The organism is Massilia sp. IC2-477 (genome assembly GCF_020707265.1).
GTDB lineage: Bacteria > Pseudomonadota > Gammaproteobacteria > Burkholderiales > Burkholderiaceae_D > Telluria.
In genome coordinates, this window is the sequence record NZ_JAJFEQ010000007.1 from 1 (window position 1) to 56,300 (window position 56,300).

Consider the following 56,300-nt stretch of genomic DNA (forward strand, 5'->3'; position numbering starts at 1 on the left):
GACTACATCCACTATTACAATAACGACCGCATCAAGCTCAAATTAAAAGGCCTGAGCCCCGTTCAGTACAGGACTCAGGCCTTGGCCGCTTAGCAAACTAACCGTCCAACTTTACGGGGTCAGTTCACGAAGCGTCCCCTTTCTATTGGCGAAGCCAGGCTCAGTTACCGCAACCCAGCGAAGCGATGCGGTCGCGCGCGGCCTTGGCCTGCACCAGGCCGAAGCCGTATTTGGTATCGCGCCCGGCCGTGCCCAGGTCTTGCGCGCTCTTGCCGAGCGTGGAGCGGATCTGCGCCGCGGTGCAGGTCGGGTAGTAGCTCCACACCAAGGCGGCGACGGCGGCCACGTGCGGGGTCGCCATCGAGGTGCCGCTCTTGTAGCCGTACCTGCCCCGGGAGGTCGGAATGGTCGAGTAGACCGACACGCCGGGGCCGGCCAGTTCGACCTTGCTGTTGTACTGCGAGAAGCTGGCCCAGGCCTTGTACTCGTCGACCGCGCCCACCGACACCACGCTGCTGTAGCCGGCCGGATAGGACATCGAGCTGTTACCGGCGTTGCCGGCCGCAGCGATGCTCAGGATGTTGGCGCTGGCGATGGTCGCGAAGGCGTTCGATTCGGTCGTGGTCCCGCTCGGGCCGCCCAGCGACATGCTGATGATATTGGCGCCAGCGGCGCGGCACTTGTTGGCGGCGGCGGCGAGATCCGAGGAATAGGCCCAGCCGTTGGCGCCGAACACCTTCACGATGTGCAGCTTGAGGCGGCGATTGGCGTTCACGCCGACCACGCCCACGCCGCTGTTGTTGATCGCGGCAATGGTGCCTGCCACATGGGTGCCGTGGCTGTTTTCATCGGTGTACCAGTTACCCGTGCCCGCATCGTATTCGCCGGTGTGGACGTTGCCGGACAAGTCTTCGTGGGCGCGGTCGTAACCGGAATCGATGATGCAGACCTTGCGGTTGCCGACGTTGACGTCGCTGAGCAAATCGGCCTGGACCAGCTTGATGCCATACGGGACGGCCTGGCCGCTGGCGTATGGCGTGCCGGTCGAGGGCGTGGTCAGCGCCAGCGGATAGCGCTTCGCGTCTTCTTCGATGTACTCGACGTTCGGGTTGTTCTCCAGGCCCTTCAGGGCGGTCATCGGCACTTCCATGGCCACCGCGTCCATGCCGAAGATTTCCTTCTGCAGGGTGGCATTGGCGCCGACCGCCGCCGATTTCATCGCGGCCTTGGCGCCGGGCTTGAACTTCACGATGACACGGGTGGTGTCCGCGGGCGCGGCCTTGACCGGGCTGCACAGGACAGCGACCGCAGCGGCGACTGCACACATCTTCAGCTTGCTTGCAACTTGCTTGCTCATTGTGTTCTCCGTAATGGCACTTCTTATAGGAATGCCGCGAACTCTGCGGTCGCGTGCACGATGTCGGTAAGACGCTTGCAGCCGTTGCAACGGCTGAGCCAGTGTATGTACGGGGAAGCAACAATGACACCATCGATTCTGATAGGGCGCTTTTGCCACACAGAGCATGTCTGTTACGCGTTTACGTCATCAATTGTTTGGCATATGTGATAGGAAGCCGAATATTATTTCTACCTGATAAACATACTTTCCAAGGATCACGCTTCTTCCTGTTCGACCCGCCTGCGCGTCGGGACAGCCGCATATTGGTGGACGTGGTCCACAGCTCCTATGCTCGTTCAGCTAAGGAGCCGGCCCGTCCCGCTCCCGCGCGTCACGATCGGGTCGCCGGGGGTCGGCCGCGCGCCATTGGCCTAGCTGGCTGTAAAATAGCGGTTTTCGTACCCCATACGGCCCTGCCATGCACATCAATCCCGAACGCAGTTCCCGCCCTGACTACGCCCTGCTGGAGCGCCAGGTCGAGAGCGTCCTCGAAGGCGAACGCAGCCTGATGACGAACGCGGCGCAGTTCTCCGCCCTCGTCTACGACACCCTGGCCGACCTGAACTGGGCCGGCTTTTACTTCACCGTCCCGGCCCGCAAGGGCGAGGGCCTGGACCTGCTGGTCGGCCCCTTCCAAGGTAAGCCGGCCTGCGCCCGCATCCCCTTCGGGCGCGGCGTCTGCGGCACCACGGCCGTCGAGCGCAAGACCATCGTCGTCCCTGACGTGCATGCCTTCCCGGGCCACATCGCCTGCGATTCGGCCTCGAACTCGGAAATCGTGCTGCCCCTGATCAAGGACGGCGAAGTGCTCGGCGTGTTCGATATCGACAGCCCCCTGCTCAACCGATTCTCCGACGAAGACCGCGAAGGCCTGGAGCGCATGCTCGCCGCCTTCATGGACGGCACCGATTTTTCCTGACTTTTTATTCTGGCCTCTACCATGAATCAACTCGAACAACTCAAGCAGTACACCACCGTCGTCGCCGATACCGGCGACTTCCAGTCGATCAAGGCCTACGCGCCGCAGGATGCGACCACCAACCCGTCGCTGATCCTGAAGGCCGTGCAGAAGCCGGAATACCGTCCGCTGCTGGAAAAGGCAGTTGCCGAAGCCAATGGCGCGTCGGTCGACGCCATCGTCGACAGCCTCTTGATCGCCTTCGGCACCGAGATCCTGAAGTACGTGCCGGGCCGCGTCTCGACCGAGATCGATGCCGCCCTGTCTTTTGACACCGAAGCCACCGTTGCCAAGGGCCGCGAGCTGATCGCCCTGTACGAAAAGGCCGGCGTGTCGCGCGAGCGCGTGCTGATCAAGATCGCCTCGACCTGGGAAGGCATCCGCGCCGCCGAGATCCTGGAAAAGGAAGGCATCCACTGCAACCTGACCCTGCTGTTCTCGCTGTGCCAGGCGGTGGCCTGCGCCGAAGCGGGCGTCAAGCTGATCTCGCCCTTCGTCGGCCGCATCTACGACTGGTACAAGAAGTCGACCGGTACCGACTACCAGGGCGCCGACGATCCGGGCGTGCAGTCGGTCAAGCGCATCTACCAGTACTATCGCAAGTTCGGTTACGACACCGAAGTGATGGGCGCGAGCTTCCGCAACACCTCGCAGATCCTGGAACTGGCGGGCTGCGACCTGCTGACCATTTCGCCGGACCTGCTGCAGAAGCTGGCCGACACCGATGCGCCGGTCGAGCGCAAGCTGGTGGCCGACGCCAACGCTGACATCGCGAAGATCGACATCGACGAGAAGACCTTCCGCTTCATGCTGAATGAAGACGCGATGGGAACCGAGAAGCTGTCCGAAGGCATCCGCGCCTTCGTGGCCGATTCGATCAAGCTGAAGAAGATGATCGAAGAGCTGATGAAGTAAAAAGAAAACCCGCTTTACAGCGGGTTTTTTGTAGGGTGGGCGGATCTTCCGCCCACGCGGTCAGCGGTCGCCGGACAGTCGCGACGAAGTAAAATTTGCGTATCACCGCGTGGGCGTTCGTAATTCCGGGCATTGCCCGGAATTACCCCGCCCACCCTACGCCCGCAATCCCGCCAGGTAGGTATCGATCACGGTACCACCCAGCGTCTGCAGATCGAACATGGTCGGCTCGAAGATCCAGTTGCGGATCAGGCCATCGACCATGATCCAGCCGCCCTGCGCAGCCGCCAGCGTCGACACGCCGGGACGCAGCATGCCCTTCTCCTGGGCCTGCTTCAGGTGCCCTTCCATGCGCTCCTGCCACAGGCCGATCGATTCGCGCCGGCGTGCGCGCACCGCATCCACCTCGTCGATGAATTCCGTCTTCAGCGTGGCGATCTCGAACACGCGGCGCGCCTTCTCGTCCTCGACCACGATGCGCAGCACCGTCATCATGTCGTCGCGCAGGCAGTGCAAGGGGTCCTTGACGTCGCGCTGGTTGTCGAGCACCTGCATCGCCTCGTCCATCGGCATCTTGGCGCGGTCGAACATGGCGTTGAACAGCGCGCCCTTGTCCAGGAAATGCCAATAGATCGCACCGCGCGTCACGCCCGCCGCGGTTGCAATATGCTGTAAAGTCGTTCTTGATACGCCTTGTTCAGCAAACAATCTTTCAGCAGCGTCAAGGATGCTGTCGCGGGTCGCCGCAGCTTCCGCTTTTGTCTTACGAGCCATTTTTTTCCATTCCCTCCCGTTTGAGGGGTGTTCCAGCAATAAACATACAGCCGTGATAGTATATAAAACTGTTCGTAAAAGCCAGTGACGATTCGTGTGCGGTCGAAGTGTCTGCGCCGGTTGTCGAAACAATAAAGAGAAGGAAGCATACGTAATGCGCTCAGACCACTCCTCCCTGTCCCTGACTCGCATCGCCGCCGGTACCCTGGTCGCGCTTGCCCTGCTGTCGGGTTGCGGCAAGAAAGACGCCGCCCCGGCCGCCGGCGGCCCAGGCGGCGGCATGCCGGCGCCTGAAGTCGGTGTCATCACCACCAAGTACGAACCGGTTGCCCTGCTGACCGAACTGCCTGCACGCGCCGAGCCGATCCGCACCTCGCAGGTGCGCGCGCGTGTTGACGGCGTGGTGCTCAAGCGCCTGTTCACTGAAGGCAGCGTCGTCAAGCAGGGACAGTCGCTGTTCCAGATCGACCCGGCCCCCTACCAGGCGCGCCTCGCGGCAGCCCAGGCCGACGTCGGCAGCGCGCAGGCGACCCTGAACCAGGCCACCGCCCTGGCCGAGCGCTACAAGCCGCTGGTCGAGGCGCAGGCCGTCAGCAAGCAGGAATACACCAACGCCCTCGCCGCCCAGAAGCAGGCGGAAGCGGCTGTCGCAGCCGCCCGCGCCCAGGTGCGCATCGCCCAGATCAATACTGGCTACGCCAACGTGTACGCCCCGATCTCGGGCCGCATCGGCCGTGCGCTGGTCACCGAAGGTGCGCTGGTCTCGGCCACCCAGGCGACCGAACTGGCGCTGATCCAGCAGACCGATTCGATGTACCTGAACATCACGCAGTCGGCCAGCGAGCTGCAGCGCCTGCGCAAGCAGGCCGGCGGCGGCGCGGACGCCTCGGTCGGCGTGATCCTGGACGACGGCACCGAACTGGCAACCAAGGGCCGCCTGCAGTTCTCCGACATCACGGTCGACCCGAGCACCGGCCAGGTTACCCTGCGCGCAACCATCGCCAACCCGGACAATGCCCTGCTGCCGGGCCAGTACGTGCGCGTACGCCTGGCCCAGGCCCAGATCCCGAACGGCATCGTGGTGCCGCAGCAGGCCGTCACCCGCGGCGGTCCGCAGGGCGACACCCTGATGGTGGTCGGCGCCGACAACAAGCCGGCCCCGCGTACCGTCAAGATCGGCTCGCAACAGGGCTCGAACTGGGTCGTCACCGAAGGCCTGAAGGAAGGCGAACGCGTGATGGTCGACGGCTTCCAGAAGCTGCAGATGCTGCCGCCGGGTACCCCGGTCAAGGCAGTGCCATGGACCGCCTCGACGTCCTCCCCGGCGCCGGCAACGGCTGCCGCAGGCGCCGCCGCTGCCCAGTCGGCAGGCCAGGCCCCGGCCTCGGCGCCGTCCGGCTCCACCGCGAGCGCCACCCCGGCCGCAGGCACGCCGCGCCGCTAAGCGGCAGGAACAGAACAGGACTAAGCAATGGCTCGTTTTTTTATTGACCGCCCCATTTTTGCCTGGGTGATCGCGCTGTTCATCATGGTGATCGGCGGTGTATCGATCACCCAGCTGCCGATCGCGCAGTATCCGAACGTGGCGCCGCCATCGATCGTGATCAATGCCGCCTATCCGGGCGCCTCGGCACAGACCCTGGAAGACTCGGTCATCTCCGTCATCGAACGCGAGATGAACGGCTCCCCAGGCCTCATCTACATGGAATCGAGCAGCTCCGCCAACGGCAGCGGCTCGATCACCCTGACGTTCGAGACCGGCACCAACCCGGAGCTGGCCCAGGTGGACGTGCAGAACCGCCTGTCGCGCGCGGCCCCGCGCCTGCCGGCGGCGGTGAACCAGCAGGGCGTGCGCGTCGACAAGGTGCGCGCGAACTTCCTGCTGTTCACGATCCTGTCGTCGGACGATCCGAAGTGGGACCCGATCGCGCTGGGCGACTACGCCTCGCGCACGGTGCTGCCTGAAATCCAGCGTATCAAGGGCGTCGGTACCGCGCAGCTGTTCGGTACCGAGCGCGCGATGCGCATCTGGATCGACCCGGCCAAGCTGGTGGGCTTCCGCCTGTCCCCGGCTGACGTCAACAACGCGATCCGCAGCCAGAACGCCCAGGTGGCCTCGGGCACCATCGGCGAACTGCCGCTGGCGGCCGGCCAGGAAATCAACGCGACCGTGGTGGTGACCGGCCAGCTCTCGACCGTCGAGCAGTTCGGCAACATCGTGCTGCGCGCGAACCCGGACGGTTCCACCGTGCGCCTGCGCGACGTGGCCCGCATCGAGATCGGCGGCCAGGCCTATTCGACCTCGGCGCGCCTGAACGGCAAGCCCTCGACCGGTATCGGCGTGCAGCTGGCGCCGAGCGGCAACGCGCTGGAAACCGCGCGCCTGGTGCGCGAGCGCATGGACGAACTGTCGAAGTACTTCCCGGCCGGGATGAAGGCCACCGTGCCCTTCGACAGCTCGAAGTTCATCAACATCTCGATCGAGCAGGTGCTGCATACCCTGGTCGAAGCGCTGGTGCTGGTGTTCCTGGTGATGTACCTGTTCCTGCAGAACTTCCGCTACACGATCATTCCGACCATCGTGGTCCCGGTGGCCCTCCTGGGTTCGCTCGGCACCCTGCTGGCGCTGGGCTACTCGATCAACGTGCTGACCATGTTCGGCATGGTGCTGGTGATCGGTATCGTGGTCGACGACGCCATCGTGGTGGTCGAGAACGTCGAGCGCATCATGTCCGAAGAAGGCCTGCCGCCGCTGGCGGCAACGCGCAAGGCGATGGGCCAGATCTCGGGCGCGATCATCGGCGTGACCGTGGTCCTGATGTCGGTGTTCGTGCCGCTGGCCTTCTTTGCCGGCGCCGTCGGCAACATCTACCGCCAGTTCGCGGTGGTCATGGTGTCCTCGATCGCCTTCTCGGCCTTCCTGGCGCTGTCGCTCACCCCGGCGCTGTGCGCGCACCTGCTGAAACCCGTCGAAGCCGGCCACCACCACGAGAAGCGCGGCTTCTTCGGCTGGTTCAACCGCCGCTTCGCCCGCACCGCCAAGGGCTATGAAGGCTGGGTCGGCAAGCTGATTCGCAATTCGGGGCGCGCGCTGGTGGCCTTCGTGCTGGTGTGCGGCCTGGTGACGCTGTTCTTCACCCGCATGCCGAATTCCTTCCTGCCGAACGAAGACCAGGGCTACGTGATCGCCAACATCCAGCTGCCGCCGGGCGCCACGCTCGAGCGTACCAACGAGGTGATGCGCACCGCCGAGGCCTTCATCATGAAGCAGCCGGAAGTGGCGAACATGGTCAGCGTGCTGGGCTTCTCGTTCTCGGGCGCGGGCCAGAACATGGCGCTTGCCTTCATCCCGCTCAAGGACTGGGATGAGCGCAAGGGTGCCGATTCGAGCGCCCAGGCCGTGGCGGGCCGCATCATCGGCGGCCTGTCGGGCGTGCGCGATGCCTTCATCTTCGCGCTGTCGCCGCCGCCGATTCCCGAACTGGGCCGCGGCACCGGCTTCACCTTCCGCCTGCAGGACCGCGGCGGCAACGGCCACAACGCCCTGCTGGCGGCGCGCAACCAGCTGCTCGGCATGGCCGCGCAGAGCCAGATCCTGACCGGCGTGCGTCCGGAAGGCCTGGAAGACGCGCCGCAGGTGATGCTCGACATCGACCGCGACAAGGCGCAGGCGCTGGGCGTGACCTTTGATGCGATCAATACCGCGATCTCGACCTCGCTCGGATCGAGCTACGTGAACGACTTCCCGAACGCCGGCCGCCTGCAGCGCGTCGTGGTGCAGGCCGAGGCCAGCGCCCGCATGCAGCCGGACGACCTGCTGCGCCTGAACGCGATGAACGTCCAGGGCGAGCCGGTGCCGCTGTCCTCGTTCGCCACCACCAAGTGGGTGACCGGTCCGATGCAGACCATCCGCTACAACGGCTATCCGGCAATGAGCCTGTCGGGCGACGCCAAGCCGGGCTATTCGACCGGCGACGCGCTGGCCGAGATGGAGCGCCTGGCAGCCAAGCTGCCGCCGGGCTTCGCCTACGAGTGGACCGGCCAGTCGCGCGAGGAACAGCTCTCGGGCGGCACCATGGGCATCCTGATGGCCTTCTCGCTGCTGGCGATCTTCCTGGCCCTGGCGGCGCTGTATGAAAGCTGGTCGATCCCGGTGTCGGTCCTGCTGGTGGTGCCTTTCGGTATCCTCGGCGCGGTGCTGGCGGCCATGATGCGCGCCTACCCGAACGACGTGTACTTCAAGATCGGTCTGGTGACCATCATCGGCCTGGCGGCGAAGAACGCGGTCCTGATCATCGAATTCGCGAAGGACCTGCAGGCGCAGGGCAAGTCGCCGGCGGAAGCGGCGATCGAGGCGGCGCACCTGCGCTTCCGCCCGATCATCATGACCTCGATGGCCTTCATCCTGGGCGTGCTGCCGCTGGTGGTCGCAGGCGGCGCCGGCTCGGCATCGCAGCGCGCGATCGGTACCGGCGTGATGGGCGGTATGATTACGGCTTCCACCCTGGGTGTGCTGTTCGTGCCGCTGTTCTTCGTGGTGGTACGCAAGATCTTCAAGGGTCGCAAGCGCCCGCAAGAGATCCCTGCACACCTGGAGGGCAGCGCTTCGGCAGTCGAAGGAAAACAACCATGATCGATACGATGAAAAAACTGACTCCACTGGCCCTGGCATTGACCCTGGCCGGCTGCATGTCGCTGGCGCCGAAGTACGAGCGTCCGGCGGCCCCGGTGGCCCAGGCCTTCCCTGAAATGCCGAAGGCCGCCAGCGCCCCGGCCGCCCAGCTGGTCAACGAGGCCCCGGCGGCAATCGCCTGGCAGCGCTTCTTCCCGGACGCGCGCCTGCGTGGCCTGATCGAGCAGGCATTGAGCAACAACCGCGACCTGCGCGTCTCGATCGCCAACATCGAGCAGGCCCGTTCGCAGTACCGCATCCAGCGCGCCGACCGCCTGCCTTCGGTGGGCCTCGGCATCAGCGGCTCGCGCCAGACCACCGGCGAAGACCAGCCGATCCAGAGCCTGTACCAGTCGGGCTTCTCGGTCACCGCCTTCGAGCTCGACCTGTTCGGCCGCGTGCGCAACCTGTCGCAGGCGGCGCTGGCCCAGTACCTGGCAACCGAAGAGGCGCGCAAGTCGGCGCAGATCAGCCTGGTCTCGTCGGTGGCCAACGTCTACCTGCAACTGCTGGCCGACGAAGAGCTGCTGGCGATCACCCAGCAGACCCTGGGCACGCGCCAGGAATCGCTACGCCTGACCCAGCTGCGCTTCGACAACGGCGTCGCCTCGCGCTTCGAGCTGCAGCAGGCGCGTTCGCTGGTGGAGACCGCGCTGGCCACGCTCGCGGCGCAGCAGCGCCAGCGCGCCCAGGACCTCAACCTCCTGATCCTGCTGGTGGGCACGCCGGTGCCGGCAACGGCAGCCGCCGGCGCCACCCTGGCGTCGACCGAATTGCCCGACCTGCCGGCCGGTTTGCCGTCGGACCTGCTGGCCAGCCGTCCGGACATCCGTTCGGCCGAGCAGCAGCTGATCGCGGCCAACGCCAACATCGGCGCGGCGCGCGCCAACTTCTTCCCGCGCATCAGCCTGACGGGCAGCGTGGGCAGCGCCAGCACCGAGCTGTCCGGCCTGTTCAAGAGCGGCAGCTATGGCTGGACCTTTGCGCCGCAAGCGATCCTGCCGATCTTCGACTATGGCCGCAATACCGCCGTGCTGGGCTCGGCCCGCGCCCAGCGCGACATCGCGGTGGCGCAGTACGAGCGCTCGATCCAGCAGGCCTTCCGCGAAGTGGCGGACGCACTGGCGGGGCAGTCGACCTTCAGCGAGCAGCTGCGCGCCCAGCGCGCGGTGGCCGAGGCCGAAGCCGACCGCTTCAACCTGGCCGACCTGCGCTACCGCAACGGCGCGGCCAGCTACCTCGAGCTGCTGGATGCGCAGCGCGCCCTGTTCCAGGCGCAGCAGCAGGCGGTGCAGGCCAACCTGCAGCGCCTGCAGAACCAGGTCACGCTGTACAGCGTGCTGGGCGGCGGCTGGACCGAGCCGGCCACGCCGGTGGCGGCGCGCTGAGCTTTCAGGCGTTCACATCGAAACCGGGCTGTGCGCAGCCCGGTTTTTTTTCGTCCAGCGTCAAATTGGGGCGAATTGAAGCGCGGAATTGAAGCAATGCGGAATGCGCAAGCTCGCTACACTGGACGCATGAACGCTTGCATGAAGCTCCCCCGACCATGCGCAAATTCGCCCGCTCACATTGGAAAGTCATTATCGCGATCCTGCTGGCGATCGCGCTGGCTACGCTGACCTTGGAAACCGACTCCGCCCCCGCCACCAGCCCCGAACTGTCCACCCGCCTGCGTGCGCACGTGCAGGCCATCGCCAGCAAGGAGCACAACACCGCCACCCCGCGCGAACTGGAACAGGCCGCGCGCCACATCGAAACCACCTTGGAAAGCTACGGCTATCGGCCGCGCAAGCAGGAATACCAGGCCGACGGCCAGAAGGTGCGCAACATCGAAGTCTCGGTGTCGAACACCGTGGCGGGCGCCAAACCTGAACGCATCTTCATCGTCGGCGCCCATTACGACTCCGCACGCGGCGCGCCGGGCGCCAACGACAACGGCAGCGGCACCGCCGCCGTGCTGGAACTGGCGCGCCTGCTCAAGACCATGCAGCCGAGCCGCGGCACCGAAGTGAAGTTCGTGTTTTTCGTGAACGAGGAACCGCCCTATTTCATGGGCGAAGAGATGGGCAGCATGCAGCACGCCCGGGAGCTCAGGCAAAGCGGGCAGAACGTGGCGGGCGCGCTGATCCTGGAAACCATCGGCTGGTACTCACAGGAGAAGAACAGCCAGAAGCTGCCGCCGGGACTGGAGAAGCAGTACCCGAGCACCGGCAACTTCATCGCCTTCGTGGGCACGCTGGAATCATCGGCGCTGGTGCGGCAGGCGCTGGCGGCCTTCCGCGCGCAGTCCGATTTCCCGGCCGAGGGCCTGGCGGCGCCGGCCCATGTGATGGGCGTGACACTGTCGGACCACTCCTCGTACAACCGGCACGGCTACCCTGCCCTGATGATCACGGATACCGCCTTCCTGCGCTATCCCTACTATCACACGGCGGAAGATACGCCGGACAAGCTCGATTACGGCAGCATGGCGCGCGTGGTCAAGGGACTGGCGCGCACCATCGATTCGCTCGCAGGCGCCGCGCGCACGTAGGGGTGATCTGGTCCAATGGACCAGATCACGGTCTTCCCGCCCACGTGGTGATAGTTTGCAGCGAGATCATCGGGCGCGAGAGCGGAGCAGTTTGCAATCTCCGCGTGGGCGGCGAAGCCGCCCACCCTACGAACCCAGGAACATCTCCTGCAAGTCGTTCAGGAAGCGCTGCCCCAGCTCGGTCGGCCTGATCAGCTTGTGGTCGCGCCACAAGAGGCCCTTGGCCTCCGCCTCGTTCAACGCCTTGGTGATGGCGCTGATGCTCATGCCGGTGCGTTCGCCGAACAGGTTTGGATCGAAGCCCTCAGTCAGGCGCAGCGCGTTGAGCATGAATTCGAAGCCCATGTCGCCGCGCGCGATCTCGTGCTCTTCCTGCACCGGGTTGCCGCGCTTTGCCGCCTCGATGAAGGACCCCGGCTGCTTGTAGCGCGCCTGGCGCAGCACGCGGTGCGGGAACGAGATCTTGGAATGCGCGCCGGCGCCGATGCCGAGGTAGTCGCCGAACTGCCAGTAGTTCAGGTTGTGCTGCGCGCGCTTGCCCGGCTGGGCGTAGGCCGAGACTTCGTAGTGCTCGTAGCCGGCGTTTGCCGTGGCCTCGAGGATCATGTCCTGCATGTCGGCGCTGGTGTCGTCGTCCGGCAGGGTCGGCGGATACTTGGCGAAGACCGTGTTCGGTTCCATCGTCAGGTGGTACATCGAGAGGTGCGGCGGTGCAAAGGAGAGCGCGGTCTCCAGGTCGCGGCGTGCTTCCTCGAGCGTCTGCGAGGGCAGCGCGAACATCAGGTCGAGGTTGAAGTTATCAAAGGTCGAACGCGCGATCTCCACCGCGCGCAGCGCTTCCGCTTCGTCGTGGATACGGCCCAGCGCCTTCAGGTGCGCACCATTGAAGCTCTGGATGCCGATCGACAGGCGGTTCACGCCGCTGTCGCGGTAGGACTTGAAGCGCTCGGCCTCGAAAGTGCCCGGATTGGCTTCCATCGTGATCTCGGCGTCGAGCGCCAGCGGCAGCAGGGTGCGCACGTCGGACAGCAGGCGATCCAGGCCGGCTGCCGACATCAGGCTCGGCGTGCCGCCGCCGATGAAGATGGTGTGGATCTTGCGGCCCCAGATCATGGGCAGCGACTGCTCCAGGTCGAGGCGCACGGCGTCCAGGTATTCCTTCTCCGGCAGCTCGCCCTTGGCCTCGTGCGAATTGAAGTCGCAGTAGGGGCACTTGCGCACGCACCAGGGGAAGTGGATGTAGAGCGACAGCGGCGGCAGCGCCGTGAGGTTCAGCGCGCCGGGCTGCAGGTATTGCAGGGCGGTGGCGGCGGGAGAACGTGATTCGCCGGGCATCGGACCAGCGACTTTAATCGGGATCATTTCAGTTTTTCTACCAATGCACGCAGGGCCTGGCCGCGGTGCGAGTGGGCGTTCTTGACGGCGGGTTCGAGTTCGGCCGTCGTCTTGCCGAGCGACGGGATCAGGAAGTGCGGGTCGTAGCCGAAGCCGTTGGCGCCGCGCGGGGTTTCGATGATCTCGCCGTGCCACTGGCCGTCGGCGATCACCGGCTGGGGGTCGTCGGCGTGGCGCACGTAGACCAGCACGCAGTAGTAATAGGCCGACTTGTCGCCATGCCGGGCCAGTTCGGCGACCAGCTTCTCGTTGTTGCGGGCGTCGGATTTCGGCTCGCCGGCGAAGCGCGCCGAGTAGACGCCGGGGGCGCCGCCCAGTGCGTTGACGCACACGCCCGAGTCGTCCGCCAGGGCCGGCAGGCCGGTCAGGCGCGAGGCATGGCGCGCCTTGGCCAGCGCGTTTTCCACGAAGGTGCCGAAGGGCTCTTCCGCTTCCGGGACATTGAATTCGCCTTGCGGGTGCAGCTCGAAGCCGATGGGCTCCAGCAGTTGTGCGAATTCCTTCAGTTTGCCGGCGTTGTTGGAGGCGAGGATCAGGCGTTGGGTCATTGGGGGCTCGGGCGGTGAGATTGCGGCGGAGGGTGGGTATTTTAGCGCTTCGAGCTAAAGCATGCTGTGGAGGCTGCAGTGCGAAATTGGGGTGAACAATGCCAGTGGCATTGTTCACGCCTTCGCCGGAACGGCGGTTTATCAGCTAACAATGGTCGTTACTATTCGCCCCGCGGCCTTCGCACGTCGTCCCGCCGAAGGCCGGGACCCAAGTTTCTCGCCGAAGTCGATCGGTCAGATCAACCCAAGCGCCTGCTTCTGCAAGCGCACCAACTCCGTCACCCCCAGCTGCCCCAGGTCCAGCAGACGATTCATCCCCACCCGATCAAACGCCGCGCCCTCGGCCGTGCCCTGCACCTCGATGAAATGCCCCTGCTCCGTCATCACGATATTCATATCCGTATCGCAATCCGAATCCTCGACATAATCCAGGTCCAGCACCGGGGTACCGCGGTAGACGCCGACCGAGATCGCGGCCACGAAATGCCTGACCGGCACCGTGGTCAAGACGCCCTGGCCCACCAGCGCGTTGAAGGCGTCGTAGGCCGCCACCATCGCGCCTGTGATCGAGGCGGTGCGGGTGCCGCCGTCGGCCTGAATCACGTCGCAGTCCAGGTGCAGGGTGCGCTCGCCAAAAGCCTCAAGGTCAAAGGCGGCGCGCAGCGAGCGGCCGATCAGGCGCTGGATTTCCTGGGTGCGGCCGGTCTGCTTGCCGCGCGCGGCTTCGCGGTCCATGCGGGTGTGGGTGGAACGCGGCAGCATGCCGTATTCGGCGGTCAGCCAGCCCTGCCCTTTCCCTTTCAGGAACGGCGGCACCTTTTCTTCGATGCTGGCGGTGCAGATCACCTTGGTGTCGCCGCACTCGATCAGCACCGAGCCTTCGGCGTGCTTGGTGTACTGGCGGGTGATGCGGATGGGACGCAGCTGGTCGACCGCGCGGCCGCTCGGGCGTTGTTCGAAGCTCATGGTTTTCCTTTTTATTTCAACAATTGGGAGGACTTCTCGATCGCCTCGCGAATCTCGGCGATCGCTCGTTCGATTTCGTCTTCGTCGAAGGCGTCGGCGCCCGACGGCAGCGGCTGGCCGGCGCTGATGGTCGAGCTGACCGCGTCCTCGGGCAGCATCTGGGTCGAGATCATGTCCGGCGTCGTGGCGCCCGCCGCGTCCGCGCCCTGCCAGGTGATGGCGAGCGCCGTGGTGTTGTCGGCGCGCGCGCCGCCAATCGCTGCGGCCATCGCCACCAGGTCCGGTACCGCCTGCACGATGGTGGACGTCGACAGCCGGTGCAGGATCTCGCTTTCCGGCAGCATCGACCACAAGCCGTCGGAACACAGCAGCAGGGTGTCGCCCGGCTCCAGGCTGGCCTGGCGCGAGATGTCGATCTTCGGCGCCTGGCCCGCGCCCAGGCAGTTGTACAGCTTGTTGCGGTCCGGATGGGTGTTGCGCTGGGCCTCGGTGGCGCGGCCGCGTTCGATCAGGTATTCGAGGTGCGAATGGTCGCGCGTACGCGCCAGCACCTGATTGCGGCGCACCCAGTACAGGCGCGAGTCGCCGCAGTGCGCCCACACGGCGCAGTTGTGCTGCACCAGGCAGGCCACCACCGTGGTGCGCGGCGTCTCCGGCAGCTTGTGCTTTTCGGCGTAGGCCAGGATGTCCCAGTGCGCCTGGTTCAGCGCGTCTTCCAGGAAGCGCTCGGGCTTCTTCACATAGGGCCGGGCCTGCATGCGGAACATCATCGACAGGGTCTGCAGCGCGATGGTCGCGGCGACCTCGCCCGCCAGGTGCCCGCCCATGCCGTCGGCCAGCACCAGCAGCAGGGCGTCGCGCGTGAAGCTGTAGCCCATGCGGTCCTGGTTGACCTTGCGGCCGCCGATGTGGGTCTGCTGGTAGACGGAAAACTGCATGCTTGCTCTCCTAGGTCCGGGCCTTGCGGCCCATGCCCAGGCGGCCGGCCAGGGCGCGCCAGCCGCCTGCGCGCGCTTCGGTTTCTTCCATCTCGTCCGCCGCCTGCGGCGCCAGCGAGGGCGCCGCCTGCAGCACCTTCTGCATCGCGAACACGCTCTGCGGCCGCGCCAGCGGATCGAGCGCCATGCAGGAGCGTACCATCGCGACCAGCTCGGGCGAATAGCTGCCTTCGAGTTTTGCGAACTGGGTTTCGGTCTTGTCTTCCTGGCGGCGCGCCTCGACTGCCGGCGGCATCGAGCGCGTCATGCAGGCGTACATGGCCGCGCCGATGCTGTAGATGTCGGTCCAGGGCCCCAGCGTGGCCGCCTTGCTGTACAACTCGGGGGCCGCGAAGCCCGGCGTGTACATCGGCGCCAGCATGGGCGCGTCGATATTGATGGTCTGGCGCGCCGCGCCGAAGTCGAGCAGCAGCGGCGAGCCGTCGACGCGCAGGTAGATGTTGGCCGGTTTCAGGTCCAGGTGCAGCAGCTTGTTGGCGTGGACTTCGCGCACTCCGGCGCACACGCCGTTGAACAGCTGGCGGATCGACGTCTCGCTCATGCGGCTGCCGCGCGCATGCAGGCGCGCGATGTGGTCCTGCAGCGTGTGGCCGGATTCGTAGGCCATCACCATATACACCGTCTCGTGGGCGCGGAAGAAGTTCACCACCCGCACCACGTTCGGGTGGACGATGCGCGCCAGCGCCCGCCCCTCTTCGAAAAAGCACTTCAGGCCGATCCGGAACACGGCCAGGTTGGGTTTCGAGACCACGGGAATCAGCTCGCCGGGAGCGCGCAGGGCGAGCTGGCTGGGGAGGTATTCCTTGATGGCGACCGCGTTGCCTTCCGCGTCATATGCCAGATAAACAATACTGAACCCACCGGACGCAATTTTCTTTACAATGCGATATCCGGCAATTTCCAGGCCATCCGGCAGGGGGGCGTTATTCTGTGCGGCCATTCACGAAGGTTTCCTTGCTTAACAGGGCAATTGTGTGGATAAATGTCGGCTTTGTAAAGAATAAGAACCGGGGATCCCTTTGAGCATTTCAAGCATGACAGGTTATGCGGTGGCCACCAGCGAAGGCGCTGCCGGCACCCTCACGATCGAGATCAAGAGCGTCAATTCGCGCTTCCTCGACCTCCAGTTCCGCATCAACGACGACCTGCGCGCGCTGGAACCCGACCTGCGCGCCGCGATCATGGCCGCCATCACCCGCGGCAAGGTCGAGGTGCGCCTGTCCTTCGGCCGCAAGACCGCCGGCGGCTCGCAAGCGCTCAACCAGGAACTGCTGGCCGACCTCGCGCGGCTGCAGGGCGAGGTGACGAAGCACTTCGCCTCCGCGCCGCCGATGACGGTGGCCGAGCTGCTGCGCTGGCCCGGCGTCATCGAGGAATCCACGGTGGGCCAGGAGTCGCTGCAGGCTGACGTCGCCGCCCTCACCGCCACCACCGTCGCCGCATTCGTCGACAGCCGCAAGCGCGAAGGCGCGGCGCTGGAAGCGATGCTGCTGTCGCGCATCGAGGCGATGGAAGCGATCGTCAAGCGCATCTCGCCGCTCATCCCGCAGGTGATCTCCCAGTTCCAGCAAAAAGCCATCGAGCGCATGCAGGACGCGCTGGGCCTGGCCGGCCACGGCAATCCCTCGGTGCTGAGCCGCCAGGAAGTGCTGGAACGCATCCGCCAGGAAGTGACGCTGTACGGCATCCGCATCGACGTGTCGGAAGAGCTGTCGCGCCTGTCGGCGCACCTGAACGAAACCCGCCACATCCTCAAGAAGGGCGGCCAGGTCGGCAAGCGCCTCGACTTCATGATGCAGGAACTGAACCGCGAAGCGAACACGCTGGGCGCCAAGGCCTCGGTGAAGGAACTGGCGGATGCGTCGATGGAGCTGAAGCTGCTGATCGAGCAGATGCGCGAGCAGGTGCAGAACCTGGAATAATTTGTTGTCGTCGCGCAACAATGTGCGATGACCATTTGAACGCGTGGGCGGGAGACCCGCCCACCCTACGAACAGCCGAGCGGTTTTCGTAGGGTGGGCAAGTTTCTTGCCCACGCGTTCAACGTTATGATGAACACCACGTACCGAAACAAGGAACAAACATGATCACTCCCGCCCTCTCCGGCAGCCTGTTCGTCGTCGCCGCACCAAGCGGCGCCGGCAAATCGACCCTGGTCAACGCCCTGCTGAAGCTGGAACCGGGCATCAAGCTGTCGATCTCGACCACCACCCGTCCGCCGCGTCCGGGCGAGCAGGATGGCCGCGAGTACCATTTCACGACGGCGGAAGACTTCGTCTCGCGCGCCGACCGCGGCGAATTTCTGGAATGGGCGGAAGTGCACGGCAACTACTACGGCACCAGCCGCCTGACCGTGGAACAGGAAATGAAGCTGGGCACCGACATCCTGCTGGAGATCGACTGGCAGGGCGCGCGCCAGGTCAGGAAGCAGTTCCCCGACGCGGCCGGCATCTTCATCCTGCCGCCGTCGATCGAGGCCCTGGAGGAGCGCCTGCACAAGCGCGGCACCGACGAGCCCCACATCATCACCCGTCGCCTGCTGGCCGCCGGGGGGGAGATCGCTCACGCTCCGGAGTTCGAGTATGCTATCATCAACGAAGAGTTCAACGTCGCCCTCGCGGAACTGCAGGCGATTGTCAAAGCGACACGTTGCCGTTTCGCCCAACAGGCCGCGCGCAACGCCGACTTGTTTGCCCAGCTGGGAATCCACGCGCAACAACCAACGTTATAAGCGCGGCGCCGCAAGGTTTGCCGCAATATTGTCCATTCAGGAGTGACCATGGCCCGCATTACCATCGAAGATTGCCTCAAGAACGTCCCGAACCGCTTCCAGCTGACCCTGGCCGCGACCTATCGCGCACGCCAGCTGCTGCAGGGCCACACCCCGAAGGTCGAAGCCAAGGACAAGCCGACCGTCGTCGCGCTGCGCGAAATCGCCGCCGGTAAAGTCGGCCTGGAAATGCTGAAAAAGGTGCCGATGTAAGACCCTGCTGGGGCCTGAATCCGTCATATCGATATTCTGTTATTCTGTGCCTACACTGGCTGATCGATATTACATATGAGTTTGTCTTCCCCGGATTCGACCCATCCAGGCCCCACCACTACCCGCACCAAGCGTCCGGGTAAACCGCAAGACGCCGAGGCACCGGCGCCCGCCCCGGGCGTTGCCTCGGTCACGCAGCTGATCAACAAGCTGTCCGACTACCTCACCCCCGCCGAGCTCAAGAAAGTCAAGGAAGCCTACCGCTTCTCGGACGAGATGCACCTCGGCCAGGTGCGCAAGTCGGGCGAGCCGTATATCTCCCATCCGATCGCCGTCGCGGAAATCTGCGCCGAGTGGAAGCTCGACGCCCAGGCCATCATGGCCGCGCTGCTGCACGACGTGATCGAAGACCAGGACGTCAAGAAGGACGAGCTGATCGAGCGCTTCGGCGCCCAGGTCGCCAACATGGTCGACGGCCTGTCCAAGCTCGAGAAAATCGAATTCCAGAGCCAGATCGAGGCCCAGGCCGAGAACTTCCGCAAGATGCTGCTGGCCATGGCTTCGGACGTGCGCGTGATCCTGATCAAGCTCGCCGACCGCCTGCACAACATGCGCACCCTCGGCGTGATGGTCCCGGCCAAAAAGCGCCGCATCGCGCGCGAAACGATGGAAGTCTACGTGCCGATCGCCCACCGCCTCGGCCTGAACAACATCTACCGCGAGCTGCAGGACCTGTCCTTCTCGCACCTGTACCCGCTGCGCTACCAGACGCTGGCCAAGGCCATCAAGGCGGCGCGCGGCAACCGCCGTGAAGTGGTCAAGAAGATCCTCGAGGCGGTCAAGGCGCAGCTGGCGACGGGCGGCATCCAGGCCGAGGTCTACGGCCGCGAAAAGACCCTGTACGGCATCTATAAAAAGATGCGCAACAAGCACCTGTCGTTCTCGCAGGTGCTGGACGTGTACGGCTTCCGGGTGGTGGTCGACACCGTCCCTAACTGCTACGTGGCGCTCGGCACCCTGCACGCCCTGTACAAGCCGATGCCCGGCAAGTTCAAGGACTACATCGCGATCCGCAAGATCAACGGCTACCAGTCGCTGCACACCACCCTGATCGGCCCCTACGGCACCCCGGTCGAGTTCCAGATCCGCACCCAGGACATGCACCGCACCGCCGAGAGCGGCGTGGCGGCGCACTGGCTGTACAAGACGGGCGACTCGAACATGTCGGACCTGCAGCAGCGCACCCATGCCTGGCTGCAGTCGCTGCTCGACATCCAGCAGCAGACCGGCGACTCGGCCGAGTTCCTCGAGCACGTCAAGGTCGACCTGTTCCCGGATTCGGTCTACGTGTTCACGCCGAAGTCGAAGATCATCGCGCTGCCGCGCGGCGCCACCGCGCTCGACTTCGCCTACTCGATCCACACCGGCATCGGCGACCATACCGTGGCGGTCAAGATCAACAACGAGACCCAGCCGCTGCGCACCGAACTGCACAACGGCGACATCGTCGAGATCGTCACCGATCCGGAATCGCGCCCGAGCCCGACCTGGCTGAGCTTTGTCCGCACCGGCAAGGCGCGCTCCGCGATCCGCCACCACCTGCGCACCGTGAACGTCAACGAGTCGGTCGAGCTGGGCCAGGAACTGCTGGCCGGCGCCCTGGCCGCGCGCAACATCGGCGCCGAGCTGCCGCCCGCCACGGTGGAAAAGCTGCTGGCCGAATCCTCAGCCAAATCGATGGAAGAGCTGTACGCCGACATCGGCATCGGCAAGCGCATGCCGCAGCTGGTGGCGCGCCACATCTTCGGCCTGATGGACGCCGACCCGGAGCACAAGCCGACCAGCCTGCCGATCCCGGCCACCGACATCGACCCGGTCACGATCTACGGCAGCGAAGGCGTGTCGGTGCAGCTGGCGCCTTGCTGCCTGCCGATCCCGGGCGACCAGATCCTGGGCCAGCTGCGGCGCGACCAGGGCCTGGTGGTGCACACCTGCGACTGCCTGCCGGCCAAGCGCGTGCGCGCCAAGGAACCGGACCGCTGGATCGCCGTCCAGTGGGGCGAAGAGCTCAACCGCCGCTTCGACTGCCGCATCCGCCTGCTCATCAACAACGAGAAGGGCATCCTGGCGCGCGTGGCGGCCGAGATCGGCGAGTCCGACGCCAACATCACCTATGTCGGCATGGACGAGGACGACGAACACCTCATGACGCAGCTGCGCTTCACCATCCAGGTCAAGGACCGGGTGCACCTGGCGCAGCTGATCCGCAACCTGCGGCGGGCCGCGGGCGTCAACCGCGTCGAGCGCGAACGCTCCTGAGCGGGCCGGCCTCGGTGCCGGCCTCAGTGTTTGCTTGCCTTGCCCGACGCCGCCGGCACCAGTTCCGTAAAGTCGAGCGTCTCCCCGGACAGCAGCGCCGCTTCGTCGTGGCGGTAGCCGGACAGCGCGTTCGCCAGCATCAGCGGCACCTCGAACAGGCAATCCACATCGGCCTCCAGGCCGCCCTGCTCGTCCTGGGTCGCCTTCATTTCGGCGTGGATGGTGGCGAGCAGCGCGGGCGGCGCACCGTCCACGGCCAGGTGGTACAGGCCTTCGTCCGACAGGTGCGCCACATCCCACAGCTTGGCGCCATCCTTGTACTGGAAGGCGGCGCTGGCCATGATGTGCTCCTCGACCTGGCAGCCGAGCGCTTCACCGCCCTCGGACAGGCGCGCCATGCTCTCGGCCTGGACGGCCGGGTGGGCCATGTCGTTGAAGAAGACCAGGTAGCCGCCGCCCGGCAGCGCCGCGCCGGAGACCGGGCTCTCGTTGGCTTCGTCGGGCGCCCCCGTGTCGGCCAGTCCCAGCTGGGCCAGGATGTCCTCCTTCGATTTGCCGCGTATCGCGATCCAGGCGATCGAGAATCCCATGTGTGCATCCTTTCGAAACGTTGAACTGCCGGGGTCCGACAGTGTGGGGCAAGGGGCATCGCTTGGCAAATCGCCGGCTTGCAATCGTGCCGACGCGCTATGATGTCGCCATTCTCTTTTCGCGCTGGACACTATGCTCTCATTGGACCAGATCCAGGCCGTCTTCAACAGCTCGACAATTCCCACGGCCCTGTTTTCGCCATCCACGGACCCCGTCTTCGTCGCCGTCAATGACGCCTTCCTGCGCACCAGCACCCGCAGCCGCGAAGAACTGCTGGGCATGCGCCTGTTCGCCGCCTTCGAGGCCCCCGGCGAAAGTGCCGAGAATCCCAGCGCCAGCGCCCTGCGCGACTCGATCGCGCAGGCCATCCGCACCGGCCAGCCGCAGACCATGCCGGCCCAGCACTATCCGATCCTGGTCAGGCAGGCCGACGGCAGCGAACGCTTCGAGGAGCGCTACTGGAATGCGGTCAATGCGCCGGTCTTCGACGCGGCCGGCCAGCTGATCTTCATCCTGCACTACACGCTCGACATCACCCAGCAGGTCAAGGCCCAGGAGCAGCACCGCGCCACGACGGAGCTCTACAGCAAACTGATCGAATCGATGGACAACGGCTTCTGCCTGGTCGACATCCGCTACGACGAGGACGGCAAGCCGGTCGATTACCGCTTCCTCGACATCAATCCCGCCTTCGAGGCCCAGACCGGCCTGGTGGGCGCGCGCGGCAAGTATGTGCGCGAGCTGGTGCCGGGCCTGACCGATACCCATTGGGCCGAGTTGTACAGCAGCGTGGCCCTGACCGGCAAGCCGCTGCGCCTGGTCGAGGAACCATCGCCGATCGGACGCTGGTTCAACATCTACGCCACGCGCGTGGGCGACCCGGCGCTGGGCAAGGTGGCGGTGCTGTTCACCGACGTCACCGAAAGCCGGCGCACGCGCGACGACCTGCGCAGCCTCGCGAGCGACCTGGCCAACGAGAACCGCCGCAAGACCGAGTTCCTGGCGACCCTGGCGCATGAACTGCGCAACCCGCTGGCGCCGCTGCGCACCGGTCTGGACCTGCTGCGCATGGCGGGCGCGACGCCACCGCCGCGGGTTCATGAAATGATGGACCGGCAGCTGAACCAGCTGGTGCACCTGATCGACGACCTGCTCGACATCGCCCGCATCAACAGCGGCAAGGTGCAGCTCAGGCGCGAACGGATCGCGCTGCGCGACGTCATCGACAGCGCGGTCGAGACGGCGTCGCCACCCATCCGCGCCGCCGGGCACACGCTCGATGTTTCGGTGCCGGAGGCGCCGCTGGTGCTCGATGCCGACCCGGCGCGCCTGGCCCAGGTCCTGAGCAACCTGCTCACCAACGCGGCCAAGTACACGCCCGCGGGCGGGCGCATCTCGATCGCCGTGGAAAGCGACCGGGAGCGCGTGCGCATCGGCGTCACCGACACCGGCATCGGCATCCCGGCCGACGCCCTGCCCGGCGTGTTCGACATGTTCAGCCAGGTGTCGCGCAACATGGGGCGCGCCCAGGGCGGGCTGGGAATCGGCCTGTCGCTGGTGCGCAGCCTGGTCGAAATGCATGAGGGAACGGTGCGCGCCGAGAGTGCCGGCGAAGGACAAGGCAGCAGCTTCATCGTGGAACTGCCGCTTGCCGCTGCCGCCTCGCCTCAGGCCCAGGCTCCGTCCCGCGCCGATGCCGCCGCCATCGGCGCGGGACGCAGTCTGCGCATCCTGGTGGCGGACGACAATATCGACGCCGCGAAGACGATCAAGGCCCTGCTGCAGGCCAGCGGCCACGAAGTCGACGCCGTGCACGACGGGCGCCGCGCACTGGAGCTGGCGCTGGCGGCCCACTACGACCTGGCGATCCTCGATATCGGCATGCCGGGACTGAGCGGCTACGAGGTGGCGGCCGCGCTGCGCGGCAGCGCCGGCCGCCCGGACATCTACCTGGCCGCGCTCACCGGATGGGGTTCCGAAGAGGACCAGGCGCGCGCCCGTGCCGCCGGTTTCGACGCCCACCTGACGAAACCCGCCAGCCTGGCCGAACTCCAGCGCCTGCTGGCCGCCCTGCCCGAGGGCAGGCGCGCTTAGGGCCGACGCGTTTAAGTCAGGCCGCGGCCAGCGCCGGCCGCACGCGCGCCGCCGGCTGCGCCTGCACCTGTGCGCCGCGTTCGAGGCGGAAGGTGCCCACCACCTGCGACAGCGCGGCAGCCTGTTCCTGCATTGCCGCGGCGGCCGCCGCGGCTTCTTCGACCAGGGCCGCGTTCTGCTGGGTCACGCGGTCCATCTCGACGATCGCCCCGTTTACCTGTTCGATGCCGGCGCGCTGCTCCTCGCTGGCGTTGGCGATCTCGTTCATGATGACGGTCACCTGGCCGATGCTGCGCACGATCTCCTGCATCGTCACGCCGGTGCGGTCGACCTGGCCGCTGCCTTCGGCCACCCGGGCGACGGAGTCGTCGATCAGTGCCTTGATTTCCTTGGCCGCGCTGGCCGAGCGGTGCGCCAGGTTGCGCACCTCGGTCGCCACCACCGCGAAGCCGCGCCCCTGCTCGCCGGCGCGCGCCGCTTCCACCGCGGCGTTCAGCGCCAGGATATTGGTCTGGAAGGCGATGCCATCAATGACGCCGATGATGTCGGCGATCTTGCTGGAGGCCGTGTTGATCGCCCCCATGGTGGCCACCACCTCGGCCACCATCTCGCCGCCCTGGCCGGCGATCATCGCGGCCTCGCCCGCCAGGCGGTTGGCCTGGCGCGCATTGTCGGCGTTCTGCTTGACGGTCGAGGTCAGCTCTTCCATCGAGGCCGCGGTCTCTTCCAGCGCGCTGGCCTGCTGCTCGGTGCGGCGCGACAGGTCCTGGTTGCCGGCCGCGATTTCACTGGAGGCAACCGTGATCGCGCCGGTGCCTTCGCGCACCTGGCCGACGATGCCGGCCAGGCCGTCGTTCATGACGCTCAGTGCGCGCATCAGCTGGCCGGTCTCGTCGCGGCCGTGGGCGACGATGTGGCTACTCAAGTCGCCAGAGGCGACTTTCTCCGCGACCGCGACGGCGGCGCGGATCGGGACCGTGATCGAGCGGCTGATCAGCCAGGCGCAGGCGATGCCCAGCGCGAGGGCCGCCAGGCCCAGCGCGCTCAGGAGCACGCGGGTGGCGGAATAGGAATCGAGGATCGAGGCGGCGACGCCGTCGGCGGCACTGATCTGCATCGTCGCCAGCTTGTCGACGGCCGCACGGAACGCGGCGCTACGGGGCACCAGCTGCTCGCGGTAAACCGTCGTTGCCAGTTCATGGTCACCGGCCAGCTTGGCCTTGAACACGGCGTCGCGCGCCGCCAGGTAGCCGTCGCGCCCCGCCTTGACCGCCTTGAACTGTTCCTTGACGGCCGGATTGCGCAGCGAGCCTTCGATCTCGTTCTGCAGCTCGGTCGAGCGGGCCGACACGCGCTTCATGCGCTCGGCCATCTCGACGGCGACTGCCGGATCGGTGGCCGCGAATACGGTTTCCATCCGCGCATTGTTCAGCTCGATGAGCTTGCCCCACTCGGCCACGTTGCGCTGATTCTTGATGCTGGTGTGGACCAGGCGGTAGGTCATGTCGCCCGCCGACTGCATGCGCGCCAGCGCGCTCAGGGTCACGACGAGCAAGAGGGACAGGACGATGGCAAAGCCGAGGCCGAGGCGGGCGCCGATCTTGAGGTTTTTCACTGCTGGATTCCTTCTGGATGCTGATGGCGCCGTAGCGCGCGCAGACTGGATGAAACGGGCCGTATGCCGTCGAGGCGCAGGATAGCATTGCCACCCTGCAATATTGGTGCAATGCGGCAATTTCGCAACTCAGGGAAATCACGTATAGGCCCGTGCGGGAATGCATCCGGCCGACGCAGCCCGGCCTTCCTTGACGCTGGCAGGACCATGCTCTATCTTAACGGCCAGAAACCGGCCGCAGCCGCCCTCCCCGCAGGAACCATCGATGCCTCCCGCCACTGACGACATCCAGCAGCTCGCCGACGAGGCGCTGCACGCAGCACTCAACGAGCTCGAAGCCGGCCAGGCCGCGCAGGCCGAGGCACTGTTCAGCGCCGTCCTCGAACTCCAGCCGCAGCGCGCCGAGGCCCACTTCGGACTCGGCCTGCTGCAACGCCGCGCGGGCGACGCGGGCGCGGCGATCCCGCACTTCGCCAACGCGCTGCAGGCGGCGCCGCAGGAAGCATCTTTCTGGATCGCCTACCTCGACGCGCTGATGGAGGCGCGCCAGTACGCCACGGCGCGCGAACTGCTTGCGCTCGGCCACGCCCAAGGCCTCGAAGGTCCCGAGATCGAGGCGTTCGAGCAGCAGCTGGCGCAGCGCGGCGAGCCGCCGGACGCACGCATCGAAGCTGCCGGCACCCTGTACAAGCATGGCAAGAAGGAAGCGGCAGCCAGGCTGGCGCGTGCACTGACCGAGGAATTTCCCCAGCACCCGTTTGGCTGGCGCGTCCTCGGTGGTGTTCACTACGCCAAGCGGGAATACCCGGAGGCGCTGGCGGCGATGACCAAGGCGGCCGCCTACGATCAGGATGACGCCGAAACCCTGTGCAACCTGGGTCTGATGCTGCGCGGGGCCGGCCAGCTGGAGGAAGCGAAAGCCGTGCTCGAGCGCGCTGCCGAACTCGAACCGGGCAACATCAATGCCCATAACCACCTGGCCGCGACGCTGCAGGAAATGGGCCGGCCGACCGAAGCCCACGCCGCCGCCAGTGCTGCGCTGGCGATCGATCCCGACGACACGGGCGCCCTCGCCAGCATCGCCGTGATCCTCGACAACCTGGGCCGGGCCGAGGAAGCCATCGCGGCCTACCGGCGCGTGCTGGCGCGGGAACCGGATCATTCGAATGCCTACGGCAACCTGCTGTTCTGCATGAGCCACACGGAGGGCGTCACGCCGGAGGAGCTGTTTGCCGAACATGTCCGCTTCGGCCAGAATTTTGCAAGCCGCTTCAAGCCGGCGCGCAAATGGCGCAACACGCGCGAACCGGGACGGCTGCTGCGGATCGGCTTCGTGTCCGGCGACCTGCGCAACCACGCGGTGGCCAGTTTTATCGCGCCGATGTTCCGGGAGCTGGGCAAGCGCCCTGGCCTGGAAGTGCACGTCTATTACACCCATCCGGTCAACGACGACACCACCGCCGGGCTGCGCAGCCATGTCGCGCACTGGCATGACGCCAGTCCGCTCGACGACGACGCGCTGGAAGCCCGGATTCGCGAAGACGGCATCGACATCCTGATCGACATGAGCGGCCATACCGCCTACAACCGCCTGCACGTATTCGCGCGCAAGCCGGCACCGATCCAGGTCTCCTGGCTGGGTTACCCAGGCACCACCGGCCTGGCGACCGTGGATTACTACCTGGCCGACAGCGTCATGATGCCGCGCGGGAAGTACGATCACCTGTTCACGGAAGCGCTGGTCCAGCTCCCGGTGGGCGCACCCTTCGAACACCCACAGGACGCGCCGCCGATCACTCCGCTGCCGGCGCTGGAGAACGGTTATCTTACTTTCGGTAGCTTTAACCGACTCAGCAAGATCAGCCGGCAGGTGATCGCGTTGTGGGGTGAGCTGCTGCGCGCGCTGCCGGATGCGCGGCTCGTGGTCGCCGGCATGCCGATCGAAGGAGGCGGGCACGAGCAGCTCGCCGGCTGGCTGCAGGAAGAAGGCATCGAGGCCGCGCGCATCAGCTTCCATCCGCGCTCCGCCACCCCCGACTACCTGGCGATGCATGGCGGGATCGATATCTGCCTCGACACCTTCCCCTACTCCGGCGGGACCACGACGCTGTTCGCCCTCTACATGGGCGTGCCGACACTGACATTGGAAGGCCGGACAATCGCAGGGCGGCAAGGCACCTCGATCCTCACCCACCATGGCCTGCCGCAATTCATCGCCAGCGATGCTGCCGATTTCGTGGCCAAGGGGCTGGCTGCGAGCCGCGACCTCGCGGCCCTGGCTGACATCCGTGCAGGCTTGCGCATGCGTTCGCCAAGTGTCGAGGCCATCACCGACGCCTTCGAGTACGCGCTGCGCCACATGTGGGAACGCTGGTGCGCGGGCCTGCCGGCGGCGGGCTTCGAAGTACCGGCGCAGCATCCGCTGCAGCCGGATTGAACCTCAACAGGAAAACAACATGAAACGGGTGACGGGCATCGGCGGGATCTTCTTCAACGCGCAGGACCCGGTCGCGCTGCGCGCCTGGTACGCGCGCCACCTGGGCATCGACGTACAGGACTGGGGCGGCGCCGCCCTCCTCTGGAACGAGGAGGCGCGCAAGCCGGATGGCGGGATGACCGTCTGGTCAATCGGCCAGGCCGGCAACGAACACTTCGCCCCCGGCCGGGCCAACTTCATGATCAATTACCGGGTCGCCGACCTGGACGCCCTGCTGCAGGCCCTGCGCGACGAGGGCTGCAATGTGCTGGACAAGACCGACGACTCGGAATTCGGCAAGTTCGGCTGGGTCATCGACCCCGAGGGCAACAAGGTCGAGCTGTGGGAGCCGCCCGCGGGGCAGTAAGGCTTACTGCGCCACTCAGTTGGCCAGCGCGGCGCGCTGGCGCTCTTCCTGCTCGCGCAGCTCGGGCGTCATGGCGTCGCCGAAGTCTTCCATGTCGAAGATCTGGCGGATCTCGATCTCCGCTTCGCCGCCCTTCATCGGCATCGGCACGCGCTTGACCCACTCGATCGCCTCTTCCTTCGACTTCACCTGCCAGATCCAGAAGCCGGCCAGCAGTTCCTTGGTCTCGGCGAAGGGGCCGTCGATCACGCGCGACTGACCGTCCTTGAAGTGCACGCGCGCGCCGCGCGAGGATGGATGCAGGCCTTCGCCCGAGACCATCACACCGGCCTTGATCAGTTCGTCATTGAAGTTGCCCATGTCGGTGAGCAGTTTTTCGTCCGGCATTTCGCCCGCTTCGCTGTGTTTGTCCGCCTTCAGCAGAATCATGAATCGCATCGCATCCTCCGTTTGGTATGGTTGGCCATGACGGTTTTCTTCGTCATTTGACAGCACGACGATCGGCGCAGGACAAATTCGACAGCGGCGCCGAACTTTTTATTGTTTATCGAGCGGCGCCAGCGTCAGGATCGCGTCGAAGGCATCGCAGGCCCCGGCGCAGGCGTCGGCGATCTGTTCCTGGCTGGTGACGTGGGCGCGCAGGGCCTGCATGAAGGCGCGCCAGCGCGGACCCGGGCCGACGTCAAGGCCGCGCAGGTAGCGCAGCGGATGCGGGGCTAATGGGCCGACCAGCTTGCCGTACAGGACGGCCCCGCCCAGCTGCGAGCCTTCGATGACATAGGCCACGCCCCAGCGGTAGGCGGCGCTGGCGTCGCGCGGCCAGTTGGCGGCCGCGCGCGGCGGCGTGTCGACCATGCCCGGCTCGGCCAGATCGGCCTCGATCAGGGCCAGGCGCGCGGTCGGTGGCAGGGTGGGATCGCGCTGGGGGCCGTCGGCGAAGCCGGCCAGCCAGGCTTCGAGCGGCGCCAGCCAGTCGCGCACCATGGCCAGGTGCGCGGCGTAGTCAGCCAGGTCAGGGAGGGGAGCGGACAGCGGCAGGCCGCTGTCGAGCCGCTCGTGCCGCGAGGCAGTCGCAGTCCGCAGCGCGGCCAGTACATCGGTGTCGCGCGCGGAATCGTTTGGACGGTTCATGAAGGCTCGAGAAGGTTCTCGATGGGGCGGCAATCGTCCATCTTACCACCTGGGGGCCGTTCAATCGGTAACAGGCTCCGGATATTCGACCGAAAGGATCTCCAGCTCGTCCGTACCGAGCGGGGTTTGTAGCGTGATGACATCACCCTCGCGCCCCTTGGTGAGTGCGCGCGCCACCGGCGAGACCCAGCTGATCTTGCCGCGCAGGGGGTCGAGCTCGTCGACGCCGACGATGGTGACAGTATGCTCCTCGCCGGCCTTGTTCAGGTAGGTGACGGTGGCGCCGAAGAAGACCTGGTCGTTGCCATGGTGCACGCTGGGGTCGACCACGAAGGCCGAATCCATGCGCTTGGTGAGAAAGCGGATGCGGCGGTCGATCTCGCGCAGGCGGCGCTTGCCATAGATATAGTCGCCGTTTTCCGAGCGGTCGCCGTTCGAGGCAGCCCAGTGCACCACCTTCACCACTTCCGGACGCTCGACGTCGATCAGCTGCAGCAGCTCGTCCTTGATGGCCTTGTAGCCGCTTGGGGTGATGTAGTTCTTGGCCCCGGCGGGAATAGCCTGGGCCAGCGCCAACGCGTCCGCGTCGTCGTCATCGTTGTCCGATTCTTTTACGAATGCCTTGTTCATGGGCTTATTGTAATGGCAAGTGGCGCCGGGGCGCTTCCGCTTCCCGTATCATGCACACCATGAAACGAGCGAAACAATCACGCTCCCGGCTTCTCGCGCCGCTGGTGCACCTGGCGGCGCTGATCCTGCTCGTCGAAGCCTGGACCTGGGACGTGGGCAGCAGGGCCGCCGCGCGGATGGCGGCCTGGCCGCCGCTGCGCTGGCTGGAAGCGCGTATCCGCCAGTTGCCGGCCTGGGCCGCCCTGTGCGCCTTCGTGCTGCCCGGGCTGCTGCTGTTGCCCGTCAAGCTGCTGGCCCTGCTCGCGATCGCCCATGGCCATGCGCTGGCGGGCGTGGCCGGCTTCGTCGCGGCCAAGCTGGGCGGCGCAGCGGTGGTGGCGCGCATCTACGTACTGACCCTGCCTGCCCTGCTCACCCTCGGCTGGTTTGCACGCTGCCATGGCGGCTTCCTGCGCTTCAGGGAGCGCGTGCTGACGGCATTGCGCGCCAGTGCCTTCTGGCGCGGCACACGCGCCGCCGTGTCCGGCATGCGGCGCGGCCTGCGCCGCGTGCTGCGCCGCGCCGGCCGCCAGCCCAGCCACCTCAGGCGCGTACTGCGCCGTTTCAGCACGCGCTTGCGCGCGCGCGAAGCGGCGCGACGACAAGAAAAGACAGAGACCGAACTGCCATGAGTCCGCTCCCCACCCTGGCCGCCGAGATGCAGGCGGCCGCATCGGAAATCTACCTGCTCGACGCCGCCACCCTCGCCGTGGTCGACGCCAACCAGGCCGCGCGCCTGAATCTGGGCATGGATGCGGGCGCGCTGCAGGGCGCCGACTTCCACGCCCTCGCCCCCGAACTCGAGTCCGCCACCCTGGCCGGCCTGCTTGCCGGGCTGGGCGAGGAGATCGGGGCCCAGGTCGGCCTGCGCACGCAGCTGCGGCGGCGTGACGGCAGCCGCTACCCGGTGCGCCTGTGTTTCCTGCGCATCGTGCGCGACGGCCGTTCGCTGCTGCTGGCAATCGCCGACGACCTCAGCCTCGAAGAAGCATCGGCGCGCGCCCTGGCCCAGTCGCAGGCGCGCTTCGACGCCATCGTGCGCAACACCCCGGGCCTGGTCTACCAGTTCGTGCTGCATCCGGACGGGCGCACCGATTTTCCCTGGCTCAGCGAAGGCTGCTCGGCCCTGCTCGGATTGTCCGTACTGGAACTGCAGCACGACGCCAGCCTGTTCGAGCGCCTGATCCTGCCCGAGGACCGCAAGGGCTACCGCGAATCAATGCTGGCCTCGCGTGAGGCCATGTCGGGCTGGAACTGGGAAGGCCGGATCTGGATCGACGCCTGGAACGACGTCAAGTGGATCAACCTGCGCGCCACCCCGCACCCCGCCGACGGGGGCGCGGTGCAGTGGGATGGCATCATGAGCAATATTACGGCCAGCAAGCAGGAGCAGCAGGAAGTGCTGCGCTCGCGCGCGCGCCTGGCCGAGCTGACCGACCACATCGAGCAGGTCAAGGAACAGGAGCGGGCCCGCATCGCGCGCGAGATCCACGACGACCTGGGCGGCAACCTCACGGCCATCAAGATGGCCCTGGCGATGCTGGCCGCGCGCCTGCCCGACAAGCAGCCGGCGCTGCTGGAAAAGGCGAATTACCTGGATGACCTGGTCGACCGCAGCATCGAAGCGGTGCACCGCATCTCGCTCGACCTGCGCCCCACCATGCTCGACCTGGGCATCGTGGCCGCGCTCGAATGGCAGGCGCGCGAATTCGAGAAGCAGATGGGAATCGCCTGCGTGTTCCGCGGCCCGGACGAGGACATTCTTCTGGACGACGACCACGCCACCGCCCTGTTCCGCATTTTCCAGGAAGCGCTGACGAATATCGCCAAGCACGCCGGCGCCACCCGCGTCACGGTGCTGCTGCGGCGCCAGCGCGCCCACCTGAGTCTCGACATCTGCGACAACGGGCGCGGCATCCAGCCCGCCGACCGCCTGAAACCCCATTCATTCGGCCTGCGCGGCATGAGCGAGCGGGCCAAGGCCCTGGGCGGCACGCTGGTCTTGTCGTCCGCGCCCGGAGGTGGCACGATGGTGACTATCAAAATCAGGCTGGCAACACCGCAGGAAAAAACGAAGAATGAGTGACAAAGCAACAATTCGTGTATTCATCGCCGACGACCACGCCATCGTCCGTGAGGGCCTGAAGCAGATCCTGGCCGAGCAGGGCGACATCATCGTCGCCGGCGAGGCCGAAACCGGGCTGGACGCCGTCAAGCTGGTCGGCAAGGCCAAGCCGCACGTGATGCTGCTCGACATTTCCCTACCCGACCGCAACGGCATCGAGGTGCTCAAGCAGATCAAGAAGGACCGGCCGGAACTGGCGGTGCTGATGCTGTCGATGCACCGCGAAGACCAGTACGCGATCCGTTCGCTGAAGGCGGGCGCGGCCGGCTACATGACCAAGCAGAGCGCCCCGCGCGAGCTGGTCACGGCCATCCGCCAGGTGGCGGGCGGCCAGAAATACGTCAGCGCCGCGCTGGCCCAGACCCTGGCGGCCCAGGTCGGCGAAGACCACGAGGCGCCGCCCCACGACGCTTTGTCCGACCGCGAATACCAGACCCTGACCATGATCGCCTCGGGCATGTCGGTGAGCGACATCGCGCGCGAACTGTCGCTGTCGGTGAAGACCGTGAGCGAATACCGGGCGCGCCTGCTGGCCAAGATGAAGCTCAAGAACAGCGCCGAGCTGACCCACTACGCGATCCGCAACCAGCTGGTGGGTTGAGCGCCACACGGAAAACGCGGGTTGTTGCACAAACGGTAGGCAAAAACAGTTTGTTACCGCTTTTTAATTGATGGTTGGCAAGAAAGCTGATTATCATGTCGGTAAACAGCAATCTGTCATTACACGCCATGTCCATCTCGTCCCCGCCTGCCGGCACCGGCCAGAATCCCGCCGATATCGCCCGCGAAGCCTTCCGCCGCCTCGCGACACGCCGTATCGCCCCCACGCCGGACGCCTACCGCGCCATCTATGACGAGATCGCCGGCGTGCCGCCCGCGCCGCCGGCAGCAGGCGGGCCCGGCCCGGCTGCCGAGGTGCTGGAAAGCTTCGGGCGCAAGCTGGCCGATACGCCGGGCGAAGTGTCCGAATACGGGCGCCGCATGCTGCGCGCCGCCAAGAGCGGCGACTGGACCGGCTACGCCCAAGCCCTGACCCAGGTGGCGGACCGCCACCTGCGCCGCAACACCCCGGTGATGGCGCTGGGCGACGAGGATCCCGATGCGCGCCACCTGCGCGAGATGCTGAACCGTTCGCTGGCTTATGCGCTGGCCACCCTGCTGGCGGGCAGCCCGGCCCTGGTAACAGAGGCCGAAGCGCTGGGCGGCGCGGTGCGCACGGCGCGCGGCGAGGCCGAGCTGGGCGAACTGTCCAGCCGCCTGAAGCAGCTGTGCTACCAGATCGAGCTGCGCAGCGGCGATTCGGCGGAAGAGCGCGAGCTGCTGCTTCGCCTGTTCCGCCTGCTGCTCGACAACGTCACCGAACTGCTCGACGACGACAGCTGGATGCGCGGCCAGATCGCCGTCGTGCAGGACCTGATCGCGGGACCGCTCGATGCGCGCGCCCTGGAAGAGGCTACGCGCGGCCTGAAGGACGTGATCCTCAAGCAGGGCCGCCTGCGCCACAGCATTTCCGACGTCCGCGCCACCATGAAGAACATGATGATGACCTTCATCGACCGGCTCGGCTCGGTGGCGGCATCGACCGGCGACCACCATGCGCGTCTGGCCGGCTATTCGGAACGGATCGGACGTGCCGCGAACATCGAGGAGCTGGGCGAAGTCATGGACGAAGTGCTGCGCGAGATGCGCGCGGCCCAGGACGAGGCACTGGCCTCGCGCGACCGCATGGTGGCCGTGCACCGCGAAGTGCAGGAAGCCGAGGAACGCATCCGCATGCTGGAAGCCGAACTCCAGCACATGAGCGAGCTGGTGCGCGAAGATCAGCTGACGGGCAGCCTGAACCGGCGCGGCCTGGACGACGTATTCGAGCGCGAGAGCGCGCGCGCCGACCGCCGCAACACCCCCTTGTGCGTGGCCATCCTCGACCTCGACAATTTCAAGAAGCTGAACGATACCTACGGCCACCTGGCCGGCGACGGCGCCCTGAAGCACCTGGTGAAAGTGGTGCGCGACACCCTGCGTTCGATGGATGTGATCGCCCGCTTCGGCGGCGAGGAATTCGTGATCCTGATGCCGGAAACGGCAGTGGATGCGGCAGCCAGCGCGATGGTGCGGGTGCAGCGCGAGCTGACCCGCCATTTCTTCATGCATGACAACGAGAAGATGCTGATCACCTTCTCCTGCGGCGTGGCCCTGCGCCTGCCGAACGAGGACCAGGCCAGCCTGGTGGCGCGGGCCGACCGCGCCATGTACCAGGCCAAGCAGAGCGGCAAGAACCGGGTGGTTGTCGCCGAGTAAAGCCGCCTAGCGCGAATCCAGCGGCCGCGGCGCGTTCGCCATTTCATCCTTCGCGCCCTGGGCGCCGACCGCCTTGAGCATGCGGTCGGTCGACGTACGGTCCTTCAGGCGGCTGCCGGTCATGGTGTGACCATCCTGGCCGGCGGTGTTGCCGGCGCTGGCGATCAGTTCCTGCTCGGTCGGGCCCGGCCCGACTTCCTGGGTAGCGCATCCTGCCAGCGCCAGGGCGGCGCATGCTGCTGCAATCATCTTCATGAGGTCATCTTCTCCGGATAAGCGTTGCTGGGAGCCCGTCAATACGGCAGAGCTTGTCAAAATCCTAGCATTCCCTTGCACCTGGCGCGCGTTTCGGCGGAAATTATTCCTTCCGGGTGAGCAAATTGACAAGACCCGGCGCGTTTTGCCGCTCGGCGGCTCCCGCCTTGAGGGGAAAAATAAATTATTTTTCGCCCTAAAGTTCCGCTTTTCGCTGTCGTCTAAACGCAGCGCCATTGGGAACTTGAGCAAAAACATGCAGATTTATTTTCGATGCCGGCCATCAAGTTTTTGCCGTGGAGCACGTTACCAGCATCAACAGCGGTGTGATCGTCACGGAACAGCGTGGCGCACCAAAGTGAACAGGGCAAGGTGGCCCACCCCGAAATACAGTCTGGAGAAATACCATGGCATCCGTAATCAATACCAACGTTGCATCCCTGAACTCGCAGCGTAACCTGTCGACCTCGCAAGCTTCCCTGAACACCTCGATCCAGCGCCTGTCCTCGGGCCTGCGTATCAACAGCGCGAAAGACGACGCCGCTGGTCTGGCCATCTCGGACCGCATGCAATCGCAGATCAAGGGCATGACCCAGGCCACCCGCAACGCGAACGACGGCGTGTCGATGGCCCAGACCGCAGAAGGCGCCCTGTCGAGCTCGGGCGACATCCTGCAGCGTATCCGCGAACTGGCAGTGCAGTCGTCGAACTCGTCGAACTCTTCCAGCGACCGCAAAGCCCTGCAGACTGAAGTCACCCAGCTGACTTCGGAACTGAACCGCATTTCCAACACCACCGAGTTCAACGGCCAGAAGCTGATGGACGGCACCATGGGCACCGCCAACTTCCAGGTGGGCGCCAATGCAGGCCAGCTGATCTCGATGGGCGGCGCGAACTTCACCACCTCGACCTACGGCAACAACAGCGCCGTGTCGGGCGCGCCGGCGGCCGGCTCGACTGCCGCGATCAGCGCTGGCACCATCACCATCAACGGCTACCAGGGTTCGAAGGACATCGAGATCGGTACGGGCAAGGCAGAAAGCGCCAAGGCTGTCGCCGCCGCGGTCAATACCAAGACCGCCGATACCGGCGTGACCGCTACCGCCAAGACCGAAGCCAAGATCAGCGCTGCCGCCAACTCCGCGGTGACCATCAAGCTGACCTCGGACAACAGCGACGCCGTCACGATCTCGTTCAAGGTCGGCGCCAACAAGGACGCCGACGGCTTCGCCGCCGCGATCAGCGCCTTCAATGCACAGTCGTCCAAGACTGGTGTCACCGCATCGTTCGATAAAGACGGCATCAAGCTGACCAATACGAACGGCGCCAACATCAAGATCGAAAACACCGGCGCCAACGACGTTGACTTCGGCAACTACGATGCGGCCGGCGCGCTGCAATCGGCTGCGGTCACCGCCGGCACTGGTTCATCGGTCGCAATCGGCCGCGTGACCTTCGACTCGGAGCAGGCGTTCTCGACGACCTCCAACGGTGGCGCGAACATGGGCGTGCCGGCCAACTCGGAACTGAAATCGGTCGCCAACCTGGACGTGACCAGCTTCGACAACGCCCAGCAGGCCATCAAGATTGCCGACGCAGCACTGGCATCGGTCAACAGCAAGCGCGCCGAATACGGTGCACTGCAGTCCCGCTTCGAATCGGCGATCTCGAACCTGTCGTCGTCGACCGAGAACCTGTCGGCATCGCGCAGCCGCATCGTCGACACCGACTTCGCTGCTGAAACCGCGAAAATGACCCGCGGCCAGATCCTGCAGCAGGCTGGTACCTCGATGCTGGCCCAGGCGAACTCGCTGCCGAACGGCGTCCTGTCGCTCCTGCGTGGCTAATGGTTGATGGACTAATCAGTCCACCGATGCAGTAAAACACTCCTCGGCTGAAGAAATTCAGCCGAGGATTTTTCGCTATGGAGGTCACATGAACATCCAATCGCTTGGTTCACCCGTGGCATCGCCGCTCGCCGCGCCCGATCAGCCGGCCGCCCAGCCCATTAAACCTGCCGCGCCGGCCAAAGCCGCCGACGGCAAGGACGCCGAGGCCGCCGCTAGGCCCTCGCGCGAGCAGGTCGGCGACGCGGTCAAGAAGATCAACGAAGGCATGCGGGCTTCGTCGCAGAGCCTGGAGTTCGCGATCGACGAGGACAGCAAGGACATCGTGGTCAAGATCATCGACCAGAATACCCGTGAGGTGGTGCGCCAGATTCCGTCCGTCGAAGCGCTCGAGATCGCCAAGTCGCTCGACAAGATGCGCGGTCTCCTCATCAGCCAGACGGCCTGAGCTGTCATGACAGGCGCACGCCGCGCGCTCCCTCGCGGGCAGCGCGCGGCGTAGCTGCGTCGCAGCTACTTGCGTCCGTGACAATCTATTCCCAACTATTTGAATTGGGACACATTTCCCACTCTTAAGTCCCGTTTGCTTCTGTCGATAATGACTTACATTATCGCTTTCACGGGAGAAACAAAGTGGGCATCAGTTCATCGGGCATCGGTTCCGGCCTCGACGTCGACGGCCTCATCAGCAAGCTGATGCAGGCGGAAGCGGCGCCGCTCGCCAACTTCGACAAGAAGGCGTCGGCCCTGCAGCAGCGCATGGGCGCGCTGAGCAAGGTCAGTGCGGCGGTTGGCGCCTTCCAGGGCGCCCTCACCTCCCTCAATTCTCCCGCCACCTTCAAGGCGCTTAGCGCGAGCAGCGGCGACAAGGATGTCCTGAGCGGCAGCGCCGGCGCCGATGCGGTCGCCGGCAAGTACCGGATCAACGTCACCCAGATGGCTTCGGCCCAGAGCCTGAGCACCAGTGGCCGCGCCAGCACGAGCGCGACCATCGGCGGCACCGCCAAGACCACGCTGACTTTCCAGTTCGGCAGCATCGGTGGCGGCAGCTTCGGCGTCGCCGGCAGCGCGCTGGGCACCGCGACCGCCAGTAGCGGCATCAGCAACGGCGCGCTCAGCATCAACGGCACCGCCATCGCGACCAGCAGCGCCACCCGCAACGCGGTCCAGCTGGCCGAAGCCATCAACGCCAAGAGCGACACTACCGGCGTGACCGCCAAGGCCAGCGCCACCAGCGCCGCCAGCCTGTTCGCCGATTTCGACACCGTCACCACCGACTCCGCCTCCAGCTATGCGCTCACGGTGGGCGGCGTGCAGATCGCCTCGCTGGCCGGCGCCGGCACGCTCAGCGCCGCCCAGATCGACAGCGCCCTGGGTGGCGGCAGCGTCAGCGCGGCGCTGGCGGCCGCCAACATCAGCTACACCGGCAGCGCCGTGGACGGCACGCTGCAGTTCACCGCGACGGACGGTTCCAACCTGACCGTCGCCGAAGTCATTGGCGGCAGCGGCAGCGTGACCGGCGGCACCAAAGGCACGAATCAGCCGAACACCGGCACCAGCGCCACCACCAACGCCGGCGTGACCCTGACCTCGAAGGACGGCAGCCAGATCCTGATCGGCGGCACCAATCCGGCCGCTGCCGGTTTCACCGCGGGCAGCGCCGGCAGCTACCTGGGCGGGGCCAGCTTCAGCCAGGACGGCTCGCAGGCCAGCGCCGTCGTGACGCTCGACTCCGGCGACCAGTCGCTGCAGGGCATCCGCGATGCCATCAACAAGGCCAACATCGGCGTCACCGCGACCATCGTGTCCGACGGCGGCACCAACCCCTACCACCTGGTGCTGACCTCGAACAAGACCGGCGAAAAGTCCTCGATGAAGATCAGCGTCGGCGGCGTCGACGGCGCCGACCCCGACCCGGCGGTCGCCGCCCTGCTCGGCCATGACCCAGGCGGCGTGCAGGGCCTGACCCAGACCAGTGCGGCCCAGGACACCCTGCTCAACATGAACGGGATCGACATCCGCAGCAGCAGCACCACCGTTACCGAAGCGGTGCAGGGTGTGTCGCTCGACATCGCAGGCCTGGGCAGCACGACCCTGAACGTGTCGCGCGACACCGGCTCGGTGACCAGCGCCGTCAACGACTTCGTCAAGGCCTACAACGACCTCAACAAGACGATCTCGAGCCTGGCCGGCTACAACGCCGAGACCAAGGTCGCTGGCGTGCTGCAGGGCGACGCCTCGGTACGCTCGATCCAGAGCCAGCTGCGGCGCGCGCTGGGCGCTTCGGTCGAAGGCCTGGGCGGCAAACTCACCACCCTGAGCCAGGTCGGCATCACCTTCCAGAAGGACGGCAACCTGGCCGTCGATACGGGCAAGCTGAACAAGGCCATCAACGAGAACTTTGCCGAGATCGGCGGCCTGTTCGCGGCCATGGGCGCGGCCACCGACGGCCAGGTCAAGTTCGACAAGTCCAGCGCGGCGACCAAGCCCGGCACCTATGCCGTGAAGGTCGACTCCCTCGCGACCCAGGGCACGCTCACCAGCGGCGCCCCGCTCGTGGGAACAGCCACGATCCCGCCGAACACGACTTGGCGCGTCACGCTGAACCAGACCGACCCTGTCACCGACAGCAAGATCCAGGAGATCAAGCTGACGGCCGGCACCTATACCAATACCCAGCTTGCCGCGATGCTGCGCGCCGCGATCAACGGCAACACCACCTTCGCCGGCGCCGGCGACACGGTCGAGACCAAGGTCGAGGACGACGGCCGCATCTCGATCTCCTCGAGCAAGTACGGCGAGACCTCGAACATCCAGATCAGCCATATCGGCGGCTACGACCCGGCCCAGCTGTTTGGCGCTTCCACCACGGCCAAGGGCACCAACGTGGTCGGCACGATCGGCGGCGTGGCCGCTACCGGCAACGGCCAGTCCCTGACCGCCGCGGCCGGCTCGCCGGCGGAAGGCATCCAGATCTCGATCACGGGCGGCGCCACCGGCGAACGCGGCAGCGTCAGCTTCTCGAAAGGCTTCGCCTTCGAGCTGACCAACCTCGCGGCCAGCTTCACCGGCAAGGGCAGCCTGCTCACCAGCAAGACCGATGGCCTGAACGTCACCCTGAAGTCCATCACCAGCGCCCGCGACCGTTTCGAGTCGCGCCTGGAATCGGTCGAAAAACGATACCGGGCCCAGTTCACGGCGCTCGACACCGCCTTGATGTCGATGCAGTCGACCTCGGCCTACCTGACCCAGCAGCTTGCGGCGCTGACCGCGAACGCAGGCTAAAGCACTCTCACCTGGAGAACACGATGTTTGGAACCATGCAACGCGGCGTCGGCGCCTATGCGAAAGTCGGTCTGGAGACCGGCGTCGCCGGCGCCTCCCCGCACAAACTGATCGTCATGCTGTACGACGGCGCGATGGTGTCGATCCTGAGCGGCATCACCAACATGAAGGCCGGGAACGTCGCCGCGAAGGGCGCCGCCATTTCGAAGGCCATCAACATCATCGACAACGGCCTGCGCGCCGCCCTCGACAAGAAGGTCGGCGGCGAGATCGCCCAGAACCTCGACGCCCTGTACGAATACATCAGCGCGCGCCTGCTCAAGGCCAACCTGAGCAACGACCCGGCGATCCTGGAAGAAGCGCATTCGCTGCTGTCCGAGCTGCGCGACGCCTGGAACGCGATCGACCCGCAGGCTGCCGCCGCCGAAGCGCAGGCCGCCGCTCCCGCGCCGCTGCGCGCCCCGACCCTGATGAGTGCTTGAACACCATGCCACAGATGACCAGCGAAGATATCGTCGAGGTGTACGAAACGATGGCGGTGATCACCGACCAGATGCTGTGCGCCGCCAATGACAGCGACTGGGACCGCCTGGCCGAGCTCGAGCAGCAGTGCGCCGCCCACGTGCGCCAGCTGAAGGACAACGAGCCGCAGGCGCTGGCCGGCGCGCAGCGCGTCAAGAAGGTCGACGCGATCCGCCGCATGCTCGCCGCCGACCGCCAGATCCGCGACCTCACCACCCCGTGGATGGCGCGCCTGTCTGCCCTGATCAACAACACCTCGACCGAACGCCGCGTCGCCCGCGCCTACGGCGTCTAAGCCGGCCAGGGACCGCCCACCGCCATGCTGCCGCGCGAGCTCGTCTCCGCCGTCCTGCGCACCGGGCCGGTCCTGCCGGTCGAACATCTCAATGACCCGCGCCAGCAGGCCTTCCAGCGCGCCCTCGCCCCCCAGCTGGGCAAGGCGCTGCACGGCGAAGTCCTGGCCAAGCTCACCGACGGCAGCTTCGTCGTCAAGGTCGCCAACATCCCCGCCCGCATGCAGCTGCCTGCGGGCGCCCAGGTCGGCGCCGACGTGCCGCTGACCCTGGTTTCCGTCAACCCGCGTCCCACCTTCCAGGTCGGGACCGGGGCCAATCCCGTCTTCAGCGAAGCCGGCCCGCCGCTGCCGAAAGGCGCCGATCCAGGCAAGGCGCCGCTGGCCATGCGCGAAGGCGCCGCGCCGCAGTCCGGCGCCGCGGTCGGGCGCGCCGCCGCCCTGCTGCAGGCCGGCGCGGCCGGCGCCGGCGCCCAGTCGCTTGGGGCGGAAGCCAACAACACCACCCTAAGCCAGGCCGGCAAGACCATCGGCGGCGTGCTCGCCGCCGCCCAGAAGGCGGAACTGCCATTGAGCGCCGCCCTCGGGCGCACTCCCGTGGTGGCCGCGGCCGGGGCGGACGCCGCCAGCATCGCCACCGGCCTGCAGCAGGCCGTCGGCAAAAGCGGCCTGTTCTACGAATCGCACGTGGCCGAGTGGGCCCAGGGCGCCCGTCCTATGGCCGAGCTGAACGCCGAGCCGCAGCAGCAGCTGGCGCGCGAAGGCGTGCGCCAGCTGCCGACTGACCCTGCCACCGCCCAGTTCATCAACCTGCAGCTGGCGACCCAGGAGCAGGCCCAGCTGGCCTGGCAGGGCAACCTGTGGCCGGGCCAGCCGATGCGGCTGGAAGTACAGCGCGAAACGCGGGAAGGCCATGAGGAAGCCGGCGAGCCGGAGACCTCCTGGCACAGCCGCCTGCGCCTGCACTTTCCCGAACTGGGCGAACTCGATGCGCGCCTGACGCTCACGGGCGGCCGCCTGCAGCTGCAGTTCGCGGCCGGCAGCGCGGACACGGCCGCCCTGTTGCGCCGGCATGTGGGCAGCCTGGCCGGCGCCCTGGAAGCGGCCGGCACCCAGCTCGCCGGCTTCGACGTGCGCGCCCAGGCCGATGACTGAACCGAAGGCCGGCCCACCGGCACGGCGCCAGAGCGCCGTCGCGATCGCCTATGCCGGCGGCGATGGGGCGCCGAAAGTCGTGGCCAAAGGCCAGGGCCTGGTGGCCGAGCAGATCATGGAGCGCGCCCGGGAAGCCGGCGTATTTATCCACGAATCGAAGGATCTGGTGCAATTGCTGATGGGGGTGGACCTGGACCGTGAAATTCCGCCCGCGCTGTATCGCGCAATTGCGGAACTGTTGGCGTGGCTTTATCATATTGAGTCGGCTCAAAAGCAGGGAACGGCGATTCCGCCCCCGCCCGATCCGACGCCCCACCTCAACCAGGACGACGCGGCGAACGCCGGCACAAGCAATGAATAATCAGGAACTGGACAACTGGCACGACTACGAGGTGGAGTCGCGCCGTGAGATCGCGTCGCTGCTGCGCCAGATCGGCGAGAAGCACCAGCTGGTGCGCATGCTGATCAAGGGTGAGGCCGACGTGTGCGTCACCACCGTGCTCGACGTCGACCCGGACACCAACACCATGGTCCTCGACCGCTCCATCGAGCGCATGCAGAACGAACGCATCGTCGAAGCCGGCGCGGTACGCTGCGAGACCTCGCTCGACAAGATCCGCATCCTGTTCAGCGCGGAGAACCTGCGCCATACGCAGTTCGAGGGCAGCGACGCCCTGCGCGCCGACATCCCGGCCAAGCTGATCCGCCTGCAACGGCGCGAGTACTACCGCATGGAGACCCCGGTCTCGAACCCGGTGCGCGCGATCATCCCGCTGCCGCCCGAGCTGGGCGCCGGCACCGCCGTGTTCCCCCTGCACGACATCAGCTGCGGCGGCATCGCCATCCTCGACAACAAGCTGCAGCTGGACACGACGATCGGCACCACGATCCCGAACTGCCGCATCGAGCTGCCGGAAGTCGGTCCGGTCACGGTGGCGCTACAGGTGCGCAATTCGCTCGACCTGACGCTGCTGAACAACAAGACCAACCGCCGCATCGGCCTGCAGTTCGTCGACATCTCGCGCGGCGGCATGGCGGGTGTGCAGCGCTACATCACCAAGCTGGAACGCGAGCGCAATGCGCGCCTGGCCGGGCTGGCCTGAGCCCGAAAGAATATTTACACTTCAGCAATTTTGCTGTCTTTCTAGCATCACATCGGCTACACGCGGACACCATGACACGTGCCGAGCTGTCGATGCTGCCTCCTCAATCCGACTATTACCGCGCCGCGTTTGCCCAATCGGACGCCGGCATGGCCATGCTCAGCCTGGAAGGACAGTGGATCGACGTGAACCCGGCGCTGTGCCGGATGCTGGGCTATTCCCGTACCGCCCTGCTCGAGCGCGACTGCAGCGAGATCAGCCATCCCGATGACCATGCTGCAGACCGGGCCTGGGTAGCGCGCCTGCGTGCAGGCGAGGCCGATTCGTTCGGTTTCGAAAAACGTTACCGCCAGCAGAGCGGCGCGCTCATCTGGGGCTTGCTGAGCGCTACGCTGTGCCGGGACAGCCGCGGCGAACCGCAGTTCATCGTGGTGCATATCGTCGACATCAGCGCGCAGAAGAAGGCTCTGGAAGACCGCGACGCCCTGTTCGCCCTTTCTCCCGACCTGCTTTCCGTCACCACGCCGGACGGCTACATCGTCCAGGCCAACCCGGCCTGGCGCGCACTGCTCGGATGGGACAATGCCGCGCTGATGGCGCGGCCCTTCATGGAATTCATCCACCCGGACGATGCCGGCCGCACCATGCAACAGGCCCAGGCAATCGCACACGGCGGCTCGGTCATGGGTTTTCGCAACCGTTTCCGCCATGCCGACGGCGGCTGGCGCTGGATCGAATGGAGCACCCGGGTTGCCGACGACGGCCGCATGTTCTGCCTGGGTCGCGATGTCTCCGAGCAGCGCCGCATGTCCGAGCAACTGCACTACCGCGCCACCCACGACTTCCTCACCGGCCTGCCCAACCGCTACGAATTCATGGGGCGGCTGCAGCAGGCGATCGATGCACTGGGCCGCGAGCCGCGTCCGCTGGTGCTGCTGTTCATCGACCTGGACGGCTTCAAGACGGTCAACGACCTGTGCGGCCACGAAACGGGCGACGTCGTGCTGACCGCCTTCGGGCAGCGGCTGGCGGCCTCGGTGCGGCGCACCGACACGGTGGCGCGCCTGGCCGGCGACGAGTTCGTGGTCCTGCTCGACCACCTGGGCGACCCCTGGCAGGATGCCGACCAGGTGGCCGGCAAGATCCTGCGCGCGGCCAGCCAGCCCTACCCCGAACTGGCCGGCCTTGCCGAGCCGGGCGCCAGCATCGGCATGGCGCTCTACCAGCCGGGCGACAGCGCCGACCGGCTGCTGTCGCGCGCCGATGCCGCCATGTATGTCGCCAAGAAGGCTGGCAAGAACCGCGCCGCGTTCCAGCGCGACGGCCGCTGGGTGGTGCACGGCGCCTGAAACGCTCAGGCCTGGCAGACGCCTCCGGGCCGGATCAGGCCGCGCTGGGTCGCGACCACCACGGCGTGGGTGCGGGCGGTGGCATCGAGCTTGCTCATGACGCCCTTGACGTGGGTCTTCACGGTGCCCACGCCGATGCCGAGCTTGCGCGCGATCGACTTGTTGCAGCAGCCCTGGGCCAGCAATTGCAGGACGTCGGTTTCGCGCCCGGTCAGCGATTCGCGGGTGAGGCTGTCGGCGACGCTGCGCGTCATCGGTTCGCTCAGGTAGCGCTGGCCGCGCGCCAGCTGGTCGACCGCCTGGGCCAGCTCGTCGGTGCCGCAGGACTGCAGCAGGTAGCCGGCCACGCCCGCATCCATCGCCAAGCGCACTTCCCATTCCTTGTCAAACTGGGTCACCAGCAGGATCCCCGGCGCCGGGTTGCCCGGAAGCGGCTGGCGCGCCAGTGCGACGCCGGTGTCGTAGTCGGTGACGATGACGCGCGCGACGCGCTGCGCCTCGGGCTGGCGCAGGTGGGTCGTGACGCGCAGACCAGGCTGGTCGGCGAGGATCGCATGCAGCCCGACGGTCATGATCGGGTCGGCGTGCATGATATGGACGGCGGAAGAGATCGGTTGCATGTGCTTGCTCCGGCAAACGGCGACGGATGAGATGGACCAGCATGGTCCGGATTCCCGACATATTGAAACGACAAGAACGGCAAGGCAAGTAATGCTTTGTAATAACTGGTCGATATGTATGCCGTCTGCATGAGGTGGCGACAGCATGTATGCGGTATACTCGCTTGACCATGCGCCTGACCTCTTTCACCGATTACACCTTGCGGACCCTGCTCCACCTCGGCAGCAACCCGGGCCGTCTGGTGACCATCCAGGAGATCGCGGACCTGCACAACATCTCGAAGAACCACCTGATGAAGGTGGTGCACGAGCTGGGCCGCAACGGCGTCATCGAGACCATCCGCGGGCGCAACGGGGGCTTCCGCCTGGCGCACCGCCCGGAAGAGATCAACATCGGCGCCGTCGTGCGCCAGAGCGAGAGCGATTTCTACATGGCCGAATGCTTCGACCCGGCCGGCAATCCCTGCGGACTGGTCAAGGCCTGCGGCCTGAAGGGCGTGCTCAGCAACGCCACCGCCGCCTACCTCGCCGAACTCGACCGCCATACCCTGGCCACGCTGCTGCCGGAACCAGCCCCGCGCGACGCCAGCATTCCTGTTACCCTGCACCGCAACGCGACCCGCGCCGCATAAGCCGTGCCCGTGCAGTTCATGCCACAAGGGTAAGCCGGCCAGCTCCTGACGGCCGTCGCAGCGCCGAAAAAAAACCGGCCACATGGGCCGGTTCGATGTCGACATGGTCAGGCTTACACCTGCATGTTCATGATGTCGTGATAGGCTGACACCAGTTTGTTGCGTACTTGCACGGTTCCCTGGAAAGCGATGCTGGATTTCTGCATCGCGATCATCGTATCGGACAGGCTCACGGTATCATCCCCCATCGCAAAGCGCTTGCCGAGTTCTTCCGCAGTCTTCTGGGTATTGCTGACCTGCTGCAAGGAGGTCTTCAGCGCGTCGGCGAAGTCGAGCTTGGCGACTCCCGGTTGGGCAATGCTACCCGCGCCACCCACGCCGAGGGGCGCGACGGGGCTGGCCGCCGGCTTGGTCGCCGCAGATTTCAGCTGTTCCATCATCGCCTGGATGCGGCTGCTGTCGATGCCGCCGATTCCGCCAATACTCATCGTTTTCTCCTGCCCGTGAGGCCATCCACTTTGTTCAGGCTGTCAGAATATCAGCGCCCAGACAATTTCCTGCTGTGAAGAAGCATGGATTTCCGCCCCTATTTCAGGGTTTGAATGTTGCTCTATGGCTTCATAATCCTGCTAATTCCTCCATCCTGGACAGTTAACCCACCATGGCAGCAGTCGCTGAAGAACTGATCGACACCCCGGCTTCCGAGCAGCAAGCGGAAAAGCAGGGCTTTTTGCAGACGACGATGGGCAAGCGCGTTGCCCTCGGCGGCGGTATCGCGCTGGTCGTCGCCATCATGATTGCGCTCTGGATGTGGAGCCAGGCGCCGGAATACCGCGTGCTGTTCTCGAACTACAGCGACCGCGACGGCGGCGCCATCACCGCCTCGCTCGACCAGATGGGGGTCAAGTACAAGTTTTCCGAAGGCGGCACGGCGATCCTGGTCCCGGCCGAGCAGATCCACGACCTGCGCCTGAAGCTGGCCGCGCAGGGTCTGCCCAAGGGTGGCAACGTCGGCTTCGAACTGATGGAAAACCAGAAGCTGGGCACGTCCCAGTTCGTCGAACAGGTCAACTACCAGCGCTCGCTCGAAGGCGAGCTGGCGCGCTCGATCCAGTCGCTCGGCTCGGTCGGCAGCGCGCGCGTGCACCTGGCGCTGCCGAAACCTTCCGTGTTCGTGCGCGACCAGCAGAAACCCACCGCGTCCGTCCTGCTGAACCTGCAGCCGGGCCGCGCCCTCGACCCGGGCCAGGTCAGCGCCATCGTCCACCTGGTCGCTTCCAGCGTGCCGGAACTGACGGTCGGTAACGTCACCGTGGTCGACCAGAACGGGAACCTGCTGTCCGACACCGGCAACAAGGCCGCCGGCAACAAGGGCCTGGACGCGACCCAGCTGAAGTATGTCGAGCAGGTCCAGCAGAACATCATCAAGCAGGTCGAATCGATCATCGCGCCGCTGGTCGGCAAGGAAAACGTGCGCGCCGAAGCGACCGCCGAGGTCGACTTCGCCCAGGTCGACACCGCGGCCGAGATGTACAAGCCGAACTCGCCGCCGGAACCGCAGGCGATCCGTAGCCAGCAGACTTCCGAGTCGAACCAGCCGGGCGCGGGCGCCTCCGGCGTGCCGGGCGCGCTGTCGAACCAGCCGCCGGGCGTGGCCACCGCGCCGATCGACGGCCAGCCGGTCGCCGGCGCCCCGGCAGCCAGCGGCCCGACGCGCAAGGACGCCACCACCAATTACGAAGTCGACAAGACCATCCGCTACGAACAGCGTCCGATGGGCGGCATCAAGCGCCTGACCGTGGGCGTGGTCGTGAACTACCGCCGCTCGATCGATCCGAAGACCGGCAAGGTCATCGTCAAGCCGCTGGCGGCCGCCGAAGTGGCCCAGATCAACGAACTGGTCAAGCAGGCGATGGGCTACTCGCAAGGGCGCGGCGACACCCTGAACGTGACCAATGCCCCGTTCGACGGCGTCGACCGCCCGGACGACACCCCGGCCCAGCTCGACTGGTGGCGCGATCCGGCCAACCTGCCGCTGGCCAAGGAAATCGGCAAGTACCTGCTGCTGTTCGCGGTGCTGGCCTTCCTCTACTACCGGATCCTGCTGCCGCTGATGCGCCCGGCGATCAAGAAGTTCGACGAGGTCACCGCGCTGCCGCCAGAACCGGAACCGGAAGAGGAAGACGAGATCTCGGATGAAGAGGCGGCCGAGATCGACGAGGAAGAACTCGAAGAACAGGAAGTCGAACGCCGGAACCAGGGCTACCGGAAGAACCTGGAAATGGCGCAGGAGCTGGCCCGCCAGGACCCGCGTATCGTGGCTAACGTTGTGAAAGCATGGTTGGGATCAAATGAGTGACAAGGACAAGGAAGGCGTAACCCAGGCAGCGATCCTGATGCTGGCCCTGGGCGAAGCGGAAGCGGCTGAAGTGATGAGGTTCCTGGGCCCGCGTGAAGTGCTGAAGCTGGGCGGCGCGATGGCGCAGATGAAGGCGGTGCAGCACGGCGAAGTGGTCAAGGTGCTGGAAGCCTTTGTGGAAGAGACCAACCTGCACTCGACCGTCGGCCTGGATTCGGACGAATACATCCGCCAGGTGCTGACCAAGGCGCTGGGCGACGACAAGGCCGCGGTGCTGCTCAACCGCATCCTGGGCGGCAAGGACGCCTCGGGCATCGAAAGCCTGAAGTGGATGGATTCGCCTTCGGTGGCGGAACTGATCCGCAACGAGCACCCGCAGATCATCGCCACCATCCTGGTGCACCTCGAGCGCGACCAGGCCTGCGAGATCCTGGCCCACTTCACCGAGCGCCTGCGCAACGACGTGGTGCTGCGTATCGCCACCCTGGACGGCGTGCAGCCGGCCGCGCTGCGCGAGCTGAACGACGTGCTGACCAAGCTGCTGTCGGGTAACGAGAACATCAAGAAGTCTTCGCTGGGCGGCGTGCGCACCGCGGCCGAGATCCTGAACTTCATGAGCGGCGAGCAGGAAGCGGCCGTCATGGACAACATCAAGAACTACGACAACGACATGGCGCAGAAGATCATGGACGAGATGTTCGTGTTCGACAACATCATCGACATCGACGACCGCGGCATCCAGCTGCTGCTGCGCGAAGTGCAGTCCGAAATGCTGATCATCGCCCTCAAGGGCGCATCGCAAGACCTGCGCGAGAAGATCTTCAAGAACATGTCGCAGCGTGCAAGCGAAATGATGCGCGAAGACCTGGAGTCCAAGGGTCCGGTGCGCCTGTCGGAAGTGGAATCCCAGCAGAAACAGATCCTGCAGATCGTGCGCCGCCTGGCGGACGAAGGCCAGATCGTGCTGGGCGGTAAGGGTGAGGATTCCTTCGTCTGATGATCCCCAAGGAACAGCAAAGCGCCTACCAGCGCTGGGAACTCACCTCGTTCGGCGACGAGCGCCCGTCCACCCAGGCGCGCCGCGCCGCGATGGCGCCCCCTCCTCCGGCCCCGGAGCCGGAACCGATCGAGATCGTTCCGAACGTGGTGCTGCCGACGGCGGAAGAACTGGAAGCGATCCGCGAGCAGGCGCGCGCGGAGGGCTATGCCGAAGGATTGGCCGAAGGTCGGGCCGCCGGCCATGCCGAAGGCTATGCCGATGGCGCTAGAGCCGGCCAGATCGAGGCCGAAGGCGAACTGGAACACCTGCGCGCGATCGCCGCGACCTTCAGCGACGCCGTGGTGCAGGCCGACGAGACCATCGCCCACGACGTGCTGGAACTGGCCCTGCGCCTGGCGCGCGGCATGGTGCGCACCGCCTTCAACGTGCGCCCTGAACTGATCCTGCCCGTGGTGCAGGAAGCGATCGGCTACCTGCCGGTACTGTCGCAACCGGCCACCTTGAGCCTCAACCCGGAAGACGCCGAGATCGTGCGCCAGGCCATGGGCCAGGAGCTGGTCAAGGGCGGCTGGCGCATCGTCGAAGACGCCGCCATGGCGCGCGGCGGCTGCAAGGTCGATACCGCCAGCAACCAGATCGATGCCCAGGCCCAAGCCCGCTGGGCGCGACTCACTCATGCCTTGCAGAGCAATGTGGACTGGTTGTCGTAGGGTGGGCGGATCTTCCGCCCACGCGGTCAACCACTGTCAACACCACCGCTAAACTTCATATTGCACGTATCACCGCGTGGGCGGCAAAGCCGCCCACCCTACGACATGACGACAACGACTGACCGCCACACCGCCCGCTGGAAATCCTTCATCAAGGACTGCGATTCCCTGGTCGGCTTTGCCGAGCCGATGCAGGTCTCCGGCCGCGTCACGCGCGTGGCCGGCCTGGTGATGGAATGCGTGGGCCTGAAGCTGGCTGTGGGAAGCGCCTGCACCATCCCCGTGGCCAACGGCCAGCGCATCGAGGCCGAAGTGGTCGGCTTCGAGGGCGAGCGCCTGTTCCTGATGCCGCAGAGCGACGTCGAGGGCGTGGTGCCGGGGTCGCGCGTGTTCCCGGTCGAATCGGCCCTGCCGAAACCGGGCACGGTGCAGCACCCGCGCCGCCGCCCGAGCGACCGCGCACGCCACCTGCCGGTCGGCATGCAGCTGCTGGGGCGCGTGGTGGACGGCGCCGGCCGCCCGCTCGACGGCAAGGGCCCGCTGAATACCGACGAAGTCGGCCCGCTGAATGCGCGCCCGATCAACCCGCTCGACCGCGCGCCGATCTCGGAAACCCTGGACGTGGGCGTGCGCGCCATCAACGCCATGCTGACGGTCGGCCGCGGCCAGCGCCTCGGCCTGTTCGCCGGTACCGGTGTCGGTAAATCGGTGTTGCTGGGCATGATTGCGCGTTACACCACGGCCGACGTGATCGTGGTCGGCCTGATCGGCGAGCGGGGCCGCGAGGTGAAGGAATTCATCGAGCAGATCCTGGGCCCGGAAGGCCGCGCCCGCTCGGCCGTGGTGGCCGCGCCGGCCGACTCGCCTCCCCTGATGCGCCTGCAGGGCGCGGCCTACGCCACCGCCATCGCGGAACACTTCCGCGAGCAGGGCAAGAACGTCCTGCTCATCATGGATTCGCTCACCCGCTACGCCATGGCGCAGCGCGAGATCGCCCTGGCGATCGGCGAGCCGCCGGCCACCAAGGGCTATCCGCCCTCGGTGTTCGCCAAGCTGCCGGTGCTGGTGGAACGGGCCGGCAACGGCCAGGAGGGCGGCGGCTCGATCACCGCCTTCTATACCGTGCTGTCGGAAGGCGACGACCAGCAGGACCCGATCGCCGATGCCGCGCGCGGTATCCTGGACGGCCACATCGTCCTGAACCGCCACCTGGCCGAGGCCGGCCACTATCCGGCGATCGACATCGAACAGTCGATCTCGCGCGCCATGCACGGGATTACCACCCACGAGCACCAGCTGGCGGCGCGCAAACTCAAACAGCTGTACTCGCGCTACCAGCGCTCGCGCGACCTGATCAGCGTCGGCGCCTATGCCGCCGGCAGCGATCCGGTGCTGGACCAGGCGATTGCCAAGCACGAGCAGATCGAAGCCTTCCTGTGCCAGGAAATCCACGACAACGCGGGCATGCTGGAGAGCTTGGGGCAATTGACCTCTCTATTCGAGTGATGAAACGATGCCTGGCGGCACTATACTGCTCTCATTATGGCCACCGCATCCGCCCTCGACACCCTGATTGACCTGGCACAGCGCGATTCCGACGCGATCGCCAAGCGCCTGGGCGCCGCCCTGGCGGCGGTCGACGAAGCCGAGCAGAAGCTGGTGATGCTGGATGGCTACCGCGACGAGTACGTCCGCAAGCTCGACGCGGCGCAGATGGCAGGCATCACGCCCTTTGCGTACAACAATTTCGTGGCCTTCATCGGCAAGCTGGACAACGCCATCATTGGCCAGCGCGAAGTGATCAAGCACGCGAAGTACAAGGCGGACACGGAAAAGAAGGCATGGCAGGAGAGCGAGCGCAAGCGCCTGTCCTACCGCACCCTGAACGAACGCGCCGCCGCCGAAGCACTGGCGATAGAGAACAAGCGCGACCAGAAACTGATGGACGACCACGCCGCGCGTGGCGCCCGCTACAAACAACGCTGACCCCAGGCAGATTCACCATGACGATGCAGACGACCACCCTTCCGTTCCAGGTTTCCGGCGCGAGCACCCTGGCCCAGCCGCAACGCAACGCTGCCGCGGGCGTGCAGGCGCCGGAAGGCGAAGGCTTCGGCGCCACCCTGTCGCGCGCGATGGCGCCGACCATGGCGCCCTCCGCCGCACCCACCATGGCGCCATCGGCCGCCCCGGCCAACAAGCCGGCCACGGCACACAAGGCGGCGGACAAACCGGCGGCCCAAGGTACGAAAGCCCCGGCGCGCGAGCCGGCCAAGCAAAAGGATGCGGCGCCCGATGCGCCGGCGACCACCGCCCAGGGCGCAGCTGCGGGCACCGAGTCCGCCGACCCGGCCAAGGATGCCGCAGCCGCTGCCGAATCGGCCACTGCAGCCGCGGAAGCAGCAACGACGCCCGTCACCGACATGCTCGCCTTCATGGCCAGCCTGACCCAGCCGGCCCCGGCTGCACCGGTCGTTGCCGCGCCGGTGGCGGCGCAGGCCCCTGCCGCCAGCGTCGCTGCCGGCGGCGCCGAACTGCAGCTCGCCGCGCTCCAGTCCGCATTCGCGAAACTCGACACCAGCGCCGGCGCCGACGCCGTCGCCGTCGCCGTCGCGACCGACCCTGCCCTGCCGGCCGCTACCGACGGCGAAGCGGCAGCCGGCGGCTTCTTGCTGGCTGCCGGCGTGCAGCCGGCAGCGGGCGAGACGGCCGACCTGCGCAGCCTGCAGCAGACAGCCCAGGCTGCCGTCCAGGCCGAGCCGGGCAAGCAAGGCGCGGCCGTGGTCCGCGAAGGGGGCGCGCAGGCCATGGCGGCCGTCGAGGCGCCGGCCCCTGCCCCGGCCCAGCTGCAGGCCCAGGCCGCCAAGCTCGAGACCCTGGCCAACCCGGCCGCCGTGCCGGCCGATCGCATCCCGGCGCGCGTGGGTAGCCAGGCCTGGGACAACCAGGTCAGCCAGCGCATCGTGTACATGGTCGGCAAGGAACAGGCCGCCACACTGACGCTGAACCCGCCGGACCTCGGTCCGGTGCAGGTGGTGCTGAACGTGAGCAACGATGGGGCCAGCGTGGCCTTCTCCTCGAACCAGCTGGAAGTGCGCCAGGCCCTGGAAAACGCCATTCCGCGCCTGCGCGAGATGATGGGCGAGAGCGGCATCGCGCTGGGTAATGCGACGGTGGATTCCGGCATGCCGGATGGCCGCCAGGCGCAGCAGGATGGCGAGCGCCGCAATCAGGGCGGCGCCAGCGGTTTCGGCAATGGCGGCACGCACGCGGTGAGTGAGGACAATGCCGCCCGTCCGGCGACGCGCAGCGTGGCCCTGGGCGACAACGGCCTGGTCGATACCTTCGCTTGAGCGCCTGTTAAACCGTCAACACGTCCGCGCAACAATCAGCGGGATAAGCACCCCTAATCCCCTCTTTTCGGGGCTTGGCGGGTTTTGTTTCCCCGCGATAATGCCATAATGACGGACACATTCTTTTAGGCAGTAAAGAGGCATCTTGAAAGCGAACCCGAAAATGAAGGCCGACCCGAAAGCAGACGCAGCGGCAGCAGCCCCGGCCGGCTCCAAGAAAAAGCTGGTCGTGATCGCCGCCGCAGCCGTGCTGCTGCTCGGCGGTGGCGGCGGTGCGGCCTGGTATTTCATGCATGGCGCAGGCGATGCCGCGGCCGAACACGACAGCCCGAAGGAATCCAAGAAAAAGAAGAAAAACAAGGATCCGGAAGCCAAGTCGGAATACGTGCCGGTCGAGGCCTTTACCGTGAACCTGCAGCCGGAAACCGGCGAGCAATACTTGCAGGTCCAGTTCACGCTGCAGGTGGCGGGCGCCGAACAGGCGACCCTGGTCAAGGACAATATGGCGATCGTGCGCAACCGCGTGCTGCTGCTCCTGTCGGGCAAGAAAGCATCGGAAATCAGCACGGTCGAAGGCAAGCAGCAGCTCGCCGCCGAAATCCAGGCAATCGTGCAGGAACCTTTCGAGAAAGACGGCGACGAGCAGGAAGTAACCGACGTACTATTTACTTCGTTCATCATCCAGTAAGCTGACGTACCATGGCTGATAATTTCCTCTCACAGGAAGAAGTCGATGCCCTCCTCAAAGGGGTCAACGGCGATCAGGACGACATTGCGACGCCTGAAGACACCTCGGGAGTTCGCACCTATAACCTGGCGACGCAGGAGCGGATCGTCCGCGGCCGCATGCCGACGCTCGAGATCATCAACGAGCGTTTCGCCAGGTATCTGCGGGTCGGCCTGTTCAACTTCCTGCGCCGCAGCGCGGAAGTGTCCGTCGGATCGGTGCGGGTCTCGAAGTACAGCGAGTTCATCCGCAACCTGGTCGTGCCGACCAACCTGAACCTGATCCACATGAAGCCGCTGCGCGGCACCGCCCTGATGGTGTTCGACCCGGGCCTGGTGTTCCTGCTGGTGGACAACCTGTTCGGCGGCGACGGCCGTTTCCACACCCGCGTGGAAGGCCGCGACTTCACCCAGACCGAGCAGCGCATCATCATGCGCATCCTCGACATCGTGTTCGAGGCCTATGCCAAGTCGTGGGAGCCGGTGTACCCGGTCGAGTTCGAGTACATCCGTTCCGAAATGAACACGCAGTTCGCCAACATCGCGACCCCGAACGAGGTCGTGGTGTCCTGTACCTTCACCATCGAACTCGGTTCGGTGTCGGGCCAGATCCACTTCTGCATGCCCTATTCGATGATCGAGCCGATCCGCGACGCGCTGACCTCGAGCCTGCAGGGCGAAGCGCTGGAAGTCGACAAGCGCTGGGTGCGCCTGATGACCCAGCAGATCCAGGTAGCCGAGGTCGAGCTGGTCGCGGTGCTGGGCGAAGGCCGCGCCAACTTTGACGAGATCCTGAACATGAAGATCGGCGACATCATTCCGATCACGGTCCCGGAAATGCTGCAGGCCACGGTCGACGGCGTGCCGGTGATGGATTGCAGCTACGGCGTCTTCAACGGCCAGTATGCCCTGAAGGTCGAGAAGCTGCTGGCCAACAGCGACAACTTCAACAAGTAAGCGCACACATAACGTATGAATCCGCCTGCGCTGGCCGCGGGCGACACAGGAGAGCAACATGTCTGACACCCAGGACGACCAGGAAAGCCTCGACGACGATTGGGGCGCGGCGATTGCCGAGCAGGCCGCGGCCGAAGCGGCGGCGCTCGAACGCCAGCAGCAACAGCAGGCCACCGCTAGCGCGGCCGTGTTCAAGGATTTCTCGAACAAGGGCGCGCGCAACGAAACGCCGAACGACATCGACTTCATCCTCGACATCCCGGTCCAGCTGACCGTGGAACTCGGCCGCACCAAGATCGCGATCAAGAACCTGCTGCAGCTGGCCCAAGGCTCGGTGGTCGAGCTCGACGGCCTGGCGGGCGAACCGATGGACGTGCTCGTCAACGGCTGCCTGATCGCCCAGGGCGAGGTGGTGGTCGTGAACGACAAGTTCGGTATCCGTCTGACTGATATCATTACCCCATCGGAACGGATCAGAAAACTGAATAAATGACTTCGCGCAACGTCGCCCCACTTCATTCCACGAATACTGCCGCACCGTCTGCCCGACCTGCGGCGTGCGACGTTGTAGGGTGGGCGGGTCTCCCGCCCACGCGTTCGAACCTGGCGAGATCTGCCTGTGCGCTTTTTCGTCGTCTAACGATTACTGCGTGGGGTCGAGCAGGCCACAGCCTGCTCGACAAGCCGCCCACCCTACGGATTGCGGCAGCGCTGATGTTTGCGCCCCTGGCAGCCTGTGCGTCACCCGTCGTTGCGGATCAGCCCCCCGCCCAGCAACAAGCTGCTCCACAAGCGATCCCACAAGCAACTCCACAAACACAGCCTGCACCCGCAGCCACCGCACCGATCCCGGTCCCGGCGCCCGCTTCGCAGGAAACCCAGCCCCTGCCGCGCGGCGCCACCACCACCGGCCGCCCGGCCACACCGGCCCGTCCGGCGCCAAGCGGCCCGGTCTCGACGCCGGTACAGGCGCCCGGCCCCGCAGCCGCCGAGTCCGCACCAGCAGCAACGCCGGCTGCCGAACAGCCTGCCGCCCCGGCCGTGAGCACCCCGGTTCCCGGCCAGCGTCCGCCGCAAGTGGTGATGCCTGGCTCCGCCGTCCCGGCAAGCGGCGGCCTGCTGCAGACCATCATGGCCCTGGTGCTGGTGATCGGCCTGCTGCTCGCCCTGGCCTGGTTCATGAAACGCTACGGTCCGCGCGCGATGGGCGCGAGCGCCAACATCCGCCTGGTCGGTGCCCTGAATATCGGCGGGCGCGAGCGGATCATGGTGGTGGAAGTGGGCGACCAGTGGATCGTCGTCGGCGCGGCGCCGGGACGCGTGAACGCCCTGGCCACCATGCCGCGCCAGCACGATGTGGCGCCCCAGGCTGCACTGGCGGCCCACGCAGCGAGCGCGGGCAGCTTCGGCGACTGGCTCAAGAAAACGATAGACAACCGTAATGCGAAATAATCAAGCTGTGAAGCGACTCCTGCTGGGCGCCAGCCTGGCGCTGCTGCCCCTGGCCGCCCTGGCCCAGCCCGGCATCCCCGCCTTCACCACCAGCCCGGCCGCGGGCGGCGGCACCGCCTACTCGCTGCCGGTGCAGACCCTGATCCTGCTGACCGCGCTGACCTTCCTGCCGGCCGCACTCCTGATGATGACGGCCTTCACCCGCATCATCATCGTACTGTCGCTGCTGCGCCAGGCGATCGGCACCCAGACCGCGCCGCCGAACCAGGTGATGGTGGGTCTGGCGCTGTTCCTGACCTTCTTCGTGATGGGCCCGACCTTCGACCGCATCTATACGGAAGCCTACCTGCCGCTGCAGCAGAACAAGATGCAGATGAGCGAGGCCATGGAGCGCGGCGTGGTGCCGCTCAAGGAATTCATGATCAAGCAGACCCGCCAGTCCGACCTGGCGCTGTTCGTCAAGATCTCGCGCTCGCCCGCACTGCAGGGTCCGGAAGACGTGCCGCTGCGCGTGCTGATCCCGGCTTTCGTCACGAGCGAGCTGAAGACCGCGTTCCAGATCGGCTTCGCGATCTTCATTCCCTTCCTGATCATCGACATGGTGGTGGCCTCGGTGCTGATGGCGATGGGCATGATGATGATGTCGCCCGCGGTGATCTCGCTACCGTTCAAGCTGATGCTGTTCGTGCTGGTCGACGGCTGGCAGCTGCTGCTCGGCTCGCTGACCCAGAGTTTCTATTAGGAGAGCGAGCATGACTCCCGAATCCGTCATGACCATGGGCCGCACCGCGATGGAAGTCACGCTGATGGTGTCGGCCCCGCTGCTGCTGGTGGCGCTGATCATCGGCCTGATCATC

General features: G+C 66.1%; 55 protein-coding genes (1 of these 55 running past the window's edge). 40 read left to right on the top strand and 15 right to left on the bottom strand.

The window, feature by feature from the left end; translation table 11 throughout:
• The coding region (locus LK542_RS15170) for an IS3 family transposase (RefSeq protein WP_227801150.1) at positions 1–93 on the top strand (93 nt) is incomplete at its 5' end.
• Positions 94–160: 67 nt separating this feature from the next.
• Here LK542_RS15170 and LK542_RS15175 read toward each other — a convergent pair.
• Positions 161–1,357 carry a S8 family peptidase gene (locus LK542_RS15175; RefSeq protein WP_227812541.1) on the bottom strand — a complete coding sequence of 399 codons (1,197 nt, stop codon included), beginning with the start codon at positions 1,355–1,357 and terminating at the stop codon, positions 161–163.
• 460 nt (positions 1,358–1,817) lie between these two features.
• On the opposite strand from LK542_RS15175, the gene LK542_RS15180 reads away from it, so the two are divergent.
• On the top strand, positions 1,818–2,318 hold the full coding sequence (locus tag LK542_RS15180) for a GAF domain-containing protein (protein WP_227812542.1): 501 nt from the start codon (positions 1,818–1,820) through the stop codon (positions 2,316–2,318).
• A 21-nt stretch (positions 2,319–2,339) separates the two neighbouring features.
• Complete coding sequence (gene tal, locus LK542_RS15185) at positions 2,340–3,272, top strand: transaldolase (RefSeq protein WP_227812543.1); 933 nt, start codon at positions 2,340–2,342, stop codon at positions 3,270–3,272.
• Between the two features lie 156 nt (positions 3,273–3,428).
• On the opposite strand, the gene LK542_RS15190 is transcribed toward tal, so the two are convergent.
• On the bottom strand, positions 3,429–4,238 hold the full coding sequence (locus LK542_RS15190) for a TetR family transcriptional regulator (protein ID WP_374040149.1): 810 nt from the start codon (positions 4,236–4,238) through the stop codon (positions 3,429–3,431).
• Here LK542_RS15190 and LK542_RS15195 point away from each other — a divergent pair.
• The 4 genes from LK542_RS15195 (at position 4,201) to LK542_RS15210 (ending at position 11,251) form a co-directional block, all read left to right on the top strand.
• Positions 4,201–5,490: an efflux RND transporter periplasmic adaptor subunit gene (locus LK542_RS15195; protein ID WP_227812544.1), complete on the top strand. Its 1,290-nt coding sequence runs from the start codon at positions 4,201–4,203 to the stop codon at positions 5,488–5,490. The two genes, LK542_RS15190 and LK542_RS15195, sit on opposite strands and share 38 nt — an antisense overlap.
• 27 nt (positions 5,491–5,517) lie before the next feature.
• Complete coding sequence (locus LK542_RS15200; RefSeq protein WP_227812545.1) at positions 5,518–8,679, top strand: efflux RND transporter permease subunit; 3,162 nt, start codon at positions 5,518–5,520, stop codon at positions 8,677–8,679.
• On the top strand, positions 8,676–10,106 hold the full coding sequence (locus LK542_RS15205) for an efflux transporter outer membrane subunit (RefSeq protein WP_307728974.1): 1,431 nt from the start codon (positions 8,676–8,678) through the stop codon (positions 10,104–10,106). Before LK542_RS15200 ends, LK542_RS15205 begins: the two co-directional genes overlap by 4 nt.
• A 158-nt stretch (positions 10,107–10,264) precedes the next feature.
• Positions 10,265–11,251, top strand: coding sequence for a M28 family peptidase (locus tag LK542_RS15210; RefSeq protein WP_267877554.1), 987 nt, complete (start codon positions 10,265–10,267; stop codon positions 11,249–11,251).
• Positions 11,252–11,377: 126 nt separating this feature from the next.
• Here the strand turns inward: LK542_RS15210 and hemW are convergent, their stop codons facing one another.
• From hemW to LK542_RS15235, 5 genes are all read right to left on the bottom strand, one after another.
• On the bottom strand, positions 11,378–12,613 hold the full coding sequence (gene hemW / locus LK542_RS15215) for a radical SAM family heme chaperone HemW (RefSeq protein ID WP_227812546.1): 1,236 nt from the start codon (positions 12,611–12,613) through the stop codon (positions 11,378–11,380).
• Positions 12,610–13,194, bottom strand: coding sequence for an RdgB/HAM1 family non-canonical purine NTP pyrophosphatase (gene rdgB / locus LK542_RS15220; protein WP_227812547.1), 585 nt, complete (start codon positions 13,192–13,194; stop codon positions 12,610–12,612). Before rdgB ends, hemW begins: the two co-directional genes overlap by 4 nt.
• Before the next feature lie 234 nt (positions 13,195–13,428).
• Positions 13,429–14,160: a ribonuclease PH gene (gene rph / locus LK542_RS15225; protein ID WP_227799305.1), complete on the bottom strand. Its 732-nt coding sequence runs from the start codon at positions 14,158–14,160 to the stop codon at positions 13,429–13,431.
• Between the two features lie 11 nt (positions 14,161–14,171).
• Positions 14,172–15,098: a PP2C family serine/threonine-protein phosphatase gene (locus tag LK542_RS15230; protein WP_227799306.1), complete on the bottom strand. Its 927-nt coding sequence runs from the start codon at positions 15,096–15,098 to the stop codon at positions 14,172–14,174.
• A 10-nt stretch (positions 15,099–15,108) separates the two neighbouring features.
• Positions 15,109–16,098 carry a serine/threonine-protein kinase gene (locus tag LK542_RS15235; RefSeq protein WP_227812548.1) on the bottom strand — a complete coding sequence of 330 codons (990 nt, stop codon included), beginning with the start codon at positions 16,096–16,098 and terminating at the stop codon, positions 15,109–15,111.
• A 94-nt stretch (positions 16,099–16,192) separates the two neighbouring features.
• Between LK542_RS15235 and LK542_RS15240 the strand changes: the two genes are divergently transcribed.
• The 4 genes from LK542_RS15240 (at position 16,193) to LK542_RS15255 (ending at position 20,460) form a co-directional block, all read left to right on the top strand.
• On the top strand, positions 16,193–17,080 hold the full coding sequence (locus tag LK542_RS15240) for a YicC/YloC family endoribonuclease (RefSeq protein WP_227812549.1): 888 nt from the start codon (positions 16,193–16,195) through the stop codon (positions 17,078–17,080).
• Positions 17,081–17,241: 161 nt separating this feature from the next.
• Entirely contained in the window at positions 17,242–17,889 is a 648-nt protein-coding gene (gene gmk, locus LK542_RS15245) for a guanylate kinase (protein WP_227812550.1), read from the top strand.
• Positions 17,890–17,937: 48 nt separating this feature from the next.
• Positions 17,938–18,141 (top strand): DNA-directed RNA polymerase subunit omega, encoded by a 204-nt coding sequence (rpoZ, locus tag LK542_RS15250; protein ID WP_005665923.1) that lies wholly within the window; start codon positions 17,938–17,940, stop codon positions 18,139–18,141.
• Between the two features lie 75 nt (positions 18,142–18,216).
• Positions 18,217–20,460 (top strand): bifunctional (p)ppGpp synthetase/guanosine-3',5'-bis(diphosphate) 3'-pyrophosphohydrolase, encoded by a 2,244-nt coding sequence (locus LK542_RS15255; RefSeq protein WP_227812551.1) that lies wholly within the window; start codon positions 18,217–18,219, stop codon positions 20,458–20,460.
• A 23-nt stretch (positions 20,461–20,483) separates the two neighbouring features.
• Here the strand turns inward: LK542_RS15255 and LK542_RS15260 are convergent, their stop codons facing one another.
• Complete coding sequence (locus tag LK542_RS15260; RefSeq protein WP_227812552.1) at positions 20,484–21,050, bottom strand: hypothetical protein; 567 nt, start codon at positions 21,048–21,050, stop codon at positions 20,484–20,486.
• A 133-nt stretch (positions 21,051–21,183) separates the two neighbouring features.
• Between LK542_RS15260 and LK542_RS15265 the strand changes: the two genes are divergently transcribed.
• Complete coding sequence (locus LK542_RS15265; protein WP_227812553.1) at positions 21,184–23,145, top strand: ATP-binding protein; 1,962 nt, start codon at positions 21,184–21,186, stop codon at positions 23,143–23,145.
• A gap of 16 nt (positions 23,146–23,161) precedes the next feature.
• On the opposite strand, the gene LK542_RS15270 is transcribed toward LK542_RS15265, so the two are convergent.
• A complete protein-coding gene (locus LK542_RS15270) occupies positions 23,162–24,760 on the bottom strand; it encodes a methyl-accepting chemotaxis protein (RefSeq protein WP_227812554.1) in 1,599 nt (532 codons plus the stop codon).
• 265 nt (positions 24,761–25,025) lie between these two features.
• Between LK542_RS15270 and LK542_RS15275 the strand changes: the two genes are divergently transcribed.
• A complete protein-coding gene (locus LK542_RS15275) occupies positions 25,026–27,197 on the top strand; it encodes a tetratricopeptide repeat protein (protein WP_227812555.1) in 2,172 nt (723 codons plus the stop codon).
• A 19-nt stretch (positions 27,198–27,216) separates the two neighbouring features.
• Positions 27,217–27,603: a VOC family protein gene (locus tag LK542_RS15280; protein ID WP_227812556.1), complete on the top strand. Its 387-nt coding sequence runs from the start codon at positions 27,217–27,219 to the stop codon at positions 27,601–27,603.
• Between the two features lie 15 nt (positions 27,604–27,618).
• Here the strand turns inward: LK542_RS15280 and LK542_RS15285 are convergent, their stop codons facing one another.
• The 3 genes from LK542_RS15285 to greB all read right to left on the bottom strand — a co-directional run bounded on the left by LK542_RS15285 (position 27,619) and on the right by greB (position 29,364).
• Complete coding sequence (locus LK542_RS15285) at positions 27,619–28,041, bottom strand: YciI family protein (RefSeq protein WP_227799316.1); 423 nt, start codon at positions 28,039–28,041, stop codon at positions 27,619–27,621.
• Positions 28,042–28,140: 99 nt separating this feature from the next.
• Positions 28,141–28,734, bottom strand: a complete 594-nt coding sequence (locus LK542_RS15290) for a biliverdin-producing heme oxygenase (protein WP_227812557.1) — start codon at positions 28,732–28,734, stop codon at positions 28,141–28,143.
• A gap of 60 nt (positions 28,735–28,794) precedes the next feature.
• Positions 28,795–29,364, bottom strand: coding sequence for a transcription elongation factor GreB (greB, locus tag LK542_RS15295; RefSeq protein WP_227799318.1), 570 nt, complete (start codon positions 29,362–29,364; stop codon positions 28,795–28,797).
• A gap of 59 nt (positions 29,365–29,423) precedes the next feature.
• On the opposite strand from greB, the gene LK542_RS15300 reads away from it, so the two are divergent.
• From LK542_RS15300 to LK542_RS15315, 4 genes are all read left to right on the top strand, one after another.
• Positions 29,424–30,035 (top strand): hypothetical protein, encoded by a 612-nt coding sequence (locus LK542_RS15300; RefSeq protein ID WP_227812558.1) that lies wholly within the window; start codon positions 29,424–29,426, stop codon positions 30,033–30,035.
• A complete protein-coding gene (locus LK542_RS15305) occupies positions 30,032–31,489 on the top strand; it encodes an ATP-binding protein (RefSeq protein WP_227812559.1) in 1,458 nt (485 codons plus the stop codon). Before LK542_RS15300 ends, LK542_RS15305 begins: the two co-directional genes overlap by 4 nt.
• Positions 31,482–32,129, top strand: coding sequence for a response regulator transcription factor (locus LK542_RS15310; RefSeq protein WP_227812560.1), 648 nt, complete (start codon positions 31,482–31,484; stop codon positions 32,127–32,129). The genes LK542_RS15305 and LK542_RS15310 overlap by 8 nt, the downstream gene beginning before the upstream one ends.
• Positions 32,130–32,257: 128 nt before the next feature.
• A complete protein-coding gene (locus tag LK542_RS15315; protein ID WP_227812561.1) occupies positions 32,258–33,826 on the top strand; it encodes a GGDEF domain-containing protein in 1,569 nt (522 codons plus the stop codon).
• 6 nt (positions 33,827–33,832) lie between these two features.
• Here the strand turns inward: LK542_RS15315 and LK542_RS15320 are convergent, their stop codons facing one another.
• The gene (locus tag LK542_RS15320) at positions 33,833–34,081 is read right to left on the bottom strand and encodes a hypothetical protein (protein ID WP_227799323.1); all 249 of its coding nucleotides are present in this window, start codon (positions 34,079–34,081) and stop codon (positions 33,833–33,835) included.
• Positions 34,082–34,488: 407 nt separating this feature from the next.
• Here LK542_RS15320 and LK542_RS15325 point away from each other — a divergent pair, with 407 nt between their 5' ends.
• The 9 genes from LK542_RS15325 (at position 34,489) to LK542_RS15365 (ending at position 43,634) form a co-directional block, all read left to right on the top strand.
• A complete protein-coding gene (locus LK542_RS15325) occupies positions 34,489–35,928 on the top strand; it encodes a flagellin (RefSeq protein ID WP_227812562.1) in 1,440 nt (479 codons plus the stop codon).
• A gap of 88 nt (positions 35,929–36,016) precedes the next feature.
• Complete coding sequence (locus LK542_RS15330; protein WP_227812563.1) at positions 36,017–36,376, top strand: flagellar protein FlaG; 360 nt, start codon at positions 36,017–36,019, stop codon at positions 36,374–36,376.
• A gap of 185 nt (positions 36,377–36,561) precedes the next feature.
• Positions 36,562–39,213 (top strand): flagellar filament capping protein FliD, encoded by a 2,652-nt coding sequence (gene fliD / locus LK542_RS24945; RefSeq protein ID WP_227812564.1) that lies wholly within the window; start codon positions 36,562–36,564, stop codon positions 39,211–39,213.
• 23 nt (positions 39,214–39,236) lie between these two features.
• Positions 39,237–39,695: a flagellar export chaperone FliS gene (gene fliS, locus LK542_RS15340; protein ID WP_227799327.1), complete on the top strand. Its 459-nt coding sequence runs from the start codon at positions 39,237–39,239 to the stop codon at positions 39,693–39,695.
• A gap of 14 nt (positions 39,696–39,709) precedes the next feature.
• Positions 39,710–40,030: a flagellar protein FliT gene (locus LK542_RS15345; protein ID WP_227812565.1), complete on the top strand. Its 321-nt coding sequence runs from the start codon at positions 39,710–39,712 to the stop codon at positions 40,028–40,030.
• A gap of 24 nt (positions 40,031–40,054) precedes the next feature.
• On the top strand, positions 40,055–41,182 hold the full coding sequence (locus LK542_RS15350) for a flagellar hook-length control protein FliK (protein WP_227812566.1): 1,128 nt from the start codon (positions 40,055–40,057) through the stop codon (positions 41,180–41,182).
• A complete protein-coding gene (locus LK542_RS15355; RefSeq protein ID WP_227799330.1) occupies positions 41,175–41,543 on the top strand; it encodes an EscU/YscU/HrcU family type III secretion system export apparatus switch protein in 369 nt (122 codons plus the stop codon). Before LK542_RS15350 ends, LK542_RS15355 begins: the two co-directional genes overlap by 8 nt.
• Complete coding sequence (locus tag LK542_RS15360; protein WP_227799331.1) at positions 41,536–42,285, top strand: flagellar brake protein; 750 nt, start codon at positions 41,536–41,538, stop codon at positions 42,283–42,285. Before LK542_RS15355 ends, LK542_RS15360 begins: the two co-directional genes overlap by 8 nt.
• Positions 42,286–42,356: 71 nt before the next feature.
• Positions 42,357–43,634, top strand: a complete 1,278-nt coding sequence (locus tag LK542_RS15365; RefSeq protein ID WP_227812567.1) for a sensor domain-containing diguanylate cyclase — start codon at positions 42,357–42,359, stop codon at positions 43,632–43,634.
• A 5-nt stretch (positions 43,635–43,639) separates the two neighbouring features.
• Here LK542_RS15365 and LK542_RS15370 read toward each other — a convergent pair whose 3' ends face one another.
• A complete protein-coding gene (locus LK542_RS15370; protein WP_227799333.1) occupies positions 43,640–44,254 on the bottom strand; it encodes a response regulator transcription factor in 615 nt (204 codons plus the stop codon).
• A gap of 170 nt (positions 44,255–44,424) precedes the next feature.
• Here LK542_RS15370 and LK542_RS15375 point away from each other — a divergent pair, with 170 nt between their 5' ends.
• Positions 44,425–44,886, top strand: coding sequence for an Rrf2 family transcriptional regulator (locus LK542_RS15375; protein ID WP_227799334.1), 462 nt, complete (start codon positions 44,425–44,427; stop codon positions 44,884–44,886).
• A 113-nt stretch (positions 44,887–44,999) separates the two neighbouring features.
• Here the strand turns inward: LK542_RS15375 and fliE are convergent, their stop codons facing one another.
• Positions 45,000–45,374, bottom strand: coding sequence for a flagellar hook-basal body complex protein FliE (gene fliE / locus LK542_RS15380; RefSeq protein ID WP_227799335.1), 375 nt, complete (start codon positions 45,372–45,374; stop codon positions 45,000–45,002).
• A gap of 173 nt (positions 45,375–45,547) precedes the next feature.
• On the opposite strand from fliE, the gene fliF reads away from it, so the two are divergent.
• From fliF to fliQ, 12 genes are all read left to right on the top strand, one after another.
• Positions 45,548–47,245 (top strand): flagellar basal-body MS-ring/collar protein FliF, encoded by a 1,698-nt coding sequence (gene fliF, locus LK542_RS15385; protein ID WP_227799336.1) that lies wholly within the window; start codon positions 45,548–45,550, stop codon positions 47,243–47,245.
• Positions 47,238–48,242 carry a flagellar motor switch protein FliG gene (gene fliG / locus LK542_RS15390; protein WP_227799337.1) on the top strand — a complete coding sequence of 335 codons (1,005 nt, stop codon included), beginning with the start codon at positions 47,238–47,240 and terminating at the stop codon, positions 48,240–48,242. The genes fliF and fliG overlap by 8 nt, the downstream gene beginning before the upstream one ends.
• Positions 48,242–48,955: a flagellar assembly protein FliH gene (fliH, locus tag LK542_RS15395; RefSeq protein WP_227812568.1), complete on the top strand. Its 714-nt coding sequence runs from the start codon at positions 48,242–48,244 to the stop codon at positions 48,953–48,955. The genes fliG and fliH overlap by 1 nt, the downstream gene beginning before the upstream one ends.
• A gap of 105 nt (positions 48,956–49,060) precedes the next feature.
• The gene (gene fliI / locus LK542_RS15400; RefSeq protein WP_373889505.1) at positions 49,061–50,461 is read left to right on the top strand and encodes a flagellar protein export ATPase FliI; all 1,401 of its coding nucleotides are present in this window, start codon (positions 49,061–49,063) and stop codon (positions 50,459–50,461) included.
• Between the two features lie 36 nt (positions 50,462–50,497).
• Complete coding sequence (gene fliJ, locus LK542_RS15405) at positions 50,498–50,941, top strand: flagellar export protein FliJ (RefSeq protein WP_227799339.1); 444 nt, start codon at positions 50,498–50,500, stop codon at positions 50,939–50,941.
• A gap of 17 nt (positions 50,942–50,958) precedes the next feature.
• Positions 50,959–52,308: a flagellar hook-length control protein FliK gene (locus LK542_RS15410; RefSeq protein ID WP_227812569.1), complete on the top strand. Its 1,350-nt coding sequence runs from the start codon at positions 50,959–50,961 to the stop codon at positions 52,306–52,308.
• Positions 52,309–52,471: 163 nt separating this feature from the next.
• A complete protein-coding gene (gene fliL / locus LK542_RS15415) occupies positions 52,472–52,996 on the top strand; it encodes a flagellar basal body-associated protein FliL (RefSeq protein WP_227799771.1) in 525 nt (174 codons plus the stop codon).
• 11 nt (positions 52,997–53,007) lie between these two features.
• The gene (fliM, locus tag LK542_RS15420; protein ID WP_227799341.1) at positions 53,008–53,991 is read left to right on the top strand and encodes a flagellar motor switch protein FliM; all 984 of its coding nucleotides are present in this window, start codon (positions 53,008–53,010) and stop codon (positions 53,989–53,991) included.
• Positions 53,992–54,049: 58 nt separating this feature from the next.
• Positions 54,050–54,484, top strand: a complete 435-nt coding sequence (gene fliN / locus LK542_RS15425) for a flagellar motor switch protein FliN (protein WP_227799342.1) — start codon at positions 54,050–54,052, stop codon at positions 54,482–54,484.
• A 221-nt stretch (positions 54,485–54,705) separates the two neighbouring features.
• Positions 54,706–55,443 carry a flagellar biosynthetic protein FliO gene (gene fliO, locus LK542_RS15430; RefSeq protein WP_227812570.1) on the top strand — a complete coding sequence of 246 codons (738 nt, stop codon included), beginning with the start codon at positions 54,706–54,708 and terminating at the stop codon, positions 55,441–55,443.
• Positions 55,433–56,185 carry a flagellar type III secretion system pore protein FliP gene (gene fliP / locus LK542_RS15435; protein WP_227812571.1) on the top strand — a complete coding sequence of 251 codons (753 nt, stop codon included), beginning with the start codon at positions 55,433–55,435 and terminating at the stop codon, positions 56,183–56,185. The genes fliO and fliP overlap by 11 nt, the downstream gene beginning before the upstream one ends.
• A 10-nt stretch (positions 56,186–56,195) precedes the next feature.
• Positions 56,196–56,300: the beginning of a flagellar biosynthesis protein FliQ gene (gene fliQ, locus LK542_RS15440; protein ID WP_227799345.1), read on the top strand. The gene runs 165 nt beyond the window's last position; only the first 105 of its 270 coding nucleotides appear in the window; the start codon lies at positions 56,196–56,198; its stop codon lies off the right edge, out of view.

Bases quoted from the DNA above. Each gene is read 5' to 3' on its own strand.
- LK542_RS15175 (WP_227812541.1), bottom strand. From the start codon at position 1,357: ATGAGCAAGCAAGTTGCAAGCAAGCTGAAGATGTGTGCAGTCGCCGCT.
- LK542_RS15180 (WP_227812542.1), top strand. From the start codon at position 1,818: ATGCACATCAATCCCGAACGCAGTTCCCGCCCTGACTACGCCCTGCTG.
- tal (WP_227812543.1), top strand. From the start codon at position 2,340: ATGAATCAACTCGAACAACTCAAGCAGTACACCACCGTCGTCGCCGAT.
- LK542_RS15195 (WP_227812544.1), top strand. From the start codon at position 4,201: ATGCGCTCAGACCACTCCTCCCTGTCCCTGACTCGCATCGCCGCCGGT.
- LK542_RS15190 (WP_374040149.1), bottom strand. From the start codon at position 4,238: ATGCGAGTCAGGGACAGGGAGGAGTGGTCTGAGCGCATTACGTATGCT.
- LK542_RS15200 (WP_227812545.1), top strand. From the start codon at position 5,518: ATGGCTCGTTTTTTTATTGACCGCCCCATTTTTGCCTGGGTGATCGCG.
- LK542_RS15205 (WP_307728974.1), top strand. From the start codon at position 8,676: ATGATCGATACGATGAAAAAACTGACTCCACTGGCCCTGGCATTGACC.
- LK542_RS15210 (WP_267877554.1), top strand. From the start codon at position 10,265: ATGCGCAAATTCGCCCGCTCACATTGGAAAGTCATTATCGCGATCCTG.
- hemW (WP_227812546.1), bottom strand. From the start codon at position 12,613: ATGATCCCGATTAAAGTCGCTGGTCCGATGCCCGGCGAATCACGTTCT.
- rdgB (WP_227812547.1), bottom strand. From the start codon at position 13,194: ATGACCCAACGCCTGATCCTCGCCTCCAACAACGCCGGCAAACTGAAG.
- rph (WP_227799305.1), bottom strand. From the start codon at position 14,160: ATGAGCTTCGAACAACGCCCGAGCGGCCGCGCGGTCGACCAGCTGCGT.
- LK542_RS15230 (WP_227799306.1), bottom strand. From the start codon at position 15,098: ATGCAGTTTTCCGTCTACCAGCAGACCCACATCGGCGGCCGCAAGGTC.
- LK542_RS15235 (WP_227812548.1), bottom strand. From the start codon at position 16,098: ATGGCCGCACAGAATAACGCCCCCCTGCCGGATGGCCTGGAAATTGCC.
- LK542_RS15240 (WP_227812549.1), top strand. From the start codon at position 16,193: ATGACAGGTTATGCGGTGGCCACCAGCGAAGGCGCTGCCGGCACCCTC.
- gmk (WP_227812550.1), top strand. From the start codon at position 17,242: ATGATCACTCCCGCCCTCTCCGGCAGCCTGTTCGTCGTCGCCGCACCA.
- rpoZ (WP_005665923.1), top strand. From the start codon at position 17,938: ATGGCCCGCATTACCATCGAAGATTGCCTCAAGAACGTCCCGAACCGC.
- LK542_RS15255 (WP_227812551.1), top strand. From the start codon at position 18,217: ATGAGTTTGTCTTCCCCGGATTCGACCCATCCAGGCCCCACCACTACC.
- LK542_RS15260 (WP_227812552.1), bottom strand. From the start codon at position 21,050: ATGGGATTCTCGATCGCCTGGATCGCGATACGCGGCAAATCGAAGGAG.
- LK542_RS15265 (WP_227812553.1), top strand. From the start codon at position 21,184: ATGCTCTCATTGGACCAGATCCAGGCCGTCTTCAACAGCTCGACAATT.
- LK542_RS15275 (WP_227812555.1), top strand. From the start codon at position 25,026: ATGCCTCCCGCCACTGACGACATCCAGCAGCTCGCCGACGAGGCGCTG.
- LK542_RS15280 (WP_227812556.1), top strand. From the start codon at position 27,217: ATGAAACGGGTGACGGGCATCGGCGGGATCTTCTTCAACGCGCAGGAC.
- LK542_RS15285 (WP_227799316.1), bottom strand. From the start codon at position 28,041: ATGCGATTCATGATTCTGCTGAAGGCGGACAAACACAGCGAAGCGGGC.
- LK542_RS15290 (WP_227812557.1), bottom strand. From the start codon at position 28,734: ATGAACCGTCCAAACGATTCCGCGCGCGACACCGATGTACTGGCCGCG.
- greB (WP_227799318.1), bottom strand. From the start codon at position 29,364: ATGAACAAGGCATTCGTAAAAGAATCGGACAACGATGACGACGACGCG.
- LK542_RS15300 (WP_227812558.1), top strand. From the start codon at position 29,424: ATGAAACGAGCGAAACAATCACGCTCCCGGCTTCTCGCGCCGCTGGTG.
- LK542_RS15305 (WP_227812559.1), top strand. From the start codon at position 30,032: ATGAGTCCGCTCCCCACCCTGGCCGCCGAGATGCAGGCGGCCGCATCG.
- LK542_RS15310 (WP_227812560.1), top strand. From the start codon at position 31,482: ATGAGTGACAAAGCAACAATTCGTGTATTCATCGCCGACGACCACGCC.
- LK542_RS15315 (WP_227812561.1), top strand. From the start codon at position 32,258: ATGTCCATCTCGTCCCCGCCTGCCGGCACCGGCCAGAATCCCGCCGAT.
- LK542_RS15320 (WP_227799323.1), bottom strand. From the start codon at position 34,081: ATGAAGATGATTGCAGCAGCATGCGCCGCCCTGGCGCTGGCAGGATGC.
- LK542_RS15325 (WP_227812562.1), top strand. From the start codon at position 34,489: ATGGCATCCGTAATCAATACCAACGTTGCATCCCTGAACTCGCAGCGT.
- LK542_RS15330 (WP_227812563.1), top strand. From the start codon at position 36,017: ATGAACATCCAATCGCTTGGTTCACCCGTGGCATCGCCGCTCGCCGCG.
- fliS (WP_227799327.1), top strand. From the start codon at position 39,237: ATGTTTGGAACCATGCAACGCGGCGTCGGCGCCTATGCGAAAGTCGGT.
- LK542_RS15345 (WP_227812565.1), top strand. From the start codon at position 39,710: ATGACCAGCGAAGATATCGTCGAGGTGTACGAAACGATGGCGGTGATC.
- LK542_RS15350 (WP_227812566.1), top strand. From the start codon at position 40,055: ATGCTGCCGCGCGAGCTCGTCTCCGCCGTCCTGCGCACCGGGCCGGTC.
- LK542_RS15355 (WP_227799330.1), top strand. From the start codon at position 41,175: ATGACTGAACCGAAGGCCGGCCCACCGGCACGGCGCCAGAGCGCCGTC.
- LK542_RS15360 (WP_227799331.1), top strand. From the start codon at position 41,536: ATGAATAATCAGGAACTGGACAACTGGCACGACTACGAGGTGGAGTCG.
- LK542_RS15365 (WP_227812567.1), top strand. From the start codon at position 42,357: ATGACACGTGCCGAGCTGTCGATGCTGCCTCCTCAATCCGACTATTAC.
- LK542_RS15370 (WP_227799333.1), bottom strand. From the start codon at position 44,254: ATGCAACCGATCTCTTCCGCCGTCCATATCATGCACGCCGACCCGATC.
- LK542_RS15375 (WP_227799334.1), top strand. From the start codon at position 44,425: ATGCGCCTGACCTCTTTCACCGATTACACCTTGCGGACCCTGCTCCAC.
- fliE (WP_227799335.1), bottom strand. From the start codon at position 45,374: ATGAGTATTGGCGGAATCGGCGGCATCGACAGCAGCCGCATCCAGGCG.
- fliF (WP_227799336.1), top strand. From the start codon at position 45,548: ATGGCAGCAGTCGCTGAAGAACTGATCGACACCCCGGCTTCCGAGCAG.
- fliG (WP_227799337.1), top strand. From the start codon at position 47,238: ATGAGTGACAAGGACAAGGAAGGCGTAACCCAGGCAGCGATCCTGATG.
- fliH (WP_227812568.1), top strand. From the start codon at position 48,242: ATGATCCCCAAGGAACAGCAAAGCGCCTACCAGCGCTGGGAACTCACC.
- fliI (WP_373889505.1), top strand. From the start codon at position 49,061: ATGACGACAACGACTGACCGCCACACCGCCCGCTGGAAATCCTTCATC.
- fliJ (WP_227799339.1), top strand. From the start codon at position 50,498: ATGGCCACCGCATCCGCCCTCGACACCCTGATTGACCTGGCACAGCGC.
- LK542_RS15410 (WP_227812569.1), top strand. From the start codon at position 50,959: ATGACGATGCAGACGACCACCCTTCCGTTCCAGGTTTCCGGCGCGAGC.
- fliL (WP_227799771.1), top strand. From the start codon at position 52,472: ATGAAGGCCGACCCGAAAGCAGACGCAGCGGCAGCAGCCCCGGCCGGC.
- fliM (WP_227799341.1), top strand. From the start codon at position 53,008: ATGGCTGATAATTTCCTCTCACAGGAAGAAGTCGATGCCCTCCTCAAA.
- fliN (WP_227799342.1), top strand. From the start codon at position 54,050: ATGTCTGACACCCAGGACGACCAGGAAAGCCTCGACGACGATTGGGGC.
- fliO (WP_227812570.1), top strand. From the start codon at position 54,706: ATGTTTGCGCCCCTGGCAGCCTGTGCGTCACCCGTCGTTGCGGATCAG.
- fliP (WP_227812571.1), top strand. From the start codon at position 55,433: ATGCGAAATAATCAAGCTGTGAAGCGACTCCTGCTGGGCGCCAGCCTG.